Genomic DNA, 55,390 nt, shown 5'->3' with positions numbered 1-55,390 from the left:
CGCGACGCGCTTCCAGACCGCCTGCTTGAACATGGCGCGGTCGGTCTCGTCGGGCGCCAGCTCCTCCACCGAGGTCATGCCGGCGATGTCGCAGAATCCGCCCAGCGGCACGGCCTTGAGGCCGTACTCGGTCTCGCCGCGGCGGGTCGACCACAGCGTGGGGCCGAAGCCGACGAAGTAGCGCCGCACCTTCATGCCGGTGGCGCGCGCAACCCACATGTGGCCGCACTCGTGCAGGGCCACCGAGATCAGGATGGCCAGTGCGAACAGCACAATGCCGATGACGAACATCATTAGGCTGCGAGGACCTTTCTCACACCGCTCCGGAGGCTTTGACCGATAAGTTGGCGGGCTGCGCCTGTGCGACGACACGCTGCGCCCGCTCCCGTGCCCAGCGCTGCGCGTCGAGTACCTCATCCACGTTAGCGGGTGAGACGGCCCATTGGTCGGCGGCGTGCAGCACGTCGGCAATGGTTTTGACGATGGCACCGAACCCGATGCGGCCCGCCAGGAACGCCTGCGCCGCCTCCTCGTTGGCGGCGTTGTAGACCGCCGTCATGCAGCCGCCGGTCTGCCCGGCGTACCGGGCCAACTCGACGGCGGGAAAGACGTCGTTGTCCAGGGGCTCGAATTCCCAGCTAGACGCCGTGCTGAAGTCGCAGGAGGCGGCCGCGCCGGGCACCCGGCGCGGCCAGCCCAGGGCCAGCGCGATCGGCAGCCTCATGTCCGGCGGGCTGGCCTGGGCGAGGGTCGAGCCGTCGACGAAGGTGACCATCGAATGAACAATCGACTGGGGGTGCACGACCACCTCGATGCGGTCATAGGGAAGGCCGAACAGCAGGTGGGTCTCGATGAGCTCGAGCCCCTTGTTGACCAGCGAGGCCGAGTTCAGCGTGTTCATCGGGCCCATCGACCACGTCGGGTGGGCGCCGGCCTGCTCGGGGGTGACGTCCTCGAGCTGGGCGGCGGTCCAGCCGCGGAACGGGCCGCCGGACGCGGTCAGCACCAGCTTGGCGACTTCGTCGGGGGTCCCGCCGCGCAGGCACTGGGCCAGCGCGGAATGTTCGGAGTCGACCGGCACAATCTGGCCGGGCTTGGCGGCCTTGAGCACCAGCGGACCGCCGGCGATCAGCGATTCCTTGTTGGCCAGCGCCAGCCGGGCGCCCGACTCCAGCGCGGCCAGGGTGGGCCGCAGGCCCAGCGCCCCCACCAGCGCGTTGAGGACGACGTCGGCCTCGGTCTCCTGGACCAGCCGGGTCACGGCCTCGGGCCCGGCAAAGGGGATGTCGCCGGCCCGCCGCGCCGCCGCTTCGTCGGCGACCGCGATGTTGGTCACACCGGTGGCGGCGCGCTGGTGCAACAGCGTGTCCAGGTTCGCCCCACCCGCGGCCAGGCCGACCACTTCGAAGCGGTCCGGATTGGCCGCGATGACGTCCAGCGCCTGGGTGCCGATGGAGCCGGTGCTGCCCAGCACCAGCACGCGCACGCGGCCCGGGGTTTGCCCGTCGGTCGTCGGGTTGGTCACCCATTCATTGTGCCGCCCGGCCCGGACGGGGGCCACGATGCGGCCGCGCCCTCGGCGCGGCGTTATGCCAGAATCTGGGTTCAGCAAGCCGATCCGATCCGAAAGGGATTCGCCGTGGCCAGTACCGAGGTCGAACACTTCACCGGCGTCGACTCCGTCGAGGTGCCGTCGGCGGCGTGGGGTTGGAGCCGGATCAATCACCGGACCTGGCACATCGTCGGCCTGTGCATCTTCGGGCTGTTGCTGGCAATGCTGCGCGGCAACCACGTCGGCCACATCGAGGACTGGTTCCTGATCGGCTTCGCGGCCCTGGTCCTCGTCGTCCTGATCCGCGACCTGTGGGGCCGCCGGCGCGGCTGGATCAGGTAGCCGCTCCCCGTTTGCCCTGGCGTTTCACCCGGCGATGCCAGGCGCCGCCGATCACGACGACCGCCAACGCGAGCATGGCCACCAGCCACGGCCATATTCCGTGCTGGTGCACCCAGCCGGCAGTCGCACCCTGCAGACGACCGACCGCGGTGATCACCGCGTCCCGCGGGTTGGCGTTTGCGCCGAACAGGCGCACCTCGTAGCTGCCGTAGTAGGCCACGTACAGCCCGACCAGCACCAGCAGCGCGCCACCGATCCGGTTGACGAACGGCAGGATTCGGCGCAGCCGGTCCACCATCGCGGTGCTCGCCGTCGCGGCGGCGACGGCGAGCACACCGACGACCAGGGTCAGCCCCGCGCTGTAGGAGAGGTAGATCGCCACGCCGGTGACGATCGATCCCCCGCGCAGGCCGGCTGCGGTGACGGCCAGAAACGGCCCGATGGTGCACGACAGCGAGGCGACCGCGTAGCTGATGCCGTAGCCGTACATGGAGCCCAGCCGCACCGTGGGGGCCCACCTCGGCCCCAGCGGCCGCGAGGCCAGGGCCGACAGTTCCCGACCCGACAGCAGCCAGGCACCGAGCACGATCAACACCACGCCGACCAGCGCGGTGGCGTACGGCAGGTAGCGCTGCACGGTCGTGGCCGCCGACACGGTCAGCGCGCCGAACACGCCGAACACCGTCAAGAAGCCCAGCGCCATCCCGACGGTGGCCGCCAGCGCCCGCCCGGTGGCGGCCACGCCGGAGCGTTCGCCGGGTCGCCGGCCGCGCACCACCAGCAACAGGTAGGTGGGCAGCATGGCAAACCCACACGGATTCAGCGCGGCCACCAATCCGGCGGCGAAGGCCAGGCCGACCAGACCCTGGTCCATTTGGTCAGGACCTCAGCGCGGAGACCCGGTCGGAGAGCTCCTGCTGTGACATCGCCGAGGTCGGGTTGTTGACGAAGGTCGAGCTGCCGTCCGCACGGTAGAACACGTAGGCGGGCTGCCAGGGGACGTTGTAGCGGGCCCAGATGGCGCCGTCGGTGTCGTTGAGGTTGGTGAAATTCAGGTTGTACTTGGAGACGAAGCCCTGCATCGCACCCACGTCCGCGTGCGCCGCGATGCCGACGAAAGCGACGCCGGGGTTGGCGGCCGCGACCTGGCTGACGCCGGGGGCCTCTGCGTTGCAGTACGGGCACCACGGCGTCCAGAACCACAGCACCGCCGGCTTGCCCTGCAAACTGGCGCCACTGAAGGGTGCACCGCTCAGGGTCGTCGCGGTGAACTGCAATCGGTCGTCGGCGGCCTGCGCGCGTGGTCCGCTGGCCACGCCGACCATCATCGTGGCGACGACCAGCGCCGCGGCGAACGCTTTGTTCAGGGCTGACAAGCGAATCCTCATGGCACACCTCATTACTGGAGTCATGCCTTACTCGACGGGACAGCCCGTAGTCCGGTTCATCCGCCCCCAGCGAGCTACCGGTTCTCGAAGGCCAGCTGGCCGCACGCGGCGCTGATCTCCCGGCCGCGGGTGTCGCGGACCGTGCAGGACACGCCCTTGGCGCGGACCCGCCGCACGAACTCGCGCTCGACCGCCTTCGGGCTCGCATCCCACTCGCTGCCCGGCGTCGGGTTCAGCGGGATCAGGTTGACGTGCACCAACGGCCCCAGCGCGCGATGCAGCCGCTGCCCCAACAGGTCCGCCCGCCACGGCTGGTCGTTGACGTCACGGATCAGCGCGTACTCCACCGATACCCGCCGGCCGGTGACGTCGGCGTAATACCGTGCGGCGTCGAGCGCCTCGGCGATCTTCCACCGGTTGTTGACCGGCACCAGCGTGTCGCGCAGTTCGTCGTCGGGCGCGTGCAGCGACAGCGCCAGGGTCACCGCGAGCCCTTCGTCGGCGAGTTTGCGGATCGCGGGCGCCAGGCCGACCGTCGACACCGTCACCGAACGGGCCGAAATGCCGAACCCGTGGGGCGGCGCGGCGATGATGCGCCGCACCGCGGCGACCACCCGGGCGTAGTTGGCCAACGGCTCCCCCATGCCCATGAAGACCACGTTGGACAGCCGCTGACTGGGCGGGCCGAAGTCGTCGCGCAGCACCGCGGCGGCGGCGCGCACCTGCTCGAGGATCTCGGCCGTCGACAGGTTGCGGCTCAACCCGCCCTGGCCCGTCGCACAGAACGGACACGCCATGCCGCAGCCGGCCTGCGACGAGATGCACACCGTGTTGCGCTGCGGATAGCGCATCAACACCGACTCCACGGTGACCCCATCGAGGGCCCGCCACAACGTCTTTCGCGTCTCGCCGGCGTCGCAGGCCACCTCGGAGACCGCGGTGAGCAGGATCGGGAACATCGTGTCGGCGATCGCGTCGCGCAGCCCGGCCGGCAGGTCGGTCATCTGCCGCGGGTCGGCGATCAGCCGCCCGTAGTACTGATGCGCCAGCTGCTTGGCGCGAAAGGCCGGCAGCCCCAGCTCGGCGACGGCGGCGGCGCGGCCGTCCGCGTCGAGATCGGCCAGGTGCCGCGGCGGCTTGCCGGGTCGCGGCTCGGAGAACACCAGTTGTTGGACCATGACCTGTCCAGTATCGGTCACGTCGGGCCGACCTAGGGAACGAGCGTCAGCACCGTCCACGCCGCGACCGCCGACGGCAGGACGCCGTCGAGGCGGTCCATCAGTCCGCCGTGGCCGGGCAGCAGCCGGCCCATGTCCTTGATGCCGAGGTCGCGCTTGATCTGCGATTCCACCAGATCGCCGAGCGTGCAGGTCAAAACGAGCACCAGACCCAGCAGCGCGCCCACCCACGGCGGTTTGCCGGCGAGGAAGGTCGCGGTCAGGGTCGCCGCGGTGATGCCCAGGACGAGCGAACCGGCGAGCCCCTCCCAGGACTTCTTCGGGCTGATCGCCGGGACCATCGGGTGCTTGCCGAACAACACGCCGACGGCGTAGCCGCCCACGTCCGACGCGACCACCGTGATCATCAGGCAGAACACCCGCCCCGCGCCGTCGGCGGGATACACCAGCAACGCGGCAAAGGACGCGAACAGCGGCACCCACGCGGCCAGGAAAATTGTGGCGGACGCGTCGCGCAGGTAGGACGGCGACGGGGACCCACCGGCGGGTTCGGGCGGTGTGCGGTTGTCCTGCATGAACAATCGCCAAAACAGGCACGCCACCACGGTGACGCCGAAGCCCGCCAGCGCGCCGGCGGCGTGGAACGGCCAGGTCAGCCACACCGTGAGCTGCCCGCCGGCCAGCAACGGGATGACCGGAATGACGAATCCGGCTTCACGCAGCCGCCGCACCACCTCGTGGGTGGCGACCAGGATGGCCATCGCGACGATCGGGACCCAGAAGCGGGGGGCGAACACCAGCGTGACGACCAAAGCGCCGCCGATACCGGCGCCCACCGCGATCGCGGCGCGCAGGTCGCGGCCGGCCCGCGAGGTCTTCTTCGCGGGCGGCGGCATCGCCGTGAACGCAGGCTCCGGCTGGGCTGCGGCGCCGGGCTCGTCGGGCGGGGTGCCTGCGCCGGGATCTGGGGTAGCCACGGGCCTGAGTCAACTTAGCTGCCGAGTGGTCGCTAGACCTCCAGCAGCTCGCCTTCTTTGTGCTTGACCAACTCTTCGATCTGGGTGGTGTACTGGTGCGTGGTCTTGTCCAGGTCCTTTTCGGCCCGGCCGACCTCGTCCTCGCCGGCCTCGCCGTCCTTGCGGATGCGGTGCAGCTCCTCCATCGCCTTGCGGCGGATGTTGCGCACCGAGACCTTGGCGTCCTCCCCCTTGCTCTTGGCCTGTTTGACCAGCTCGCGGCGGCGTTCCTCGGTGAGCTGCGGGACCGCCACGCGGATCAGGGTGCCGTCGTTGGTGGGATTCACGCCCAGGTCGGAGTTGCGGATCGCCGTCTCGATCGCGCCCACCTGGCTCGCCTCGTAGGGCTTGATCACCACCAGGCGCGCCTCGGGGACGTTGATGCTCGCCAGCTGCGTGATGGGGGTGGCGGCGCCGTAGTAATCGATCACGATCCGCGAGAACATGCCGGGATTGGCGCGCCCGGTCCGGATGGTCGACAAGTCGTCGCGGGCGACCGCTACCGCCTTCTCCATTTTCTCTTCAGCGTCGAAGAGAGCCTCGTCAATCATCTGCGCCGCTCCTCATCAGGTGGTGACCAGAGTCCCGATTTTCTCACCAGCGACCGCCCGGGCGATATTGCCATTGGTCAGCAGGTTGAACACCAGGATCGGCATGCCATTGTCCATGCACAGGCTGAATGCGGTGGCATCGGCCACTCGTAGCCCGCGGTCGATGACCTCGCGATGACTGATCGCGGTGATCAGCTCGGCCTCGGGATACTGCCGCGGGTCCGCGGAGAAGACGCCATCGACGGCCTTGGCCATCAACACCACCTCGGCGCCGATCTCGAGCGCCCGCTGTGCGGCGGTGGTGTCGGTGGAGAAGTACGGCAGGCCCATGCCGGCACCGAAGATCACCACGCGCCCCTTTTCCAGGTGGCGTACGGCGCGCAGGGGCAGGTAGGGCTCGGCGACCTGACCCATGGTGATCGCGGTCTGGACGCGGGTGACGATGCCTTCCTTCTCCAGAAAGTCTTGCAGCGCGAGGCTGTTCATGACGGTGCCCAGCATGCCCATGTAGTCCGAACGGGTGCGTTCCATGCCGCGCTGCTGCAGCTGCGCCCCCCGGAAGAAGTTGCCCCCGCCGATCACGACGGCGACCTGGACGCCGCCGCGGACCACCTCGGCGATCTGCTGCGCCACCAGCGCCACGACGTCGGGATCCAAGCCGACCTGCCCGCCGCCGAACATTTCGCCGCCGAGCTTGAGTAGCACTCGCGAATACCTGGCCCGGGTCAGCGCCTGGCCGGAAGCCAGTCCGTTCGTGGGCTCCTGCCTCGGAGCCGCCGGGCCGGCGACGTGGGGCTCCCTGGACTCCGTCATCAGACTCCTCGCATGAGAGTGCCATCCCGGGCGATCTCATCCGGAACGGCATTTCACATCCTGCCTCATCGCAGCACAACGGGGCGTCGGTGGGGTGCATTATGCGCACAGTTGGCGTGCGGGAGCGATTTTCGAGCCTGCCGGTACCGAATGTTCCGACGCCCGGCGCTGCGTTTGAGCCGCCGACGGCAGGGGAACCCGCTACAACGCGGTGACATATGCGGTCTCGAGCAATGAGGACCGGGTTCGCCGTATGACCGGATCGATCGCTCGCGATCGTTGAGCGTGGATCGCTCACAGTACGCCAACGAGGAGGAACGGATCCATGGCGGAAGAAAACAAGTCGGGACCCGCTGAAGCGGTGAAGGGCGTCGTCGAGGACGTCAAGGGTAAGGCCAAGGAGGCCGTAGGCGCGGTGGCCGGTCGCGATGACCTGACCCGTGAAGGCCAGGCGCAGCAGGACAAGGCCGAAGCGCAGCGTGACGCGGCGAAGAAGGAAGCCGAGGCGGAAGCCGCGCGTGGCGGCGCCGAGGCGGCCGAGGAGCGCCAGAAGTCCAACCAGTAGCTTGATGGGAAAGATGGGTCCGGTCCATGAAAATGGGCCGGGCCCATCGACTTTCTCCAGCGCGCCGGCCTGAGTTTGCATAGCTTTGCATAGTTTTCGGCCGAGTGGGTAAACAGCCCTAGCGCTGCCAGACATCTCGCGGGAGGCGCCTACGGACCGGGGGGAACGCAGGGACCTCACGAGGTTTGGAGATGTCGTTGGACAGGTCGATGGACATTGTGCTGCTCACCGACGAGGCTGATTTCGAATCGGCCTTACCGGATTTGACCACGTTCGCGCTCCCGGCGCGCGTGGCGCTGACCGCCCACACCGACGGTCATTGCGCCACCGCCGACGTGGCGATCGTCGACGCGCGCAGCAACATGCCTGCGGCCCAGGCGGTTAGCCGCCGACTGGCGGCGCAGAATCCCGCTACCGCGGTGGTGGCCCTGGTGAGGCCGGCGGATTGCGCCGCGGTCGACACCGATGGCAATTTCGACGACGTGATGCTGCCCGGCACCGGCGCGGACGAGCTGCGGGCGCGGTTGCGGCTGGCGGTCGGCCGCCGCCGCGGCACCGCCGACGGCATCTTGAAGTTCGGCGACCTCCGCCTGCACCCGGCGAGCTTCACCGCGTCGCTGGACGGCCACGACCTGACTCTGACCCTGACCGAGTTCAGATTGCTGAGTTTCCTTGTGCTGCATGCCGGCCAGGCCTTCACGCGCACCCGATTGATGCGGGAGGCGTGCGGCTATGACAGCAACAGCCGGGCCCGCACGGTCGACGTCCACATCCGGCGACTGCGCGCCAAGCTCGGCACCCGGCACGAATTCATGATCGGCACCGTCCGCGGGGTCGGTTACCGGGCGCCCACGCCCCCGCAACCGGAGTGGGTGCTCGCCGATCCGGCGCTGACACCCACGCGGGCAACCTGATCCACGACGCCCTCATCGACGTGGCCGCAACGGTTTTCGCGGCCGTCACCCGAAGAACGGGAAGGCGCGCTTGCGCGCCAGCGCGTCCATGCCCTCCTGGATGGAATCCTGCACTTCGTGGTATTTGCGGTCGATGTATTCCTCGTCGTCCGCCCGCGCGGGGTCGCGGTCGAGTTCCACGGCGGGCATGAAGCGCGTCCTGATCTTGGCCGGCAGCGGCAGTTGGGGCAGCGCCGCCGGGGCGATCCCCCACGGCAGCGAGATCGCCAGCGGGAACACCTTGAGCCGCAGTAACCGGTCCAGTTGCAAGGCTTTTGACAGCCGGTCGCCGCGGATCAGCACGGGCATCGCGTCGGCCCCGCCGACGGTGGCGATGGGCACGATCGGCACCCCGGCCCGGATCGCCATCTTGACGAAGCCCGTCCGCCCGGCGAGGTTGGCCCGATCGCGCTCCGTCCATGGGCGCAGCGAGTCCACTTCCCCACCCGGCCACAGCGCGACGTCACGCCCTTCGGCCAGGGCGGTGGCGATCGCGTCCGGGGCGGCCGGGAGCACCCCCATCGACCGGAAGTAGCGCCCGAACAACGGGATTGCCATCAACGCGTCATGGGCGGTGCCGTGCAGCGGCCGGTCCTGGCCGAACCGTCGCCACCATTGCAGACCAACCGTCCAGGCGTCCCACACGAACGGGGCCCCGGAGTGGATCCCGACCAGCAGCGCCGGCGGTGCTTCCGGAATGTTCTCCCAGCCGTCGATCTCCATCCGAAACCAATAGTCCACCAGCACATTCCACAAATACTTCTGTCGCTGCAGGGCAGCCTCGTCCTGGCCGGACAGATCCCAGCGGCCGGCGCGCTCGGCGACCCAGCCGCTCAGCCCGCCGCTGTGTTCGCTGCGCCGCTCGTCCATCGCCGCTCGCGTTCGCTCGGCGTTGCGTTGCGCTTGTTTGCGCACGCTCGCCGGCCTGTGGTCCGGGTTACTCATGAATGCCGGGTACCCGGTTCACCCGCGCCCGATTCGTCGGGACGCAAAAACTCCCCGCACCACGGGGGTGCGGGGAGTTTTGCCGGCCGGATCAGGCGCTGGGCGCCGGCGCCGGCGGGGCACCGGGTGCCGGGCTGTTCGGCGCGCCGGGCGCCGGGCTGTTGATCGTCCCGGACGCGGAGCCGCCCTCCATGTTCGACGTCCAGATCAGGACGTCTTGCATGCCGTCGTTGTAGACGACGCCGTTGGGGGGCGCGCCGGTCACGTCGAAGTACAGCGTGCCGGTCGACTCGCTGCCCTGCGGGATCGGCGCGGGGCTGAGCCCGTTCGGGGTCCCGACCTTGTCGATCACCCGGTAATTCTGACCGTTGGGTCCGCGGGCGATGAAGTCGTTGACCATCGGGGTCACGAGGCCGGCCTCCGACCGGGCGCTGATGTCCGCCTGGTAGAGCGTGCCCTTGGGCGTGTAGCCCGGGATGGTGACATTGCTCGGCTGCAGGTTGCTCACGGTGTAATTAGTGATCAGGGCGCCGTCCACGAGCTGTTCGCTGGTGCCGAATCCCTGAATGTTGGGCGGCGGCGAAGCCAAAGCCGGCGCCGCGGCGAAAACGCCCGCGGCCGCAATCCCGGCGGCGGCAACTGTCTTAATGGCCGTCTTGGTGACCTTCATTCTTCATTCCTTTCGTCGCACACAAACGCCCCCCGTCAAGGGCATGCAGATATACGCAGCGAAATAGCCATGCGGCTCCGGCTTTAAACATCTACCCGCGCCGCACGCCAATAATCGGGTCCATTAGCTGGTGAAATGCGGGTGTTTTCGCCGACGACATCTTTGGTAACAGAACACAACACCCGCATCACCGCTAACACCCGCCGCGCGCCCCGATTAAGCCGTGCGCCGCCGGGTAACCGGTGCGCGAAGGCGTTCTGAGCACAGGCCGAGACATCCGCGAAGGGGGCGATCGCGTGCAACGTGGCAACTCCAAGCACAGCTCACGGGAAGACGACGAGCTCAAGCACGAACTGGAAGGCACGGTCCGCGGCAATCGGTCCAGCCGTAGCGAGGAGTGGCGGGACCCGGAGCCGCCGGCCGACGACGATCCGGACGTTCCGACCGCCGGCCCGACCCGTCGCGAATCGTAAAGCGGGAAGCGGCGCGGGCGTTTGCCCGGGCCCGCTTCTCCAATGCATGGCCAACTTTCGAGCGAGGCAAAGGAAATCAGATGGGCTTTACCGCGCAACAACAATCCGTCCCGGGCGTGCAGGCCGAGATGGATCCAATTCCCGATTGTGGTGAAAACACTTACCAGGGCTCGGGAAAACTCCTCGGCAAAAAGGCGATCATCACCGGCGGCGACAGCGGCATCGGGCGTGCGGTCGCGATCGCCTTCGCGCGCGAGGGCGCCGACGTGCTGATCGCGTACCTCAACGAGGACGACGACGCGCGCGACGTGGCCCGCTACGTCACCAACGCCGGACGCAAGTGCGTGCTGATGCCCGGTGACCTCTCCGACGCCGCCCACTGCCGCGCCGTCGTGGACCGGGCGGTGCAGGAATTGGGCGGCGTGGACATCCTGGTCAACAACGCCGCGTATCAGATGATGCGCAAGAGCCTGGACGAGATCAGCGACGAGGAGTGGGATTACACCTTCCGGCTCAACGTGGGCGCGTATTTCTACCTCGCCAAGGCGGCCCTGCCCTACCTGAACGCCGGCTCGTCGATCATCGGCAGCTCGTCGGTGAACTCCGACAGCCCCAATCCGACCCTGGCGCCCTACGCCGCGACCAAGGCGGCGATCGCCAATTTCTCCGCCAGCTTGGCTCAGCTGTTGGGCGAGAAGGGGATTCGGGTCAACAGCGTGGCGCCGGGTCCGATTTGGACGCCGCTGATCCCGTCGACGATGCCGCCGGACAGCGTGAAATCCTTCGGCGACAACGTGCCGCTGGGGCGTGCCGGCCAGCCCGCCGAACTCGCCCCGCTCTACGTGCTGCTGGCCTCCGACGACGCGAGCTACATCTCCGGGGCGCGGGTGGCCGTCACGGGCGGGCGGCCGATTCTGTAGGCGGCGATCCCGTCGCGCCCTCTCGCAGGTGTAACGGGCCGCCCGCCGGGGTACAGCCCGGACGGGCGAAACGGCGAAAGGATGGCACCGATCGTGGCCATCGGGAGCGGTCAGCGGCGAAGGTTGCGACGATGGTCGGTCGCGGCGGCCGCCGGAGTCGTGGCGGTAGCGGGATGTTCGGCCCCCGGGTCCTCGCTGGAGAGCGCGCCGGCGGTCAGCGTGGCGACCATCGACGCGGCCCTGCATGACCCGGTCTGGTCCTATCACGACCACGAGTTGATGGGCCTCACCGACGATCACCGGCTGGCCGCGATCGGCTACGCCGGGCCGGGCACCGCCCATACCCGGCTGTCGGCCCCGATGGGGTCCGGGCGCAACCTGCAGATCAGCCAGAAGGACGACCGCCACGTCTTCGTGCCGCAGCCGGAGCGCGGCAAGGTCGCCGTCGTCGACATCGCGACCCTGCGGCCGGTCGCCGAAATCGACGCCGGCCCCGCGCCTTCCTACCTCGCCGAGGACGCCGGCATGCGGGTGTTGCTGGCGCTCGCCGCGGACGGTTCGTCGGTGACGCCGGTGGACCAGTACGGGTTCCGCAAGCTGCCGACGGCCACCTACGCCGGGGACCCGGCCGACACGATCGACGGGTCCAACCGCGGGCGGCAAATCGAGTACCACCTCTACGGCGCCTCGGGCATCCGCTATTACAAGGGGCCCACGTCGCCGCCCGAAGAACGCGGCTCGCTTCCGATGGCCGTCGCCGTGTGGGCGGGCGACGGAACCCAGGTCACCCGCAGCTATGTGGCCGGGCGCGACGACAAGGTGCTGTACGCGGTCGACTCGCGTCGCGGCGGGGACGGGCTCGAGGTGCTGGCCCGAACCCAGCTGTCGTCGCCGATTCGCTATCTGGGCACCGACGACACGCGCATCTACGCGGCCACCGACCGCGACGTGACGGTGCTGGAAACCGCGAGCTTCACCGGCTTTCCGAACGGGACCATCCGGGTGATCCGCACCCTCGACTACCGGGCGGGATTGCCGTCGGGCCCGGTCGCTTCGGCGCCGCTGTCCGGGATGGCGATCGGCCCCAAGCGGGTGTATCTGACCCTGCGCGGCCAGCCCCACGTGATCAGCGTGGCGAAGCCACGGCTGTGAGGGAGGGCAGATGAGCACGACAGCGCGGCGACCGGAGCCGATCGGCATCGATGACGACTTCGAGCTGCTCGAGGAGCAGATCGCGGCGCTCAAAGAGCTCGCGCGGCTCGACGACGTGCCCGAAGGGCAGGCCTACGACTTCGGGATCCGTTGGGGGGCAGCGCTCGCCGGGAGGTTCCGCCGGCTGGTGCACTACAGCTGCCTGGGCGTGCTCGACGAGCCCGCCGAACGACGGTTCCAATCCCTGTGTGACGACCTGCGTTCCGTGTCGGAGTTGATCGAGAGGTTCGATCTCGCCCGGCCGCGGTTCACCGATACCCCGAGCCACCCCACGTTGCGCTAGCCTGTCTCGCCCTGGCGCGGCTCGCGATGTCCTCGACGTCGGAGATCTCCCGGTAGTCGGACAAAAACTCGTTGGCGGCCAACACGATTCCGGTGCGCGGGGCCGGACAGTCGTCGTTGCGGCACGTCAACGCCACCATGAAGGCGTCGTCGTCCTCGTCGAGGAACAAGAACCCGAGATACAGCGCGTGCCCGACGGCGAAGTCCCTGCCGCCGCAGCCGGCACAGTGTCCGCCCTTGACGGCCACCAGCTCTGAAACTCGTTCGCGCTCAACGCTTTGCAGGTCGATCAGCTCGGGACGCGTTGCCGAAGGGTCGGGCATGTCAGATCTCCACGTCCTTGTCGTAGTGGACGTTGTCCTCGCGCCAGCCCCCAAGGCCGTGGCCGATGCCGGAGTAGTCGTCGATGAACTCGATCTGGTTGATCCACTTCGCCATCTTGAAACCGACCTGGGTCTCCACCCGCAGCCGCAGCGGCGCCCCGTGCTTGATGGGCAGCGGCTTCCCGTTCATCTCGTAGGCCAGCAACGTCTGTGGCTTGTAGGCGAGTTCGAGATCGATCACCTCGTAGAACTGGCCCTCCCCCTCCGCGCTGGGCTCGTCGCGGCCGGTGTCCTGCATGGTCAAAAAGCAGATGTACTTCGCCTGCGGGAGCGGACGCACATGATCGGCGAGTTGGGCCAGCGGAATTCCGCTCCACTGGCCGATGCTGGTCCACCCCTGCACGCAGTTGTGCATCACGCGTTGCGATTGCTGCTCGGCCAGGCCGCGCAGCGCGTCGAGGTCCAGCGTCACCGGGTTTTCCACCAGCCCGCCCACCCGCACGCGCCAATCGACGAAGTTGTGCACGGCCATCACCTTGTACTCGGCGCTGGTCGGCGGCTTGCCGTTGACCCGGTGCTCCTTGGACGTCATCCGCTCGGGGTAGTTCTGCCTCGAATTCAGCGGCCGCAACAGGATTTTGCGGGCGCGGGTGACCACGGCGCCGAGCACGCGGCGTACCTGAACGGGCCGGCGCAGGCTCCACACCGTCGCCGCGACGTGGACGGCGACGATGGCCGCGATGATCACCAGCGACAGGGCGGTGGCCCAACCGATGTTGCGCACGGAACCGAAGATCATCGACGCGGTGAGCTGGCCCCAACTCCAGAAGAAGATCATCGACAGGTGGATGACGATGAACACCACAAACGCGATCAGGCCGAGGAAGTGCAGGCTGCGCGCCCATTGCCGGCCGCCCCACATGCGCACATACCAGGGGAACGCGGCCTCGATGGCCGGTGACTGCGCGGCGCCCGTCAGGATCTGGAACGGCGCCAGCACGAAGATGACCCCGGCGTAGGTCAGCTTCTGGATGGCATCCAGTGGCTCGCCCGGCAGCAGCGGCGGCAGGTTGAAACTCATGTAGGTGACGATGTCGTTCCACGCCTCACCGAAGATCGACCACGACGCCGGCCAGTACCGGTGCCACTGCCCGGTGGCGAACAGCAGGATGTAATACGAGAGGCCGACGAGGATCCAGCCGATCACCGAGAAGAAGTGCCAGTGGCGGCCCATGCCGAGTTTCTTGTGGCCGGGCAACGAGAACAGCGAGCTGTAGTCCTCCTCCTCGTCGAGGGTGTCGTAGAGCTTGTTGACCGGCATTTCCTTGACCGTGAAGCGCGCCCACTCGCTGCCGGGCCTGCTGTCGTCGTGCCAGTACAGCTTCGGGTGCGTGGACAGGATCTCGATGCCGCTGCGGATCACCAGCGTCAGAAAAAGGACATTGAGCCAGTGGTCGATGCGCAGCCACGCCGGATAGTCGAGCACTGTCATGTCGTCACCGTTCAGTCGCGCCAGTTCTGTCGTTGCGGATACGCCACGTTGATGCCGGACAGGACGGTGGTGTGCACGGCGATGAAGGCCCCGGCGAACGCCATGGCAAACGTTCCCGGGGCCAGGTCCCACCGCCCGGTCACCGCCACCAGACCCGGCAGGCTGACAAACCGGCTGACCAGATAGATCACCAAAAAGGCCGCGCACACCAGGCTCCCGGCGTACCAGCCCGCTTGCGGCACAAGGGGTTTGGCGGCAAACGCCATCGCTGCGGCCACGACCAGGCAGGCGGCGATCAGCGCGGCCAGATACACCCAGAAATACAGCGGCAGGCCGGGCCGGGTGGCCGCCAGGTAGGCGTGCACCGCCACCAGGCCCATGAGCAGCGATGTGCCCAACGCGGTTACGGTGCGCGGCAAGTCGAAGGCGACGTAGCCGTTGAGCGTGAGGAGGGGCGAGGACAGCACCTTGTGCCACGCTGTGAGCCACAGTCGCCCCAGGAGACCGGCCATTGCGGCTGACTACCCCGACTGATAGCCCCACAAACGATCGACCGAGGCGACCTCGAACGGCTCGATCCGCACCGTCGGAGAAGCCGTCTTGCCCCCCGCAGGCAGGGCTTTTACCCCTTGGGCGGCGTAATAATCACCCTCACTGCGGGTTTCGCGGCGCGGCGCAGCGCGCCACCGGCGAACCGACCAGCCGGAACTCCTCACTGGTGTCCAGCTGGGGATCGACGCCCTCCTGGAAGAGGATGATGATGTCCGAGCCGCCGAACTGGAAGTACCCGAACTCCTCCCCCTTGGCCATGTGTTTGCCGGGCACCGCGGTGAGGACGACCGACGACACGTGGGCCATGCCCACCGGGATGACCGCCACGATGCCGATGTCGCCGCAATCCGATTGCGAGGTGTCGACGGTGACCACGCCGCGGGTCTGGGAGAACTCGTACCCGCTGCTGGCGCTGTCGCTGGAGGCGAACTCGTGTTCTTCCAGGCCCACCCGCATGAAGACTTTCCCGTTGATCCGGAAGGACTCCTCGACCAGTCCCGCGGCGGGCAGGTGATAGCGGTGGTAGGCATGCACCGGCAGCATGTAATGCACGAAGGTGCCGCGGGCGAAGCTCTCGCTGTATTGGCTTCCCTCGATGAGTTGCTTGATGTTGCCGTACTTTTCGTTCTTGACGGTGGTGGCGGGGATGCTCGAGTCGGCAGCGATGTCGTAGGCGTGCTGGTATTTGCAGTCGGCCGGTGAGGTCACCACCAGGTTGGTGGTCGGCTCGGCGATCGGGCGCAGCCCTCCGTTGATTTCCCGCGCGATGAATTGGTTGGCGGTCAGCCATCCGCTGGGCGCGTTCGGGACGCCGTCGACCAGCGACTCATGGATGCGGTACTCCGGCGCGTTGTCGATGAACGACTGCAGGGCTTCGGGGCTGAACGACTCCGGCGTGTCCAGGAAATTCCCCCACTGCCGGGCGAAGTCCGTCAGCCATTCCCGAAAGACACCGGAGCCCTGGGCCGGCTCGTCGCCCTGGTCGACCAGGAAGTAGAAGTGCGCCATGCGATCGCTGACCTCTTGAGCCTGCCGCTTTTCGTTCTTCCAGGCGTCCGCGTCCGACTCGTGGGGCACCCATCGGAGGAAGCGCTTCAGGTAGGCCTCGTACTCGCCGATGTCGCGCGGCCACTCGAGCGCCTCGTACAGCTCCGGGTTCAGCTCGGATTCGGCCCGCCCGCGCGCCTTTTGCAAAGACCGCTCGAGCCGATCCGCGAGACCGGGCTCGTTGTTGAGCGTGTCGCGCAGATTGTGGATGACGGAATCCGGCTCGCTCATGTCACTGCTCCCTGGTGTCGTCTGTGCGCGAACGCTTCGCGACCACGGGCAGTCACGTACCCGCGGACTCGGGCGGCAAACGGCGCCGCATCGCCGCGGTGCGCACGCGAACGCAAAGGACCGCGGGGAGTTGGCGATTCCCGCTCAGCGTCCGCGGACGCGGCGATTGTGCTTCTTGATCGCGTCGACCAACTCCGCTTTGTTCATCGTCGATCGGCCCGGAACTTCGAGCCGGCGCGCCACGTCGAGCAGATGCTTTTTGCTGGCGTTGGCGTCGACGCCCTCGGCCGACTCGCCGGACGGTCGCAGCCCGCCACGCTCGGCGCGCTCGTCGGACGGCCCCTTCTTCTCCTTGGGTTCCCAGTGGTCGCCGACCTTTTCGAAACTGTGCTTGACGGCGGCGTAAGCCACCCGGTGGGCCCGTTCCTCGCTGCCGTACTGGTCGGCGGCCGCGTCGTGGGATTTCGCGAACGTGCGTTGCGCTTTGGCGTCGGAACGCCGCAAAGTGCTGGGCAGTTCGCTCTTCTTGGGCGCTCCGCCTTTCGTCGTCTTCGGCATCGAACCTCCTCGTGCGCCAAAAGCGGTGCGGGAAACCTGTTACCGCCGGTCGGTTACCCCGTTGCGGGCCGGGCAATCGCGGTCCGGGAAATGTGCGCCGTGACCAGGCGGACATATGTCAACATGGTTGACATGAATCAGGACGACGCCCCGCTTGGCTATCTGCTGTACCGGGTGGGGACGGTGTTGCGGCCGGAGGTTGCCGCGGTGCTGAGTCCGTTGGACCTGGCCCTGCCCGAATTCGTTTGCCTGCGCATCCTTTCGATGCACCCGGGGATGTCGAGCGCCGAGCTGTCCCGCCACGCGGGCGTCACCCCGCAGGCGATGAACACGGTGCTGCGCAAGCTGGAGGACGTCGGTGCGGTGGAGCGGCCTTCGTCGGTGTCGTCGGGGCGGGCGCTGCCGGCCAACCTGACCGGCGCGGGCCGCGCCCTGCTCAAGCGCGCCGAAGCGGCGGTGCGCGGCGCCGACGCCCGGATCCTGAGCAAGCTCACCGAGACGCAGCAGCGCGAATTCAAAAGGATGCTCGAAAAACTCGGGTCCGACGAGCAGGCCTGATCACCCGGCCTGGATCCGCGCCCACGGCCGGGCCTCTTCGAGTTCGTAGGCGAGTTCGAGCAGCAGCGACTCCTGCCCCATACCGGTCGACAGCATCATGCCGACCGGCATGCCGTGGGCGGATTGGGCCAACGGCAGCGACATCGCCGGTTCGCCGGTCACGTTGTGCAGCGGGGTGAACGACACCCACTCGATCAGCCGGTTGATGACCTGCTGATAGTCGGTCGGCGCCAGGAACCCGATGCGGGGCGTCTCGTCGGCCAGGGTCGGCGTGAGCACCGCGTCGTAGGTGCCGTAGAACCGCGCGGTGCGCCGCCGCGCCCCGCGCAGGCGCATGATCGCCGCCGGGAGCCGGTGCAGGTGGCGGCCGGTGTGTCGCATGAGGCCCAGCGTCAGGCAGTCGAGCTTGGCGCGGTCGAACGTCTCGCCGAACATGTGCCGTCCGCCGCGCACCTGGGCCAGCGCCAAAAATCCCCAATACAGCACGAAGTCGTCGACGAAACTGGCCGCCACCGGCGGTTCGTCGACGTGTTCGACGCGGTGGCCCAGCTCTTCGAGCAGGCCCGCGGATTTCAGCGTCAGCTCCCGCACCGCGGGGCTGCACTCGCGCTGGATCGAGCGGGTCAACACCGCGATCCGCAGCCGCTGCCGGCCGGGCCCGGTGACGTCCCCGACCGGGGCCAGCTTGGGGTTACGCCAGATCCGCTCGGCCTCCCGGTAGAACGCCGCGGTGTCGCGCACCGAACGGGTCACCACGCCGTTGACGACGACGCCGACCGGCATCCGGCGCAGCACCGCGTCCAGGGGCAACCGCCCGCGCGACGGTTTGAGGCCGACGAGCCCGTTGCAGGACGCCGGGATGCGGATCGAGCCGCCGCCGTCGTTGGCGTGCGCGATCGGCACCACACCGGCGGCGACGAAGGCGCCCGACCCCGATGAGGATGCGCCGGCGCTGTATTCGGTGTCCCACGGGTTGCGGACCGGGCCCAGCCGCGGGTGTTCGGCCGACGCGCTGAAACCGAATTCCGAGAGCTGCGTCTTGCCCAGCGAGGTCATCCCGGTGGCCAGGTACAGCTTCGTGAACACGCTGTCGGCGACGGCGTCGCGGCGTGTCCACGCGTCGGTGCCGTGCATCGTGGGCTGCCCGGCGACGTCGACGTTGTCCTTGATGAACGTCGGGACGCCGGAAAAATAGCCGTCGGCCGCCTGCTCGGCGGCCGCACGCGCTTGCCGAAAACCCGCGTACGCCAACCCGTTCAGGGCCGGGTCGACGGCTTCGGTGCGGGCGATCGCCGCCTCGACCGCCTCGGCCCTGCCGACGCGTCCGGAGCGGATGGCCTCGGCGAGCCCGACCGCGTCGAGATCGCCGAGGGCGTCGTCGCCGAACGCGTGCACGTGCCGCATAGCAGTGACGCTAGCCGCTCACGCGCGCCGGCTACGCCTGACCCACCTCGAAGCGCACGAACCGCGTCACCGTCACACCGGCGTCGTCGAGCAGGGCCTTGACCGTCTTCTTGCTGTCGGACACCGACGGCTGCTCGAGCAGCACGGCGTCCTTGAAGAAGCCGTTCAACCGGCCCTCGACGATCTTGGGCAGGGCCTGCTCCGGCTTGCCCTCCGCCTTGGCGGTTTCCTCGGCGATGCGGCGCTCGCTGGCCACCACGTCCTCGGGCACGTCGTCGCGGGACAGGTAGCGGGCCTTGAGCGCGGCGATCTGCAGGGCGACCGCGTGCGCGGCCTCCTTGTCGGAGCCCTGGTACTCGACCAGCACGCCCACCGCCGGGGGCAGGTCCGCCGCCCGCCGGTGCAGGTACGCCTCGACGGTGCCGTCGAAGTTCGCGACCCGGCGCAGCTCCAACTTCTCGCCGATCTTGGCCGACAGCTCGGCGATCGCCTGCTCGACGGTCTTGGTACCCGAGGTTTGGTCAATAGAAGAAGCCTTGAGCGCGTCGACGTCGGCGGCCTTCGACGACACGGCCGCGGCCACGATCTGGTCGGCCAGCGCCTGGAACTCCGCGTTCTTGGCCACGAAGTCGGTCTCGCTGTTCAACTCGATGAGCGCGCCGCCCTGGGTGGCGACCAGACCCTCGGCCGTCGCCCGCTCGGCGCGCTTGCCGACGTCCTTGGCGCCCTTGATCCGGAGCGCCTCGACGGCCTTGTCGAAGTCGCCGTCGCTTTCGGCCAGCGCGTTCTTGCAGTCGAGCATGCCGGCACCGGTGAGTTCCCGAAGCCGCTTGACGTCGGCAGCGGTGAAGTTCGCCAATGTTCAGCCTTCCTAGGAGGATTCAGTGGTGGTTGGTTCGGGGGTGCCCGCAGCGGCGTCGGTGGGGGCGCTGGCAGCGGCGGAGGCGAGCAGTTCCTGCTCCCATTCGGGCAGCGGCTCGGCGGCCTCGGCCTCGGGCTTGCCGTCGCCGCGGCCGACCCCGGCGCGGGCCTGCAGGCCCTCGGCGACGGCGGAGGCGATGACCTTGGTCAGCAACGCGGCCGACCGGATCGCGTCGTCGTTGCCCGGGATCGGGTAGTCGACCTCGTCGGGGTCGCAGTTGGTGTCCAGGATCGCGATGACCGGGATGCCGAGCTTGCGGGCCTCGCCGACGGCGATGTGCTCCTTGTTGGTGTCGACGACCCAGATGGCCGACGGCACCTTGGCCATGTCGCGGATACCGCCAAGGCTGCGGTCCAGCTTGTTCTTCTCGCGGGTCAGCATCAAGATTTCCTTCTTGGTGCGGCCCTCGAAGCCACCGGTCTGCTCCATCGCCTCGAGCTCCTTGAGGCGCTGCAGCCGCTTGTGCACGGTGGAGAAGTTGGTCAGCATGCCGCCCAGCCAGCGCTGGTTGACGTAGGGCATGCCGACGCGGGTCGCCTCGGCGGCGACGGATTCCTGCGCCTGCTTCTTGGTGCCGACGAACAGGACGGTGCCGCCGTGGGCGACGGTCTCCTTGACGAACTCGTACGCCTGGTCGATGAAGGTCAGCGTCTGCTGCAGGTCGATGATGTAGATGCCGTTGCGGTCGGTGAAGATGAACCGCTTCATCTTGGGATTCCACCGGCGGGTCTGGTGCCCGAAGTGGGTGCCGCTGTCGAGCAGCTGCTTCATGGTTACGACGGCCATGGTTGTGCCTTACTTGTGTCGGTTGTCGCCTGGCATCGGGTGAAGCCGGGCCCTGGCGCCTGCTGCGATGCCGGACCCGTCCGGAAAATCCGGTCGGGACCGCCCGGCACGCGATTGCGTTCTCCTCGTGGAACCGGAGACGCGATGCGGACGCGCGAAGTCAGCCCGCGGACGAGCTGCGACCAGCAGTTTACACCGGTTCGGCGGGTGCTTTTGCCACGCTTCCCCAGGCGGCGTCGCCGTCCACAGTGCCGGTGCGGCCGGGTGGCGTGGCCGGGCGGGCCGCGCTGAACTGCCTGGATGCGGTGGATGGCGCTGACGTTGGGTGCGGCCCTGGTCAGCGCGGCGCCGGCGGCGGCCGACGACGATCGCCTGGACTGGCCGTTGCGCCCGCCGCCGGCCGTCACCCGGGCGTTCGATGCCCCCGTGCAGGATTGGCATCCCGGCCACCGCGGTGTGGACCTGGCCGGCGCCGCCGGTCAGCCGGTGTACGCGGCGGGCGCGGCCACCGTGGTCTTCGCCGGGCTGCTGGTGGGGCGGCCGGTGGTGTCGCTGGCGCATCCCGGGGGCTTGCGCACCAGCTACGAGCCGGTGCGGGCGGCCGTGCGGGCCGGGCAGTCGGTGGCGGCCGGGACCGTGATCGGGACGTTGATGGCCGGCCACCCGGGGTGCCGGGTCGCGGCGTGTTTGCACTGGGGCGCGATGTGGGGTCCGGCGTCGGGGGCCCACTATGTCGATCCGCTGGGCCTGCTGAGGTCGACGCCGATCCGGCTCAAGCCGCTGCGGCCGCCGGGCGACGCCGCGCAACATGGGTAACAGGCGCCACACGCGTCGCTGCGCGGGTGGACAGGCGTTGCGCCCACCTCCGAGCGACAATCTCGGGCGGGCCCATGACCTGCGAAAACGTGTTGTCGCTCGGAGGTGGGCACTCGCAGTGCGCCCTCCGCCAGCGCCTGGTGTGGCCGATGGGACTGGTGCGACGCGACGTGTGACGACGCCGGCCCGTCGCCCGGGCCGCGGCGGCGCTCAGGCGCGGGGGTGGGCTTGGTCGTGCACGGCGCGCAGCCGGGACACCGCGACGTGGGTGTAGAGCTGCGTGGTCGCCAGGCTGGAATGGCCGAGCAGCTCCTGGACGACGCGCAGGTCGGCGCCCCCTTCGAGGAGGTGTGTGGCCGCACTGTGCCGCAGGCCGTGCGGACCCATGTCCGGCGCGCCGTCCACCGCGGCGACGGTCTGGTGCACCACCGTGCGGGCCTGGCGGACGTCGATCCGGCGTCCCCGCGCGCCCAGCAGCAGCGCCGGGCCTGAGTCGGCGTTCACCAGGGCGGGACGCCCGTCGGCCAGCCACGCGTCGAGCGCCTCGGCGGCCGGCGCCCCGAACGGCACGCTGCGCTGCTTGTTGCCCTTGCCCAGGACGCGGACCAGCCGATGCCGGGTGTCCACGTCGTCGATGTCCAGGCCGCACAGCTCGCTGACGCGGATCCCGGTGGCATACAGCATCTCGACGATGAGCCGGTCCCGCAGGGCCATCGGCTCACCTTGCTGCGCACCGGATTTGGCGGCGGCCAGGGCGTCGAGGGCCTGGTCCTGGCGCAGCACCGCGGGCAGGGTGCGGTGCGCCTTGGGAACCTGAAGCCGCGCGGCCGGATCCGTGTCCAACAGGCCACGCCGGACGGCCCAGGCGGTGAACGCCTTGACCGCCGAGGTGCGCCGGGCCAGTGTCGTGCGGGCGACGCCGGCCGCGGCCGCGGCGGACAACCACGAGCGCAGCAGCGGCAGGCTCAACCCGTCCAGGCCGGCGCCGCGCTCCGCCGCGAACGCGAGCAGCGAGCGCAGGTCGCCCAGGTAGGCGCGACGGGTGTGCGCCGAACGCAGGCACTGCAAATCCAGGTATTCGTCGAACTCCTCGAGGATCGCCTGCACTCCCCCACGGTCGCAGGGCCGCCCGGGGCGCTCTAGCCGACGCGCCGCAGCGTGTCCGGGGTGAGATCTTTGAGCGTGGGATAGCCGTCGACGGCCATGATGAGGTCCGCCTCGGCGAGGATCGAGCGCAGCACGTGCACGATGCCGTCGTCGCCGCCGAGCGCCAGGCCGTAGGCGTAGGGCCGGCCGATACCCACGGCCGTCGCGCCCAGCGCGAGCGCCTTGACGACGTCGGCCCCGCTGCGCACGCCCGAATCGAACAGCACGGGCAGCCCGTCGGCCGCCTCGACCACGCCCGGCAGGCAGTCCAGCGCGGGCAGGCCGCCGTTGGCCTGGCGCCCACCGTGGGTGGAGCAGTAGATGCCGTCGACGCCGCCGTCCTTGGCTCGCCGGGCGTCGTCGGGATGGCAGATGCCCTTGATGATCAGCGGCAGGTCGGTCAGCGACCGCAGCCATTCGAGGTCGTCCCAGGTCAACGGGTTTCCGAAGGTCGTGATCCACTGCAGCACGGTGCCTTGCGGGTCCTCCTCGGGCGGGCGCTGCAGGCCGGCGCGGAAGATCGGATCGCTGGTGTAGTTGCTCAGGCAGAGCCCCCGCAATTGGGGGAAGTTGGCCGTGGACAGGTCGCGCGGGCGCCACCCGGGAATCCAGGTGTCGAGGGTGACGATGATGCCCTGGAAGCCGGCGGCTTCGGCCCGCCGCACGAGGCTGGCGGCCAGGTCACGATCCTTCGGCGTGTACAGCTGGAAGAAGCCGGGGGTATCGCCGAACTGGGCGGCGACGTCTTCCATCGGGTCGGCGGTCAGCGTCGAAACCACCATCGGCACACCGGTTTTCGCGGCCGCGCGCGCGGTGGCCAGGTCGCCGTGGCCGTCTTGGGCGCAGATGCCGATGACGCCGATCGGCGCCATGAACACCGGCGACGGCAAGGTCAGGCCGAACATCTGGACCGACAGGTCGCGGTCGGCGGCGCCGACGAACATGCGCGGGATCAGGCCCCAGCGATCGAACGCCTCCCGGTTGGCCCGCTGCGTGCGTTCGTCACCGGCGCCGCCGGCGACGTACGACCACACCGACGGCGACATCGCCCGCTCGGCGCGGGCCTCCAACTCCGCGAAGGCCATCGGCAGCGCGGGCGCGATTCCGCCCAGGCCCTTGAAGTAGATCTCGTTCTGGTAGTCCGCGAATGCCATGGAAAAGAGAATGCCAGTCGAGCCGTCAGGCGGACGAGTTCGCCGCCTCCGCCTCGGATTCTGACTGGGCGAGTTCTTTCTTCCACTGGCGGAACGTCTCTTCGGTGCGGCCGCGGCGCCAGTAACCCGAGATGGACGACGCCCATTTCGCGTCCACGCCCCGCTCCTTGCGGATGTAGGGCCGCAGGTTGTGCATGACCGCCTGCGCCTCGCCGTGGATGAACACGTGCACCTGCCCCGGCAGCCACGGGGCGCTGGTGACGGCCTCGATCAGCGGGGCGTGATCGCCGGCGCGGTCCTCGGGCACCAGGTCGGCGCGTCCGCCGCGATACACCCAGTGCACCTCGACGCCATCCGGTGCGGTCAGCGGGATCTCGTCCTCCGGCCCCGCCACCTCGATGAACGCCTTCCCGACCGCGCTGGGCGGCAACGCCTCCAGGGCCGCGGCGATGGCCGGCAGCGCCGATTCGTCGCCGGCCAGCAGGTGCCAGTCGGCGGCGGGGTCCGGCGTGTAGGCGCCGCCGGGGCCCATCAGGTAGATCGGCTGGCCGGGCTGGGCGGTGGCCGCCCACTGGCCGGCCGTCCCGTGCTCGCCGTGCACGACGATGTCCAGCGCGATCTGGCGGGCCTCGACGTCGACGTGCCGGACGGTGAGGGTGCGCACCGTGGGCCTCTTCTCCGGGGGCAGACCGGCGAAGCTGTCGAGGGTGAGCGGCTCGGGAAGACCGGCGACGTCCACGTCGTCGGCGACGAACGCCAGCTTGACGTAGGAGTCGGTGAACTTGCTGGGCACGAAGGCGTCAAAATTCTTGCCCCGCAGCACCACCCGCACCATGTGCGGGGTGAGCTGCTCGGTACCGACAACTTCGAAGCATTGCAGCGGTCGACCTGCCACGTGTCCTCCTGTCCGACGCCCGACCCGCCTCGACTATACGAGCCGCGGCGTTGACGCAGCGTGGCCCGCGGTCGCCCGGACGATTCGCCACAGCCCGTCCTGGCGCTGCACCAACCCGGCCAGCTCGAGCATCGCCAGCGGCCCCAGCACCTGCTCGGGCACCAGCCCCGACGCGACCGCGATCTCGTCGACCGTGGCGGCGCCGCGGCCCGGCAACGCCTCGTATACCCGGCGCTCGGCCTCGCTCAGGCCGTCCAACGGCGTGACCGGCCGCGGCTCGTCGGGCGCCAGTTCGCCGATGTGGCCGATCAACTCGACGATGTGCTCGGCGCGGGTGACCAGCTCGGCGCCGTCGCGCAGCAGCGCGTGGCAACCCGCCGACGCCGACGAGGTAACGGGTCCGGGCACCGCGGCCACCACCCGCCCCAGCGCCCGCGCCCAGGCCGCGGTGTTCGCCGCCCCGCTGCGCAGGCCCGCTTCCACCACCACCGCCGCGCCGGAGACGGCGGCCACCAGGCGATTGCGGGTCAGGAACCGGTGACGGGCCGGGCGGACGCCGGGGGCGTATTCGGTGAACAACAGCCCCTGCTGGCCGATGCGGTGCAGCAGCGCGGTGTGACCGGCCGGGTAGGGGACGTCGAGCCCGCCCGCGAGGACCGCCACGGTGATGCCGTCGCAATCCAGCACGGCCCGGTGGGCCGCGCCGTCGATGCCGTAGGCACCGCCCGAGACGACGGCCACGTCGCGTTGCGCCAGGTCGGCGGCGAGTTCGGCGGCCATCTGCTCGCCATAGGCCGTCGAGGCGCGCGTCCCCACCACGGCGGCGGCCCGCTGCGCGACCTCGTCGAGTCGGGCGGGCCCCTGCGCCCACAACACCATCGGCGGGCCGCCGCGCCGCCGTGCTTCGGCGCCGCCGAACGCGGCGAACGCCAGCACCGGCCACTCGTCGTCGTCGGGCGTGATCAACCGGCCGCCCCGCCGGGCGATCGCCTCGAGATCGGCCGCCGACGTGTCGATGTCGCGCCTGGCCTCGGTGTGCCGGGCCAGGACGTCGTCGACCGCGCCCCGCCGGACCCGCTCGGCCGCCTCGACCGGGCCGACACGCCGCGCCAGGGCGGCGAGCCCGGCGCAGGGCGGTTCGGCCACCCGGGACAGATACGCCCACGCCCGCAGCGCGCGCTGCCGGCCGGTCGGGGCGCTCACCGCTGCGTCCCCGGCTGGCGAAAGCTCAGTGCGGCGGCGACCTCGTCGAGCCCGGGCGACGTGCGGCCCGCCAGGTCGGCCAGGCTCCACGCGACCCGCAGCGTGCGGTCGAGGCCCCGGATGCTGATCAGGCCGCGATCCAGCGCCCTTTGCAGCGGCTCCATCGCCGCTTTGCTGGGGCGGAACTTTCGGCGCAGCAGGGTCCCGCTGACTTCGGCATTGGTGCGAAAGCCGTGCGGCTGCCAGCGCTGCGCGGCGGCCGCACGGGCGGCCGCCACCCGCTGACGCACCTGTGCCGTGGATTCGCCGTCGCGACCCGAGAACGCCGTCGCCCGCACCGGATCCATCTGCACCCGCAGGTCCACGCGGTCCAGCAACGGCCCGGACAACTTGCCCAGGTAGCGGCGTTTGGTCGCCGCCGGGCACATGCAGTCCCGCGGATCGGCCGGCGCGCACGGGCACAGGTTGGCGGCCAGCACCAGCTGGAACCGGGCCGGATAGCACGCCACCCCGTCGCGGCGGGCGAGGCGAATCTCGCCGTCCTCCAACGGTGTTCGCAAGGCCTCTAAAGCGCTGACCCGGATCTCGGCGCACTCGTCGAGGAACAGCACCCCGCGGTGGGCCCGGCTGACGGCGCCCGGTCGCGCCATCCCGGAGCCCCCGCCGACCAGGGCCGCCACGCTGGAACTGTGGTGGGGCGCCACGAACGGCGCCCGGGTGATCAACGGTGTGTCCCCCGACAGCAGCCCGGCCACCGAGTGGATCGCGGTGACCTCCAGCGACTCGCTCTCCGACAGCGGCGGTAGCAGGCCCGGAAGGCGTTGCGCCAGCATCGTTTTGCCCACACCGGGCGGCCCGGTGAGCATGAGGTGGTGCGCGCCGGCGGCGGCCACCTCCACCGCGAAGCGCGCCTGCGTCTGGCCGACCACGTCGACCAGGTCCACCACCGGCTCCTCCGGCGTGCGGTCCGGATTGACCCGGTTGTGCAGGGCGCCGGTGCCGCCGAGCCATTTCTTCAGCTGCCCCAGGGTCCGCACGCCCCACACGTCGATGCCGTCCACCAGGCTGGCCTCGGCGAGGTTGTCCGCCGGGACCACCACGGCCGGCCATCCGTCGCGCTTGGCGGCGAGCACGGCGGGCAGCACCCCGCGCACCGGCCGGACCCGCCCGTCCAGCGAAAGCTCGCCCAGCAGCACGGTCTTCTCCAGCCGGTCCCACGGGTTTTTTCGCTGCGCCGAGAGCACCGCCGCGGCCAGGGCGATGTCGTACACGCTGCCCATTTTCGGCAGCGTCGCCGGCGACAACGCCAGCGTGAGCCGCGCCATGGGCCAGTCGTTGCCGCAATTGGTGACCGCGGCCCGGACCCGGTCGCGCGACTCCTGCAGCGCGGCGTCGGGCAGACCCACCAGGTGCACGCCCGGCAGTCCGGACGTGATGTCGGCTTCGATCTCCACGATCTCGCCGTCCACGCCGCGCACCGCGACGGAGAACGCGCGCCCCAGCGCCATCAGCCGACGCCTTGCAGGTGGGTGATCTCCGGGGTGCGCCGGCGTCCGACCCGCACGCCGATCACGTCGATGCGGATCGCCGCCCACCGCCGGTCCTGGCCGGCCAGCCACAGCCCGGCCAGCCTGCGCAGCCGCCGGACCTTGCGCGGGGTCACCGCGTGCGCCAGTCCCCCGTAGCCGTCGCCGGTGCGGGTCTTGACCTCGACGAACACCGCCGTGCCGGCGCGGTCGCAGGCGATGATGTCGAGTTCGCCGTAGCGGCAGCGCCAGTTGCGGTGCAGGATCCGCAATCCCGCCCGCGTCAGGTGGTCCACGGCGAGCGCCTCGCCCATGGCCCCCAGTTGGATCCGGGTCATCGTCGTTTCGGTTGTCATGCGGGCCACGGTGCCCGCCGGGGCCGACGGGTCGGGCCGCCGTCGCGGGCCGCGGCCGCCCGCGCCCGCGGGTTATCCCCAGTGCGGCCTCCATCCACAGGAGGCCGGGCAACACTGGGTCACGCGATGCGGTCGGCCCTGGTGTAGATGTTCATCGAGTCCTCGCGCAGGAACGCCACCAGCGTGATGCCGGACTCCTCGGCCAGCGAGACCGCCAGCGATGACGGCGCGGAGACGGCCGCCAGCACCGGAATCCCAGCCATTACGGCCTTCTGCGTCAACTCGAAGGATGCCCGCCCGCTGACCAGCAACACCGAGGCTGCCAGCGGCACCCGCCGATGCTCCAGCGCCCAGCCGATCACCTTGTCGACCGCGTTGTGCCTGCCTACGTCCTCGCGCACCACCAGCATCGTGCCGTCGACGCCGAACAGCGCGGCCGCGTGCAACCCGCCGGTGCTCTCGAAAACCTTTTGCGCGGAACGTAGTTGGTCCGGCATCGCCTTCAGCGTGGCCGGGGCTACGGTCGCGGGATCGGCACCCGGGGTGAACCGGCTGCTCAACCGCACCGCATCCAGGGACGCCTTGCCGCAGACCCCGCACGACGAGGTGGTGTAGAAGTTGCGGGTGACGTCGAGGTCGGGTTTGGGCACCCCGGGCGCCAGCGTCACGTCCAGCACGTTGTAGGTGTTGGCGCCGTCGTCGTCACGCCCGGCGCAGTAACGGATGCTGTGGATGTCGTCGCGGCCGCCGATGACCCCTTCGGTGAGCAGAAAGCCTTGGGCGAGTTCGATGTCCGCGCCCGGCGTGCGCATCGTCACGGTGACCGCCGCGCCGTCGACCCGGATCTCCAAGGGCTCCTCGACGACCAGGGTCTCCGGCCGGGTGATCGCCTTCTCGGCGGTCAGATGCGTGACCCGCCGGCGTGACGTTACGTGCCCCACTACGCGGTTTCACCGCCGGCGGCGGGCTCCACCCGGATGACGACGGCCTTCGACACCGGGGTGTTCGACTTCGCCGCAGTGTGATCGAGCGGAACCAGCGGGTTGGTCTCGGGATAGTAGGACGCGGCGTTGCCGACGGGAGTCGAATACGCAACCACCAGAAAGTCTTTCGCGCGCCGTTCCTGAAGCCGGCCCTCGGCGTCCGTCCACTCCGACACCAGATCGACGCGCCCTCCCGGGGTCAGGCCCAGCGCGTCGATGTCGGCGGGGTTGATGAACACCACGCGGCGCCCGCCCTTCACCCCGCGATAACGGTCGTCGAGGCCGTAGATCGTGGTGTTGTACTGGTCGTGGCTGCGTATGGTCTGCAGCACCAGCCGGCCCTCGGGCACCGGCACCCATTGCAGCGGGTTGACGGCGAAGTTGGCCCGCCCCGTGCTGGTGTGGAATTCGCGCGTGTCACGCGGCGGGTGCGGCAGCTGGAATCCGTCGGGCGCACGCACCTTGCGGTTGTAATCGGCGCAGCCGGGGACCACCGCGGCGATCGCGTCGCGGATGGTGTCGTAGTCGGCGGCGAAGCTCTCCCACGGAACCGGGTGCGCCGCACCGAGAAGCGTGCGGGCCAGCCGGCACACGATTTCCACCTCGCTGCGCACCTGGTCGCTGGGCGGGTGTAGGCTGCCGCGGGACAGGTGCACCATCGACATCGAATCCTCAACCGAGACAACCTGTTTGCGCCCACCTCGAACGTCGCGGTCGGTGCGGCCGAGGGTGGGCAGGATCAGCGCCGTATTCCCGTGCACGAGATGGCTGCGGTTGAGTTTGGTCGAGATCTGCACGGTCAGCGCGCAATTGCGCAGGGCGGCCTCGGTGACGACGGTGTCGGGGGTGGCCGAGGCGAAGTTGCCGCCCATACCCACGAACACCTTCGCCCGCCCGTCGCGCATCGCCCGGATCGCGGCCACGGTGTCATACCCGTGCTTGCGGGGAGTGGCGATGCCGAACCGATCATCCAGGGCGGCCAGAAACTCCTCGGGCATCTGCTCCCAGATGCCCATCGTGCGGTCGCCCTGCACGTTCGAATGTCCGCGCACCGGGCACACCCCGGCGCCCGGCTTGCCGATCATGCCCCGCAGCAGCAGCAGGTTGGTGATCTCGCCGATGGTGGCCACCGCGTGCGCGTGCTGCGTCAGGCCCATCGCCCAGCACACCACCGTCCGCCGCGACGCCATCAGCATGTCGGCGACGCGGTCGAGCTGTCGGCGTTCGATGCCGGTGGCGGCGAACACCTCGTCGAGGTCGACGTCGAGGGTTCGGCGCCGGTATTCGTCGAACCCCGCGCAATGCGCCTCGACGAACGCGGTGTCGATGACGGTCCCCGGGGCGCGGTCGTCGGCCTCCAGCAGCAGCCTGCCCAGCCCGGCGAACAGCGCCATGTCGCCGCCCAGGCGGATCTGCACGAATTCGTCGGCGATCGGGATGCCGTGCCCGACCACGCCATGCACCTTCTGCGGGTCCTTGAACCGGATCAGCCCGGCCTCGGGCAGCGGGTTCACCGCAATGATGTTGGCGCCGTTGGCCTTTGCCTTTTCCAACACCGACAGCATCCGCGGGTGGTTGGTGCCCGGGTTTTGTCCGGCGATGACGATCAGGTCGGCCAGCTCGACGTCCTCGACGGTGACCGAACCCTTGCCGATGCCGATCGACTCGGTGAGTGCCGAGCCCGAGGACTCGTGGCACATGTTGGAGCAGTCGGGCAGGTTGTTCGTGCCGAACGAGCGAACCAGCAGCTGGTAGCAGAACGCGGCCTCGTTGCTGGTGCGGCCCGACGTGTAGAACACCGCCTCATCGGGGCTGTCCAGGGCGCCGAGCTGGTCGGCGATCAGCCGGTAGGCGGCGTCCCAGCCGATCGGCCGGTAGTGGTCGTCACCGGGACGCAACACCATGGGGTGGGTGAGCCTGCCCTGCTGGGACAGCCAATACTCGGGCTTCGCGGACAGCTCGGCGACCGAGTGCCGGGCGAAGAACTCCGGTGTGACGGTGCGCTTCGTGGCCTCCTCGGCGACGGCCTTGGCGCCGTTCTCGCAGAACTCGGCCAGCTTGCGACCGCCGTGCTCCTCGGGCCACGCGCACCCGGGGCAGTCGAAGCCGTTGCGTTGGTTGAGCCGGGCCAGCACCGCCGCGGTGCGCAGCGCGCCCATCTGCTCGAACCCGCGTTGCAGCGAGACCATCACCGCCCGAACGCCCGCCGCCTCGCGCTTGCGGGGCGTGACGGTGACCGCGTGTTCGTCGTAGTCGACAGCGGCAGGCCCGGACACGGCCGAGCGGTGAGACCTCACAGCATCAAATTACCGCTTGGCGGGGGCCTCAGACCGCTCAGACCGCTCAGACCGCGGAAGCCAGCGCCGCCAGGGCCTGCGCCGAGGAGTAGAGCGGCCGCCAGCCCAGTTGGGTCTTGGCCTTGGTGGTGTCCATGACCATCGACGTGCGCGCGGTGTGCAGCCATTCCAGCATCGCCGGCATCAGCGGAACGCGCGAAATCGCCGCCGAGGCCGCCGAGGCCGCGACGGCGGGAACCCGGACCGACCGCGCGCCCAGGGCCTTGGCCACGTCGGCCACCGACACCACGCCGTCACCGGCGATGTTGTACGCGCCCGGCGGCGCCGGTGCGGTGGCCGCCAGCGCGATCGCGGAGGCGACGTCGTCGTGGTGAACCAGCTGCAGCCCGACACCCGGATCCGGCACCACCGGTTTCAGCAGGGGAACGGCCTTGAGCGCCTTGACGACGGCGCGGATCGGGCCGGGCAGCTGGTTCCACGGCATGGCGTCGGCCAGGGCGGTGGCGTTGGGCCCGGCGACCACGCACGGCCGCAGGACGAAGACCTCCAGCGGCGAATCCCGGGTGATGTCGGCGAGCATCGCCTCGCACGTGGCCTTCTGCGCGGAGTAGTAATGCTCGGCGGACCCGCGCACCGGCACGTCCTCGGTCAGCGGGACCGGATTGTCGGCGTGATAGCCGTAGGCCGCCACCGACGAGGTGTAGACCAGGCGCCGCGGCCGCTCGGCGGCCACCGTCGCCTCGAAGACGTTGCGGGTGCCCTGCAGGTTGACGCGGGCGCTCTCGTCGCGCGAGCCCATGATGATGAAGGCCAGGTGGATCACCACGTCGGCCTGCGCGACCACGGCGTCGACGGCCTCGCGGTCCAAGATGTCGCCCCGCTGATAGGTAGTCTTGAGCCAGCCGCGTGAGGACGGGTCGAACGGGCGGCGCGCCATCCCGATGATGGCGTCGACGGCCGGTTCGCGCTCGAGCGCCGTCACCGCGGAGATGCCGATCTCCCCGGTGGGCCCGGTCACCGCGACGGTCACACCCATCTAGACGTCCTTCCCTCCCGTTCCCAACCGAAACCCTGCGCGGAAACGCCACCGCGGTCAAAGGCGACGGACGGGTCGCTCACCGATTCGCTGCGACCGGGCCAAACCGCGTGTAAGGGTGGGGCCGGCGACCGATAATCTACGGCGACCGAAGGGTCACAGCGCCAACACCGCAGGAAACGAGGCACAGCATGGCGGACAACGCGAAAGCCCGTGCGGTCGCGCCCCCGACTGGCGGGGAGAAAGCCGACCCCTCGACGGTTTTCGCAGCTCTGGCCGAAATCATCTATCGGGGCTCGGATGCCAACGAGATGTACGCGGCCATCTGTGTCGCCGCCACCCTGGCCATCCGCGGCTGCGACCACGCCAGCCTGATGGTGCGCGAGAACGACCGGTACGTCACCGTCGGCGCCAGCGACCGGCTGGCGCAGCAGGTCGACGAGTTGGAACGCCGCGCCGGCGACGGCCCGTGCATCGATGCGATCGAGGAGGAGACGCCCCAGATCGATCCCGACCTCACCACGCCGTCGCTGTGGCCCAAGCTGGCGGCGGTGCTGGTCGCGGAGACACCGGTGCGGGGGGCGATGGGATTTCGCCTCCTGGTCGACAAACGCAAAGGCGCGGCGCTCAACCTGTTCAGCGATACCCCGAACATGTTCGACGCTGAGTCCGCCGGGCGGGCGGCGGTGCTGGCGGCCTTCGCGAGCGTCGCCATCAACGCGGTCGCCAAGGGGGAAGACGCCGCCAGCCTGCGCCGGGGCCTGCTCAGCAACCGCGAGATCGGCAAGGCGGTCGGCATGCTGATGCTGCTGCACGACATGAGCGAGGACGACGCCTTCGACCTGCTGCGCCGCCATTCCCAGGCGCTGAACATCAAGCTGGCCGAGGTCGCCCGCGCGGTGATCGAGCAACGCGGCCAGCTGCCCGCCCTCGCGGAAAACCAGCTGCCCCCGAACGCCTGAACGGCGGTTATTCGGGGAGCCGCAGCTCGGGCTTCTCGACCTCTTCGATGTTGACGTCCTTGAAGGTGACCACCCGCACCTGCTTGACGAAACGCGCCGGGCGGTACATGTCCCACACCCACGCGTCGGACAGCCGCAGCTCGAAGTAGACCTCGCCGTCGGCGTTGCGCGGCGTCATCTCCACGCTGTTGGCCAGGTAGAAGCGCCGTTCGGTTTCCACGACGTAGCTGAACTGGCCGACGATGTCCTTGTATTCGCGGTACAGCGAGAGCTCCATCTCGGTTTCGTACTTTTCGAGATCTTCTGCGCTCATCTGCCACTCATCCGCTCAGACGTCCTTCTCCCACATGCTGTCCCCGGGACCCTGGTCCCATCTTTCCTCACCGATATCCGTCGCGCTGCAGCGGTGGGTCCGGATCGCAGTCGGCCACCAGCCTGGTGCCCGATCCGTTCGCGACGCGCCGCACGTTGATGAACGAATAGCGGTGCTCCGGACACGGGCCCAGCCGCGCCAGCGCCGTGCTGTGCGCCGGCGTGCTGTAGCCCTTGTGCAGGGCGAACCCGTAGCCGGGGTGATCGGTCTCCATGGCCACCATCAGCCGGTCGCGGCTGACCTTCGCCAGCACGCTGGCCGCCGCGATGCACGCCGCGACCGCGTCACCACCGATGACCGGCAGCGACGGGACCGCCAGGCCGGGCACCCGGAAACCGTCGCTGAGCACATAGCCCGGCCGCACGGACAGCCCGGCGATGGCGCGGCGCATCCCCTCGATGTTGGCGACGTGCACACCGCGGCGGTCCACCTCGGCGGGCGGGATGAACACCACGTGGTAGGCCAACGCGTAGCGGCGGATCAGGGGGAACAACTTCTCCCGGGCGGCCTCGGTGAGCTTCTTGGAATCATCAAGCGCGGCAAGGCTTTCCATTCGCCCCGGGCCGAGCACACAGGCGGCGACCACCAGCGGGCCCGCGCAGGCGCCGCGGCCGACCTCGTCGACGCCGGCCACCGGGCCCAGCCCGTTGCGGTACAGCGCCGACTCCAGGGTGCGCAACCCTGACGACTTCCGGATCACCGTGCGCGGCGGCCACGTCGTGGCCATGGCTACCGAGTCTGCTGCGGGTTCACCGACTCCACGCCACCCCACCGGGACGGCGGCCACACGATGAACCTGGCCTTGCCGATCACATTGGACACCGGCACGGTCCCCGTGGTGGGGTCGCCCGTGCACAGCACGCCCTTGAGCGCCTCGGCGGGCACGCTGGTGCAGTGGGCGCGCGAATCCGCCGAGTGCGTCCGGTTGTCGCCCATCACCCACAGCCGCCCGGCCGGGACGGCGACCGGCCCGAACTCACTGCCCAGGCACGGGTAGACCGACGGGTCGGCCGCCATGGTGTTGCGATCCAGGTACGGCTCCTTCAGCGGCTTGCCGTCGACCGTCAACCCGGTCTCCGCCCGGCACGCCACCGTCTGACCGCCGACCGCGATAACCCGCTTCACCAGGTCGTTTTCGTCCGGCGGGACGAAGCCGATGAACGACAGCGCGTTCTGCATCCAGCGCAGCACGGTGTTGTTCGACCGGATCGACTTGTAGCCGAGGTTCCAGGGCGGCGGCCCCTTGAAGACGATGACGTCGCCGGGGCTCGGGGCGCTGAACCGGTAGCTGATCTTGTCCACCATGATCCGGTCGCCGACGCAGCCGGTGCAGCCGTGCAGCGTGGGCTCCATGGATTCCGACGGGATCAGGTAGGGCCGCGCCACGAAGGTCAACATGACGTAGTAGAGCACGACGGCGATGACCGCCAGCAGGGCGAATTCGCGCAGCGTGGAGTGCTTGGCGGCGGCGGGTTCAGACGCCTGGTCCGCGGGGCCTGGTTCGGGAACCGGCCCGTCGGCCGCCGCGGCGTCGTCGGGGCGCGTCTCCGGATTGCGCGTAGAGACCTTCGGATCTGAATCGCCAGCGTGGGACTGGGGGTTAGATGAATCCGCGGTGTCGGTCACGTGATCAGCGTAGCCAGCACAGGTTGTCGCCCGGCAAGCCGGCGAGTGATCCGCTCCGCAAACCCGTAAGGCGAATCACCAGCGCCGCCAAGGCGTCCCGGCTCAGCGCTTCTCCTTGATCTTGGCCTTCTTGCCGCGAAGCTCCCGCAGGTAGTACAGCTTGGCGCGGCGGACATCACCACGGGTCACGACATCGATGTGGTCGATGTTGGGCGAGTGCACCGGGAAGGTCCGCTCGACGCCGACGCCATAGCTTTCCTTGCGGACGGTGAAGGTCTCGCGGATGCCACCGCCCTGGCGGCGGATCACCACGCCCTTGAACACCTGGATGCGCTCCTTGGCGCCCTCGATGACCTTGACGTGCACATTGATGGTGTCGCCCGGGCCGAAAACCGGGATGTCGTCGCGCAGCGACGCCTGATCGACGAAGTCCAGCCGGTTCATCTGAGAGACACTTCCTTGAGGTCGCGGCCGACGGCAGCTACCCACACGTAGGTGTGAGGCGGTCGCCGAGCCGATGGGCTTTCTGGCGTATCTCGCAGCGGGCGGGAAATGGCGCAGGCGGCCTGCAGCCGCTGGAGACAACTGGTCAATTGTGCCAGACGGTGCGCGTGCCGCGAAAATCACACGAAGTCGGCGGTTCGCGGCGAGCCGAATGCGCTGGTGAATGGTACATATGACTGGGGTCGGAACGCGCTACCCGCACCATTGCGTGACGGCCGGTACGGGTGGCGCGCGAGGGTCCGCACCGCTGCACTGTGTCCAAGTCACGTCCGAAGTCGCGCCGAAGGAGTGGAATGCGGGTACGGCCACTGACGCTGCTCACCGCCACCGCGGCGGTGACGTTGCTGGTTGCCGCCGGTTCCGAGGCGCTGGTTCAGGCCAAGGTGTACAGCCTGCCTATCAACGCGCCCGTTCGGGTCATCCCGCAGCGGCCGGCGCCCGCACCACCGCAGTCGGCGGCGCTGATGCTCGAGGCCGCCACACCGCCGCAGGAGCCCCAGCCGCCCCAGGCGCTGCCGGGCGCGGGGTCCGCCCCGCTGCAGGCCCGCGTCCAGCAGGCCACCGAGGAGGCCGCCGCGAGCGGCGCCGCGCTGTCGGTGGCCATCCTCGATCGCCACACCCACCAGCTGGTTTCCAACGGCAACGGCCAGGTCGTGGGCACCGCGTCGGTGGCGAAGCTGTTCATCGCCGACGACCTGTTGCTGCACCAGGCCGAGGGCAAGGCCGCCCTGAGCGCCGAGGACCGCCAGGCGCTCGACATCATGCTGCAATCCTCCGACGACGGCGCCGCCGAGCGGTTCTGGGGGCAGGGCGGCGGGTCCGCCATCATCTCCGAGGTGGCCGCCCGCTACGGCCTGGCGTCCACCACCCCGCCCAGCGACGGGCGCTGGTGGAACACGATGAGCTCGGTGACCGACCTGATCCGCTACTACGAGATGCTGCTGGACGGCTCCGGCGGCCTGCCCGCCGACCAGGCCAAGATCATCGTCAACGACCTGGCCCAGTCCACCCCCAACGGCGTCGACGGCTACCCACAGCGGTTCGGCATCCCGGACGGCCTGTACGCCGAACCGGTCGCCGTCAAGCAGGGTTGGATGTGCTGCATCGGCAGCGACTGGATGCACCTGTCGACGGGCGTGATCGGGGCCGACCGCCGCTACATCATGGTGGTGCAGTCCCTGCAGGCCTCCGACGACGCCACGGCGCGGGACACCATCACCCGGGCGGTCAAGACGATCTTTCCCGAGGGCCGCGTCGACGCGGTGGCGCGCGGCCTCTAGTCTTCCGGGTCAAGCAGCTCCGGGCGGCGTTCGCGGGTGCGCTGCAGCGAGATCTCCCGTCGCCACACGGCGATTCGCGCATGGTCACCGGAGAGCAGCACCTCGGGGACCTGCAGCCCCCGCCAGGTCGGCGGACGGGTATAGCTCGGCCCCTCCAGGCGGCGGTCCAGCGCCGGCGAGTGCGAATCATCGTGGCGCGACGCGGGATTGCCCAGGACGCCGTCGAGAAGCCGCAGCACGGCCTCGATCATCACGACGGCGGCCGACTCGCCGCCCGGCAACACGTAGTCGCCGATGGAGACCTCTTCCACCCGCATGCGCCGCCCGGCGTCCTCGATGACTCGCTGGTCGATGCCCTCGTAGCGGCCGCACGCGAACGCCAGGTGCTTCTCGGCGCTCCAGCGCGCGGCGGTGGCCTGCGTGAACAGGGCCCCGGCCGGCGTCGGGACCACCAAAAGCGTTTCGCCGGAGCAGATCTCGTCGAGGGCATCACCCCACACCGGCGCCTTCATCACCATCCCCGGGCCGCCGCCGTAGGGGGCGTCGTCGACCGAGCGGTGCACGTCGTGCGTCCACCGCCGCAGGTCGTGTACCGCCAAATCGACCAGCCCGGACTGAATCGCCTTGCCCGGCAACGATTGCCGCAGCGGGTCCAGGTAGGCGGGAAAGATCGTGACGACGTCGATTCTCATCTCGAAGGCCCTACAGATCCAGGAGGCCTTCGGGCGGATCGATCTCGATGGTGCCGTCGTCCAGCGACACCGACGTCACGATCGCGGTCACGAACGGCACCAACGCCTCCCCGGATTCGCGCCGCACCGCCAACAACTCCCCCGCGGCGGTGTGCAGGACCTCGGCGACGACACCGACGTCTCGGCCCGTGATCGTCCGCACGTGCAGGCCTTCGAGTTCGTGATCGTAGTAGGTGTCGGCCTCGTCGATCGGCGGCAAATCGTCGGAATCGACGACGAACAGGGTGCCGCGCAGCGCGTCGGCGGCGTCGCGGTCGCTGATGCCGGCCAGCCGCACCAGCAGCCGCCCGCCGTGTTCACGCGCGCTCTCGACGACGAAATCCCGCTCCCCACCGCCGCGAGACGCCTTGCCGCGCAACGTATTACCCTGCGCGAACCGGGCGTCCGGGTCGTCGGTGCGGATTTCGACGACGATTTCGCCGCCGATCCCGTGCGCTTTGACGACGCGCCCGACGGTCAATTCCACCGGGGTTCTCTACTGGTCGGTGTCCACCACGTCGACGCGGATGCCGCGACCGCCGATACCGGCGACCAGCGTGCGCAGCGCGGTCGCCGTGCGACCCCCGCGGCCGATCACCTTGCCCAAGTCGTCGGGGTGGACGTGGACCTCGACCGTCCGCCCCCGGCGGCTGGTCACCATGTCGACCCGGACGTCGTCGGGGTTGTCAACGATCCCGCGAACCAGGTGCTCAACAGCGTCAACGACAACCGTACTCATCGCCGGGGTCAGCTCTCGGTGGTCGACTCGGCCTGCTCGCCGCCCTCGGCGGGCGCCTCGGCCGGCTTCGTCTCGGCGGTCTGCGCGGCGCCCTCGGACTCGGCCTTGGACTCGCCTTCGGCGGCCTTCGCGGTCTTCTTCGCCGGGGACTTCTTCTTCGGCTTCGCGGCCTCGGTGGTCGGTCCGCCCTCGGCCTCGGCCAGCGCGGCGTTGAACAGCTCCAGCTTGCTGGGCTTGGCGGGCTTGACCTTCAGTCGGCCCTCGGCCCCGGGCAGGCCCTTGAACTTCTGCCAGTCGCCGGTGATCTTCAGCAGCTTGAGGACGGGCTCGGTGGGCTGGGCACCCACGGACAGCCAGTACTGGGCGCGCTCGGAGTCGATCTCGATGAAGCTCGGGTCTTCCTTCGGGTGATACCGGCCGATGACCTCGATGGAGCGACCGTCGCGCCGGGTCCGCGCGTCGGCGACGGCGATGCGGTACTGGGGATTGCGGATCTTGCCAAGCCGGGTGAGCTTGATCTTGACAGCCATGGTTAAGCGACTTCTCCTGTGTGTCACGCTGCAATTCAGCGATCGGGGCGGGAATGCCCGGATCCGGTTTTGCCTCGCGTTTCTGACCGGCCGGCGATGCGTGATCGCGGGGCGGACAGCCGCCTATTGTGCCAGACCAGGGGCGGCGATCAGAAATTGTGGCGATCGCAAGCGCGGCGCAGCCGGGCGCGGCGGGTCGCCACCATCCGGTCGAGCCTCACATCACCTTCTGGAAGACCTTGGTCTCCACGCGCCGGGTCATCCGCCAGCCCTCGGGGGTGCGCGCGAACTCGTCGTCGTACCAGAGGCCGCAGAACAGCACCTGCTCGTTATCGCCACCGAGCACCATCGGGTTGAAGCAGATCACCCGCGACGACGCCGTGTCCCCGTCGATGCGTACCGAGAAATTGCCGAGCATGTGGGCATACACCGGGAAGTTGGGCAGAACCTCGGCCAGCCACTTCTTGACCTCGGGATAGTGCCCCTCGATGCCGCCCAGCGCCGTGTAGTCGATGTAGGCGTCGGGGGTGAACACCCGGTCCAGGTCGTCGAAGCGGCGATTGTCGATGGCGGTGGAGTAATCCACCAGAAGCTGCTGGATCTCAAGGCGGTCGGATATCTCGGCCAGGCTCAACATGCATCGGACAGTAGACGAAAATCCGCGGCGACAAGGGCCGGAAGTTAGACTCTCGGCCCATGCGGAAGCTCGTGGGCTCGGTGGCAGGGATGGCCGCGGCGCTGCTCGCCGTCGTCGCGTTCGGTGCCCCTGTCCCCCTCTCGCGCGCCGACAGCAGCCAACCGATCGGCTCGATCCCCATCCCCGACGGCCCGGCGCAGACGTGGATCATCGCCGATCTGGACAGCGGTCAGGTGCTCGCCGGCCGCGACCAGAACGTGGCCCACCCGCCGGCGAGCACGATCAAGACGCTGCTGGCCCAGGTGGTCCTGGATTCGGTGAGCCTGGATTCCACGGTGGTCGCCGACGTCGCCGACACTCAGGTCGAATGCAACTGCGTCGGCATCAAACCGGGCCGCACCTACACCGCGCGCCAGCTCCTCGACGGCCTGCTGCTGGTCTCGGGCAACGACGCCGCCAACACGTTGGCCCACATGCTGGGCGGACCCGACGTTACCGTCGCCAAGATGAACGCCAAGGCGGCCTCGCTGGGCGCCACCAACACGCACGCGGCGACGCCGTCCGGCCTCGACGGCCCGGGCGGGTCGGGCTCGTCCACGGCGCACGACCTGGCCGTGATCTTCCGCGCGGCGATGGCCAACCCGGTGTTCGCGCAGATCACCGCCGAGCCGTCGGCGATGTTCCCCGGCGATAACGGCGACCGCCTCATCACCAACCAGGACGAACTGCTGCAGCGCTACCCCGGTGCGATCGGCGGCAAGACAGGGTTCACCAACGCCGCCCGCAAGACCTTCGTCGGCGCCGCCGCGCGCGGTGGCCGCCGGCTGGTGATCGCCATGATGTACGGGTTGGTGAAAGAGGGCGGGCCGTCGTATTGGGATCAGGCGGCGACGTTGTTCGACTGGGGATTCGCGCAAAGCCCGCAGGCCGGCATCGGCTCGCTGTAATCGCCGCTCGCGCAGCTCAATCCGGCAGCGCGGCGGTCAGCAGCGCCATCAGCACCGGGATCCGCCGGGCCGCGATGTCCGGTTGCGGCAGCACGCCTTCCACCACGGCGGCGCCGTCGAACACGTTGGTCATCAGCGCCACGAACACCGGGAAGGTGTCCTCGGGGAAGCGTTCGGCGCCCGGGAGCGCCCGGGCGGCGTCGTGGATCTTCGCCGCATACTGCCCGAGCTCGTGTTGCAAAGTCTCCCTGAGCTTTTCGTCGGTGCGGGCGGCCACCAGCAGTTCATAGATGACGGCGTTGGCCGGACCGCTGGTGATGTCACGCAGGATCCCCAGGGCCGCCTCCAGGGCCGGCCGGTCGGCGGGTATCTCGGCGACCCCCTTGGTGAACGACTCCAGCTGGCGGCGCAGCACCTCCGACGCCGTTGCCGCCATGAAATCGCCCATGGTGTCGAAGTGCCGGAACAGCGCGCCCACCGACACCCCGGCCCGCTTGGTGATCACCGCGGCGGACGCCCGGGCGTAGCCGACCTCGATGATGGTGGCGATGCAGGCGTCGAGCAGCCGCCCGACGGTTTCCTCGCGGCGCTGTTGCTGGGTTCTGGCCATGTCAGGCGCTCTGGGTCAGGGCGCCCTGTGGTCGGCGGGCGCGCTCGCCGGCCCGCAGGTAGCGGCCCGACGTCACGGTTTGCCCGTAGCCGTCGCGGAATCGGCCCCCGCCGAACACGACGACGCCGCCCACCCCGGTCGCGACGACGGCGTGGTCGTTGCGATTGACCATGCGGCGCAGGCCACCGTAGAACGGCACCGCTTCCTCGTGGTAGCGGTCGACGGATTCGTCCAGACCGGCCGGGTCGATGACTACGAAGTCCGCGCGGTCGCCGACCCGCAGCGTGCCGGCGTCGATGCCGAACCACTCGGCCAGTTCGCCGGTGAGCCGGTGCACCGCCTGCTGTATCGACAGGAAGGGCGCGCCGGCCCGGTGCGCGTCCTGGGTGCGCTTGAGCATGCGCAGTGCAAAGTTGTAGAACGCCATGTTGCGCAGGTGCGCGCCGGCGTCGGAGAAACCCATATGGATGCTGGGGTCGGCGGCGAGCTTGTCGAGCTGCTTGGGCCGGTGGTTGGCCACGATCGTGGTCCACCGGACGTTGCGCTCGCCGTTTTCGACGAGCACGTCGAGGAACGCGTCCAGTGGGTGCAGGCCACGCTCGTCGGCGATCGCACCGAAGCTCTTGCCGATCAACGACGCGTCGGGGCATTCGACGATGACCGCGTCGTGAAAGTCGCGGTGCCACAGCGACGGTCCTAGCTTGATGCGGTCGAACTCGCGGCGGAACCGACGACGATAGGCCTCGTCGGCCAGAAGTTCGTTGCGCTGCAACTGATCCCGCAGGTGCAGCGCTGCGGTGCCCGCCCCGAACTCCTCGAACACTGGCAGATCGATTCCGTCGGAATACAATTCGAACGGCACCGGCAGGTGCTGGAACCGCACGCTGGACCGCAGCAAGGTGTTGAGCACCCGGGTGCCGAGCCCGAAGGTGTGCACGGCGAGCGGCATCGACTTGGCGTCCGCGGAGACCAGCATGCTCATCCGGACTCCCTTGCCGCGCCCGAAGATTCGGCTGCTGGTCAAGAAGAACATCAGCGACAGGATCGGGTTCTGAAGATTCGGTGCGCTCTGCAGGATCCGGCCGCGCTTGCGCAGGACTTTGATGAGTTTGCGCCGTTCCCGCCAGGTCGCGAAGGTGGACGGCAGCGCGCGGGACCGGAAACGGTCGCCGTCGAGTTTGTCGATGGCCGCGTCCATCCCGGACATGCCGAGCAGCCCGGCGTCCAGCGCCTCGTCGAGCAGCGCCGCCATCTTTTTCAGCTCGTCGTCGGTGGGCCGAACCGTCGGGTCGGTGGCCCGTTCCAGTCCGAGCACCGCGGTGCGCAGGTCCGAATGACCAAGCAGCGAACCGACATTGGGGCCCAGCGGCAGGGCGTTGATCGCCTTGACGTATTCCGCCGCCGTCGACCACGTCCGGCCCGAACTCAGCGCGCCGAAGACGTATTCGCGCGGCACCGCCTCCACTCGGCTGAACAGATCGGCGGCGTCCTCGGAATCGGCATAGACGGTCGACAACGAGCAGTTGCCCAGCAGCACGGTGGTGACACCGTGGCGCACCGACTCGCGCAGGCCGGGGTCCAGCAGCACTTCGGCGTCGTAGTGGGTGTGCACGTCGAGGAAGCCGGGCACGACCCATTTGCCGGCCGCCTCGATCACCTCGGGGCAACCGGTCTCGTCCAGCGCCTCGGCCGAGACGGCGACCACGACCCCGTCGCGGATGCCCAGCGTGCGGGTGAGCGGCGCGGCGCCGGTGCCGTCGAACCACAATCCGTCGCGAATGATCACGTCGTAGGCCATGGCGTCCTTCCGGTCATCGTTGCCGAACGCTAACATAGATAGCACGCACTCGCAATCTTTCTTCGGCGCAGCGTGGCGGCGCCCGGACGCGCTGGTTAGTCTGCGTCACCGAGCGGCCGCGGCGACCGCGACGCGCCGGCTACGCCGGTGAACGGAAGATCTTGCCGCGCAACATGATCAGATCGGGATTGTTCAGCACGGCGGGCCCCGACCGCGGGTCGCGGGCGAAGCACAGTAGGTCCGCCGAGGCGCCGTGGTCGAGGCCGGGGCGGCCGAGCCAGCGGCGCGCGTCCCAGCAGGCCGCCCCCAGCGCCTGCGTCGGGCTCATGCCGATGCCCTTGAGCGCTTCGACCTCGTCGGCGATGCGACCGTGCGCGACCATGGTGCCGGCGTCACTTCCGGCATATATCGGCACGCCGGCTTCCCGCGCCGCGGCGATGCGCGACGGGCCGCGCGCGTGCAGGTCGCGCATGTGGGCGGCGTAGGCCGGATACTTCGCGGCGGCCTCGGCGATGCCGGGGAAATTCTCGAGGACGTTGACCAGCGTGGGAACCAGCACGGTGCCGCGGGAGGCCATCAGCTCGATGGTGTCGTCGTCCAGGCCGGTGCCGTGTTCGATGCAGTCAATGCCGGCGTTGATCAGGCCGGGCAGCGCGTCCTCGCTGAAGACGTGCGCGGTGACCCGGGCGCCGTGGGCGTGGGCGGCCTCGATCGCGGCCGCCAGGACGTCGTCGGACCACAGTGGCGCGAGGTCGCCGGCGCCGCGGTCGATCCAGTCGCCGACGAGCTTGATCCAGCCGTCGCCGCGGCGCGCCTCCTCGGCGACCGCGTCCGGCAGCTGCCACTCGTCCTCCAGTTCGCGCGAGAACCCCGCCGCGTAGCGCTTGGGTCTGGCCAGATGCCTGCCGGCGCGGATGATGCGGGGCATGTCGTCGCGGTCGTCGAGGCTGCGCGTGTCGGTGGGCGATCCGCAGTCCCGCAACAACAACGCCCCGACGTCGCGTTCCGTCTCGGCCTGGGCGATCGCCTCGTCGAGCGGGATCTCGCCGTGATGGCCCAGGCCGACGTGGCAGTGCGCGTCCACCAGCCCGGGCACGATCCATCCGCCGTCGAAGACGGTGTCGGCGCCGGCGATGGGTTCGGTGCTGATGCGGCCGTCGACGATCCACAGTTGGATCTCGGTCTCGTCGGGCAGTCCCACGCCCCGCACGTGCAGGCGCACGGCGGCTAGTTTCTTCCGGTCACGACTTGCCCGGGAACTTCAGCTTGGACAGATCGAAGTCGGCCAGCCCGGGCGGCAGCTCGTTGAGACCCTCGGGCATCTGCGACAGGTCGGGGAACCCGGCCGGCATGCCGGCGGCCAGCGGGTTTCTCGCCTTGGGTGGCGTCGGGCCCCGCCCGCCCTTCTTGGCCTTCTTGCCCGCCTTGCCCTTGGCGCCCTTGGACTTTCGCGTCGCGGACTTGCGCCCCATCCCGGGGATGCCCATGCCGCCGAGCATGGACGACATCATCTTGCGGGCCTCGAAGAAGCGGTCGACCAGCTGGTTGACCTCCGAGACCGTGACGCCCGAACCGTTGGCGATGCGCAGCCGCCGCGACGCGTTGATGATCTTCGGGTCGGCGCGCTCGGCGGGCGTCATGCCGCGGATGATGGCCTGCAGGCGGTCGAGTTGGCGGTCGTCGACCTGCGCCAGCGCGTCCTTCATCTGCCCGGCCCCGGGCAGCATGCCCAGCAGGTTGCCGATCGGGCCCATCTTGCGGATGGCGAGCATCTGTTCCAGGAAGTCCTCGAGCGTGAGCTCGCCGGTGCCGATCTTGACCGCGGCGGCCTCTGCCTGTTCGGCGTCGAAGACCTGCTCGGCCTGCTCGATCAGGCTCAGCACGTCGCCCATGCCCAGGATGCGGCTGGACATCCGGTCGGGATGGAAGACGTCGAAGTCCTCCAGCTTCTCGCCGGTGGAGGCGAAAAGGATTGGGACACCGGTCACTTCGCGGACCGAGAGCGCCGCGCCACCGCGGGCGTCGCCGTCGAGCTTGGTGAGCACCACCCCGGTGAAGCCGACGCCCTCGCGGAACGCCTCGGCGGTGGTGACGGCGTCCTGACCGATCATCGCGTCCAGGACGAAGAGCACCTCGTCGGGGTCGATGGCGTCGCGGATGGCCGCGGCCTGCGCCATCAGTTCGTCGTCGATGCCCAGCCGGCCGGCGGTGTCGACGATGACGACGTCGAAGTGCTTGGCGTTGGCCTCGGCGATTCCCGCCGCGGCGACCGCGACCGGGTCGCCGGGTCCGGACCCCGGGGATTCACCCGGGTGCGGCGCGAACACCGGCACCCCGGCCCGCTCGCCGACCACCTGCAGCTGGTTGACCGCGGCCGGGCGCTGCAGGTCGCACGCCACCAGCAGCGGGGTGTGGCCCTGCCCGCGCAGCCAGGCCGCCAGCTTGCCGGCCAGCGACGTCTTACCGGAACCCTGCAGGCCGGCGAGCATCACCACGGTCGGCGGCGTCTTCGCGAACGCCAGCTGGCGGGTCTGTCCGCCCAGGATGCCGATGAGTTCTTCGTTGACGATCTTGACGACCTGCTGCGCCGGGTTGAGGGCACCCGAGACCTCGGCGCCCTTGGCGCGGTCCTTGATCCGGGTGACGAAGGCGCGCACGACGGGCAACGACACGTCGGCTTCCAGCAGCGCCAGCCGGATCTCGCGGGTGGTGGCCTCGATATCGGCGTCGGTCAGTCGACCCTTGCCACGTAGCCCCGCGAGGGCGCCGGTCAATCGGTCGGACAGCGATTCAAACACCCCGCCAGCCTAGTGGCACCGCAAGCGCGACCCACGCCGCCGGGCGCAGCTTGCCGCGCGGACGACGAGTGTGCGGCCCGCCGCCCATTCGGCCGCGAGTGCGCGCGCGGCCGCACGCTCGGCCGTCCCGGTCGGCACGAATCCGCCCCGGACACGCGTCGGCGTGGCTTATGTTTCGGCAGGGACTAGCGAAGGGAATGACCTGATGCTCGAGCTGATCGACAAAGGGTCCTGCACTGCCGAGCACCCGGTGCCCCTGCTCTTCGTCCACGGCGGGTGGCACGGCGCGTGGTGCTGGGAACACTTCCAGGACTTCTTCGCCGACGCCGGCTACCGCACGGTCGCGGTGAGCCTGCGCGGGCACGGCACCAGCCCCACCGCGAAGCCGTTGCGCAAGGTGTCCATCGCCGACTACATCGAGGACGTCCGTTCGGTGGCCGACGACCTCGGTGGCGCGCCGATCCTGATCGGGCACTCCCTGGGCGGGTTCGTGATCCAGCGCTACCTCGAAGAGCGCAGCGCCCCGGCCGCGGTGCTGGTGGGCTCGGTGCCGCCGCAGGGCGTGCTCAAAATGGCGTTGCGCGTCTGGCGCCGCCGGCCGTCGATGACCATGGAAGCCTGGAACGATCCCACGCTGCTGAAATTTTTGGCCACCCCGGCGCTGGCCCGCGAATACCTCTTCTGCGCCGACACACCCGAGGACATCGTCGAGGCCTGCCGGCAACAGGCCGGGGCCGAGAGCGTGCGCGCCGCCATGACCGATCCGATGGTCCGCCGCGTCCGGACCCGGCGGGTGACCACGCCGATCCTGGTCCTGGGCGCCGAGCACGACGGCTTCGTCAGCCCCGGCGACGTGCGCGCCACCGCGCGGGCCTACGGCACCGAGCCGGAATTCTTTTCCATGGGCCACAACATGATGCTCGAGCCGGGCTGGGCCGACGTCGCCGAACGCATCCGCGACTGGCTGCAGACCCACGAAGCGGTGACCCACGCGCGATAGCGAGTCGAGTCGCTCCGACATCGAAAAGCGTTGGCGTGCTAGATTTCACAGCCGCCACTCAACCGAGCTGGCCGTGTCGAACAGCAACGATTGGGGGGCCTGTGTCGATGCCGGCCAGCAGCATCCAAGCGCGGACCGACACCGACCAGGGCGACGACAGCGGCGCCGCCGTGCTGCGCGGCTGGCAGCGCAGGGCGCTCGTCAAATATCTCGCCGGCCAGCCGCGCGACTTCCTGGCGGTGGCCACCCCCGGGTCCGGCAAGACGACGTTCGCGCTGCGGGTGGCGGCCGAACTCCTCGGCCAGCGCGCGGTCGAGCAGGTCACCGTCGTGGTGCCCACCGAGCACCTCAAGGTGCAGTGGGCGCAGGCCGCGGCGCGGCACGGCATCGCCCTGGACCCGAGATTCTCCAACGCCAACCCGCGGATCGCGCCGGAGTATCACGGCGTCATGGTCACCTACGCGCAGGTCGCCGCGCATCCCACGCTGCACCGGGTCCGCACCGAGCAGCGCAAGACACTGGTCGTCTTCGACGAGATCCATCACGGCGGGGACGCCAAGACCTGGGGCGACGCCATCCGCGAGGCGTTCGACGACGCCACCCGCCGGCTCGCACTGACGGGCACGCCCTTCCGCAGCGACGACAGCCCCATCCCGTTCGTGACCTACGAGGCCGGTCCCGACGGGATACGGCGGTCGCAGGCCGATCACACCTACGGCTACACCGACGCCCTGGCCGACGGCGTGGTCCGGCCCGTGGTCTTCCTCGCCTACTCCGGGGAGGCCCGGTGGCGCGACAGCGCCGGCGAGGAGCACGCCGCCCGACTGGGTGAGCCGCTGTCCGCCGCGCAGACCGCGCGGGCGTGGCGCACGGCGCTGGATCCCGCCGGCGAGTGGATGCCCGCGGTGATCACCGCCGCGGACCTGCGGCTGCGCCAGCTGCGCACGCACGTGCCCGACGCCGGCGGCATGATCATCGCCTCCGATCAGACCGCGGCCCGCTCCTATGCCACCCTGCTGACGAAGCTGACCGGCGAGGCGCCGACGCTGGTGCTCTCCGACGACCCCGGCTCGTCGGCGCGCATCAGCGAGTTCGCGGCGAGCACCAGCCGCTGGCTCGTCGCGGTGCGCATGGTCTCCGAGGGCGTCGACGTGCCGCGGCTGTCGGTCGGGATCTACGCCACCAGCGCCTCGACCCCGCTGTTCTTCGCCCAGGCCATCGGCCGGTTCGTGCGGTCGCGGCGCCCGGGCGAGATCGCCAGCATCTTCGTGCCGTCGGTGCCCAACCTGCTGCAGCTGGCCAGCGAGCTGGAGGCGCAGCGCAACCACGTGCTCGGCGAGCCGCACCGGGAATCCGAGGGCGATCCCCTCGACGGCGATCCCGCAACCAAGACGCAGGACGAGAAGAGCGACCTCGACAAGGGGTTCACCTCGCTGGGCGCCGACGCGGAGCTCGATCAGCTCATCTTCGACGGATCATCGTTCGGCACCGCCGCGCCGGCGGGCAGCGACGAGGAGGCCGACTACCTCGGCATCCCGGGCCTGCTCGACGCCGAGCAGATGCGTGCGCTGCTGCACCAGCGCCAGGACGAACAGCTGCAGCGGCGGGCCCGGCTGCACCAGGAGACCGGATCGCCGGGTGCCGTCGAAACCCCGTCGGCCACGGTGCACGGCCAGCTTCGCGAGCTGCGCCGCGAGCTCAACGCGCTCGTCTCGATCGCCCATCACCGGACGGGCAAGCCGCACGGCTGGATCCACAACGAATTGCGGCGCCGCTGCGGCGGCCCCCCGATCGCCGCCGCGAGCCGCGAACAGCTGCGGGCGCGCATCGACGCCGTCCGCCGGCTCAACGCCGAGACGTCGTGAGCCGGTACGGCATGGCCCACCACGGTTCTGCATGTGCCAAATTGGGGCCAGAGTGGAATCTATGACCGAACAGAAAGTGATCGAGCAGTGGCTCGAGGGCTGTGCGGTTCAGCGGATCATGTTCCGCGACGGTCTGGTGCTGAATTTCGAGGACTACAACGAGCTGGTGATCACGGCACCGATGCGTCTGACCCTGCCGGCCATCGAAACCTCACCCGCCGAAGTGATCGCCATCGACCCGAACCACCCGGCGGGTCAACTGCGTCCGCTCTTCGATTTCGCCGGATCGAGCTGCACGAGTGCCGTCTGGTCCGACACCGGAGATCTCCATCTCGAGTTCTCCGACGATCACAAGATCGACGTGCCGTGCAACGACAACGCCATCGCGTGGGAGCTCTACAGCAAGCACCACGGTTATGCTGCCTGCCTCGCGCACGGCGAATTGCGGGTCGTTCGGCTCGATACGGCTCGGGCCGACGGCGACCGGTGAGCTAGCACCCGCCGAGGTGTTTCATGCGTCGCGTGGACTACGTCATCCACTACGTGGAGTCGCTCACGAGGTCGGTGACGTTCTACCGCGACGTGATCGGGCTGCAGGTACGGATCGAAGGCGACGGCTACGTCGAGTTCGAGACGGCAAACACCAAGTTCTCGCTTTTCGAGCGGTCGAAGCTGCCGCAGCTCATCGGCCGCGAGGGCGGCGTCCCGCCGTGCGGTGAGATCGGTTTCCTGGTTGACGACGTGGACAGCGAGGCGGAACGGTTGCGGCACCTCGGTGTCGAAATCCTCACGGGACCGGTGGACCGGCCCTGGCGTGAAAGGACGCTCCACATCGCCGACCCGGACGGCCACGTCATCGAATTCGCCCAGAAGTTGCGGTGATCGCCGGCGTCATCGGGGTTAGTCGCCGACGGGTTCCTCGAGCACCTCGACCGCCGGCCCGCCGAGCGCGGCAAGCAGGCTCTGCTCGACCGCATCCCGCCCGGCTTGCCCGCCGGAGGCGGCCGTCACGCAAAAGACGTCGGCCGCTGTCGACCCGAACGTGTTGACCTTGGCCCAGACGATGTCGGTTCCGGCCCGCTCCAGCGCCCGGGTCAGCATCGCGAGCAGCCCCAGGCGGTCCATGGCGCGGACCTCGACGATCAGCTGGCCGGCGGTGGCCGTATCGACCCACAGGATGCGGGGCGGGGCGGTCGAGCGCGTCACCGGCACCCCGACCTGAACCTCGCCGGCCCGCGTGGACGCCGCGCCGGCGGCGTCGCTGTCGCGTTTCTCCAGCGTGCCCAACACGTCGACGTCACCGGCGAGCGCGCCGGTGAACTGCTGGCGCAGCAGGCCCGCCTCCGGCGGCGAACCGAACAGCGGCGACACCACGAATTCGACGACCGCGAAACCCGCGTCGGTGCTGGCCGACGCCGAATGGATGCGCAGCGAGTTCAGCGCCAGCACCGCCGCGGCCTTGGACACGAGCCCCCGCTGATCCGGGGCGGCCATCACCACGTCCAGCCGCTCACCGCCACTGGGCTTGATCTCCACGTGGACCGCGCGTTGAGCGGCCAACGAAAGATATTGGGGTGCAGTCGGTTCGGCCTCCGGAAGCGGCTCCCCCGCCATCACCAGCCGGCAGCGCCGAACCAACTCCTCGATCAGGGACGCCTTCCATTCGCTCCACACCCCCGGCCCGGTGGCCTTGGAGTCGGCTTCGGTGAGCGCATGCAGCACTTCGAGCAGCAGCGGATCGCCGCCGAGCGACTTCGACACGCGCTCAATGGTTTTGGGGTCGTTCAGGTCGCTGCGGGTCGCCACGACCGGCAGCAGCAGGTGGTGGCGGACCAGCTGCGCGAGCGTCTCGGAGTCGGCGGGCGAGATCCCCAGTCGCGGCCCGATATCCAGGGCCAGGCCCGCGCCGAGCACGCTGTGGTCGACGCCGCGGCCCTTGCCGATGTCGTGCAGCAGCGCGCCGAGCGCGAGCAGGTCGGGCCGCGCCACGCGGGTCGCCAGCGGCGCGGCGTTGACGGCCGTCTCGATGACGTGCCGGTCCACCGTCCATTTGTGCGCGACGTCGCGCGGCGGCAGGTCGCGGATCGCGTCCCATTCGGGCAGCAGCCGGCCCCACAGCCCGGTGCGGTCGAGCGCCTCGATGGTGGCCACGGTCGTCGGGCCGGCGGACAGCACAACCAGTAAGTCGTCCAACGCTTCCCGCGGCCAGGGCACCGGCATCTCGGGCGCGCCGGCGGCCAGGCGGCTCAGCGTGGCGGCGCCGATCGGCAACCCGGTGTCGGCCGACGCGGCGGCCACCCGCAGCACCAAGCCCACGTCGGTGTCGGGTCGCGCGTCGCGGGCGAGCACGATCTCTCCGCCGTATTCGACGACGCCCTCGTCGAGGGGGCGGCGCTTGGGCCGGCGCACCAACGCCGAGACGCCGCGGCGCGGCAGGGCGTTCTCGGCGGTGCGCAGCCCCGTCTCGGCGTGGTAGGCGATGGTGCGCCCGGCGTCGGATAGCTTGCGGGCCAAGTCGAATCGGTCACCGATGTGCAGCGCGGCGCTGAGTTCGTCGCCGTATTGGGCCAGCAGCTGATCGCGTCCGCGCCCGGACACGCGGTGCAGCTCGGTGCGCACGTCGAGCAGCGTCAGGTGGGCGTCGTCCAGCGAGCCGCCCGGCGACTCCGGGCGGGCCATGCCGTGGCGGTCGATGAGCTGGGCCACGCCGAGCGCGTCGAGCAACTGCACATCGCGCAGGGCGCCCCGGCCCGATTTCAGGTCCGGTTCGGCCCGCTGCGCGATCCGCCCGCAGCGCTCCCAGCGGGCCTGCGTCATCGCGACGAGCTCATCCATCCGGGAGCGAATTGCGCTGCGCCACTGGCGTCGCGCGCCCGCGATCAGTTCTTCGGACAGCCGCGCGTCGCCGGCGATGTGGCGTGCGTCCAGCATGCCCAGGGCCGCGATCATGTCGGCATTGGCCACACCCAGGGCGCCGGACACGGTCCGCACGCTGTGGTCGAGGCGAACGTTGGCGTCCCACAACGGATACCACAACCCGTCGGCGACCTTGCCCAGCACGTCGTCGGACTTGTTGTCGTGCAACAGCATCAGGTCCAGGTCGGAGTACGGCAGCAGCTCGTGGCGGCCCAACCCGCCGATGCCGACGATCGCGAAGCCGCTGTCGTCGTCGATCCCGATCTCGGCGGCCTTGGCCATCAACCATGATTCGTGCAGATCCAGCCAGGCGTGCCGCAGTTCGGCGGCGTGTAGCTTGCTGCCCTCGGACAGCAGTTGGCGCCGCGAGGCGGCCAAATCGACTGCCCCGCCGGCGCTTCCTGTCCCCGCTGGGTGCCCGGGCGGATCGGAGCCGTTCGGGGTCATGCCCTCGCGGCCCGCCCGGGGCGAATCAGCAATTGACGGAATGCGTCATAGCGCATCGGTTCCGCGCTCGCCGGTGCGCACGCGCACAATGGTTTCCACGGGACTGACCCACACTTTGCCGTCGCCGATCTTGCCGGTGCGCGCCGCCCGGACGATGCTGTCCACGACCTTGTCGACGATGGAGTCGTCGACGACGACCTCGATCCGCACCTTGGGCACGAAGTCGACGGAGTATTCGGCACCGCGGTAGACCTCGGTGTGCCCCTTCTGCCGCCCGTAGCCCTGGATTTCGCTGACCGTCATCCCCAGGACGCCCGCGTCCTCGAGACTGGTCTTCACGTCATCGAGCGTGAACGGCTTCACGATCGCGGTGATCAGCTTCATGACTGCTCTGCCTCCACTTTGTCGCCCACTCGGTCCTCCTTCACGCCGTTGCGGGTGTCCGCGACAGCGACCCGGGGCGGGAGCACCGAGCCGGTAGCCACCGCGAAATCGTAACCACTCTCGGCGTGCTCGGCCTCGTCGATACCCGTGGCTTCCGCTTCCGGGTTGAGGCGAAGCCCGATGGTGTACTTCAGGATCAAAGCCAGGATCAGCGTAACCACACCGGAGTAGGCGAGGACGCTGAACGCGCCGATCGCCTGCCGCTCGAGCTGAGCCCAGCCGCCGCCGTAGAACAATCCCTTCGACACCCCGACCACGCCGTTGATCGCCGGGCTTTCCGGGGCGGCGAGCAGGCCCACCAGCAGCGTGCCGGCCAGGCCGCCGACCAGGTGCACCCCGACCACGTCGAGCGAGTCGTCGAAGCCGAGCTTGAATTTCAGGCCGACGGCCAGCGCGCACAGCACCCCGGCGACCAGGCCCACGACCAGCGCGCCCAGGACGTTGACCGACGAGCAGGACGGGGTGATGGCGACCAGGCCCGCGACGATGCCCGATGCGGCCCCCAGCGTCGTCGCCTTGCCGTCGCGGATGCGCTCGGTCAGCATCCAGCCCAGCATCGCGGTGGCCGTCGCGACCGTGGTGGTGACGAACGTCGTCCCGGCGACGCCGTTGGAGCTGGTGGCCGACCCGGCGTTGAACCCGTACCAGCCGAACCACAGCAACCCGGCGCCGAGCATCACGAACGGCAGGTTGTGCGGGCGGAACAACGTGGTGGGCCAGCCGCGCCGCTTCCCCAGCACGATGGCCAGCATCAGGCCCGCCACACCGGAGTTGATGTGGACGGCGGTCCCGCCGGCGAAGTCGATCGCGTGCAGCTTGTTGGCGATCCAGCCGCCGTGCTCGGAGGCGAAGCCGTCGAACGCGAAAACCCAGTGGGCGACCGGGAAGTAGACGAACGTCGCCCACAGCCCGGCGAACACCAGCCAGGCGCCGAACTTCAGGCGGTCGGACACCGCGCCGGAGATCAGCGCGACGGTGATGATCGCGAACATCAGCTGGAACGCCACGAACACCGTGGCGGGCAGGGTGCCGGCGAGCGGAATGTCCGTTGCCGCAGTGCCTTTGCTGGGGTCGGCGGCCACCGCGTTGACGCCGATGAGGCCCTTGAGGCCCCAATAGGACGTCGGCTTGCCCATGAAGTTGCCGACGTCGTCGCCGAAGGCGATTGAATAGCCGTAGAGCACCCACAGCACGGTGACCACGCCCATCGCGCTGATGCTCATCATGAGCATGTTCAGCACGCTTCGGGCGCGCACCATACCGCCGTAGAAGAACGCCAGACCCGGCGTCATCAACAGCACCAGCGCGGAACTGGCCAGCATCCAGGCGGTATCGCCGGTGTTGGGCTGGCCCAGCATCGGGTATGTCACTCGCAATCTCCTCCGGTCGGGCCGCAATGGGACGTCGGACATGCGTCCGATGACCTGCGAGAAGATTGCGCAATGGTTGTTTCGGCGATGGTGCCGTCGTGTTTCGGCGGGATTAACGTCCCGCCCGCCGCTGCGGTGGTGTCAGCCGAGCAGCGCGTCGACGAACGCGGCCGGTTCGAATGGCGCGAGGTCGTCCGGGCCCTCACCGAGCCCGACCAGCTTGACCGGCACGCCGAGCTCCTGCTGGACCCTAAAGACGATGCCGCCCTTGGCCGTTCCGTCCAGCTTGGTCAGGACGGCCCCGGTGATCTCGACGACCTCGGCGAACACCCGGGCCTGGGCCAGGCCGTTCTGCCCGATGGTGGCGTCGAGCACCAGCAGCACCTCGTCGACCGCGGCGCGCCGGGTCACCACGCGCTTGACCTTGTCGAGTTCGTCCATCAGCCCGACCTTGGTGTGCAACCGGCCCGCGGTGTCGATGAGCACGACGTCGACGCCGGCGGCGATGCCCTTGTCGACGGCGTCGAACGCCACCGACGCCGGGTCGGCGCCTTCGGCCCCGCGCACCACCTCGGCGCCCACCCGCGACGCCCAGGTCTGCAGCTGGTCGGCGGCCGCGGCCCGGAAGGTGTCGGCGGCGCCCAGGACGACGCGCCGCCCGTCGGCGACCAGGACGCGGGCGAGCTTGCCGACCGTGGTGGTCTTCCCGGTGCCGTTCACGCCGACGACCAGCAGCACCGAGGGATGGTCGGCGTGCGGCAGCGCCCGGATCGACCGGTCCATGCCGGGCTGCAGCTCCTTGATCAGCACGTCGCGCAGCACGGCCTTCGCGTCGGCCTCGGTGCGCACGTCGCTGCCGGCCAGCCGGGCGCGCAGCTGGGCGATGACCGATTCGGCGACGACGGGGCCCAGGTCGGCGACGAGCAGCGTGTCCTCGACGTCCTGCCAGGCGTCTTCGTCGAGGTCGCCGCCGCCGATCAGGCCCAGCATGCTGCGGCCGAACGCGCTTTGCGAACGGGCCAGCCGGCCGCGCAGCCGTTCCAGGCGGCCCTCGGGCGGCGCGATCTCCTCGATCTCGGGGGCGGCCGGCGTTTCGGGCGCCGGGGTCTCGGGCGCCGGGGTTTCGGGTTCGGGTGGCGCGGCGGGGATCGGTGGCGGCGCGACGGTCTCCGGTTCGGGGAGGTCGACGTCGGAGATGGTGCGCCGCGGCGCGTCGCGCGGGATGGTGGCGTCGTCGCCCACCCCGGGCAGCCCGGTGGTGTCGAGCCGCTCGGGCGGCGCCACGGTCGGTGTCTGGCTGAAGGTGATCCCGGACGACGCGGTGTATCCGCCGGAGCGGTCGATCGCCCCGGGTTCGGCGCGCGTCGAGAAGCTGATCCGCCGCCGGCGATACCGCAGCAGGCCCAAGACCAGCGCGACCAGGACGACGAGAGCTATCAGGACCGCGAGCGCGATCCAAAGACCTTGGGACACGCTGACATTGTTTCAAGCGGTCCGGTGCCGGTCGGTCACCGGGGCGTGCCCCGGCCCGCCGATCAGGTCGTGACCAACTGCTCCACCTGCTGGCCGCGCATCCGCTGGGAGATCACCGCGGTGATGCCGTCGCCCTGCATGGTCACGCCGTAGAGCGCGTCGGCGACCTCCATGGTCGGCTTCTGGTGGGTGATG

The 55,390-nt window shown here is 69.7% G+C and carries 59 protein-coding genes and 2 pseudogenes (2 of these 61 running past the window's edge); 16 read left to right on the top strand and 45 right to left on the bottom strand.

The window, feature by feature from the left end; all coding sequences use genetic code 11:
- A protein-coding gene (locus QGN30_RS10320) for a M50 family metallopeptidase (RefSeq protein WP_008258786.1) crosses the window boundary here: on the bottom strand, nt 1-294 show its beginning. It extends 930 nt beyond the left edge of the window; only the first 294 of its 1,224 coding nucleotides appear in the window; its start codon is at nt 292-294; the stop codon falls past the left edge of the window.
- A 19-nt stretch (nt 295-313) separates the two neighbouring features.
- On the bottom strand, nt 314-1,525 hold the full coding sequence (gene dxr, locus QGN30_RS10315) for a 1-deoxy-D-xylulose-5-phosphate reductoisomerase (protein WP_038536969.1): 1,212 nt from the start codon (nt 1,523-1,525) through the stop codon (nt 314-316).
- A 114-nt stretch (nt 1,526-1,639) separates the two neighbouring features.
- Between dxr and QGN30_RS10310 the strand changes: the two genes are divergently transcribed.
- Nucleotides 1,640-1,894, top strand: coding sequence for a DUF2631 domain-containing protein (locus QGN30_RS10310; RefSeq protein WP_036390065.1), 255 nt, complete (start codon nt 1,640-1,642; stop codon nt 1,892-1,894).
- Here the strand turns inward: QGN30_RS10310 and QGN30_RS10305 are convergent.
- The 6 genes from QGN30_RS10305 to pyrH form a co-directional block, all read right to left on the bottom strand.
- Entirely contained in the window at nt 1,887-2,768 is an 882-nt protein-coding gene (locus QGN30_RS10305; RefSeq protein WP_038536973.1) for a cytochrome c biogenesis CcdA family protein, read from the bottom strand. The genes QGN30_RS10310 and QGN30_RS10305 overlap by 8 nt on opposite strands.
- 4 nt (nt 2,769-2,772) lie before the next feature.
- A complete protein-coding gene (locus QGN30_RS10300; protein WP_038536976.1) occupies nt 2,773-3,282 on the bottom strand; it encodes a protein disulfide oxidoreductase in 510 nt (169 codons plus the stop codon).
- A 74-nt stretch (nt 3,283-3,356) separates the two neighbouring features.
- The gene (gene rlmN / locus QGN30_RS10295) at nt 3,357-4,460 is read right to left on the bottom strand and encodes a 23S rRNA (adenine(2503)-C(2))-methyltransferase RlmN (RefSeq protein WP_008258789.1); all 1,104 of its coding nucleotides are present in this window, start codon (nt 4,458-4,460) and stop codon (nt 3,357-3,359) included.
- A 32-nt stretch (nt 4,461-4,492) separates the two neighbouring features.
- Nucleotides 4,493-5,437, bottom strand: a complete 945-nt coding sequence (locus QGN30_RS10290) for a phosphatidate cytidylyltransferase (protein ID WP_036429090.1) — start codon at nt 5,435-5,437, stop codon at nt 4,493-4,495.
- A 32-nt stretch (nt 5,438-5,469) separates the two neighbouring features.
- Nucleotides 5,470-6,027, bottom strand: coding sequence for a ribosome recycling factor (gene frr / locus QGN30_RS10285; protein WP_008258791.1), 558 nt, complete (start codon nt 6,025-6,027; stop codon nt 5,470-5,472).
- Nucleotides 6,028-6,042: 15 nt separating this feature from the next.
- Complete coding sequence (gene pyrH, locus QGN30_RS10280; RefSeq protein WP_014712070.1) at nt 6,043-6,840, bottom strand: UMP kinase; 798 nt, start codon at nt 6,838-6,840, stop codon at nt 6,043-6,045.
- Nucleotides 6,841-7,165: 325 nt separating this feature from the next.
- Between pyrH and mbp1 the strand changes: the two genes are divergently transcribed.
- Nucleotides 7,166-7,405, top strand: a complete 240-nt coding sequence (mbp1, locus tag QGN30_RS10275) for a microaggregate-binding protein 1 (protein ID WP_008258793.1) — start codon at nt 7,166-7,168, stop codon at nt 7,403-7,405.
- Nucleotides 7,406-7,596: 191 nt separating this feature from the next.
- Entirely contained in the window at nt 7,597-8,319 is a 723-nt protein-coding gene (locus tag QGN30_RS10270; protein WP_038536979.1) for a winged helix-turn-helix transcriptional regulator, read from the top strand.
- A 45-nt stretch (nt 8,320-8,364) separates the two neighbouring features.
- On the opposite strand, the gene QGN30_RS10265 is transcribed toward QGN30_RS10270, so the two are convergent.
- Nucleotides 8,365-9,303, bottom strand: coding sequence for a lysophospholipid acyltransferase family protein (locus QGN30_RS10265; protein WP_248923164.1), 939 nt, complete (start codon nt 9,301-9,303; stop codon nt 8,365-8,367).
- A 91-nt stretch (nt 9,304-9,394) separates the two neighbouring features.
- Nucleotides 9,395-9,973, bottom strand: coding sequence for an MPT63 family protein (locus QGN30_RS10260; protein ID WP_008258797.1), 579 nt, complete (start codon nt 9,971-9,973; stop codon nt 9,395-9,397).
- Between the two features lie 296 nt (nt 9,974-10,269).
- Here QGN30_RS10260 and QGN30_RS10255 point away from each other — a divergent pair, with 296 nt between their 5' ends.
- The 4 genes from QGN30_RS10255 to QGN30_RS10240 all read left to right on the top strand — a co-directional run bounded on the left by QGN30_RS10255 (nt 10,270) and on the right by QGN30_RS10240 (nt 12,861).
- On the top strand, nt 10,270-10,446 hold the full coding sequence (locus tag QGN30_RS10255) for a hypothetical protein (protein WP_020188525.1): 177 nt from the start codon (nt 10,270-10,272) through the stop codon (nt 10,444-10,446).
- Nucleotides 10,447-10,526: 80 nt separating this feature from the next.
- Nucleotides 10,527-11,366, top strand: coding sequence for an SDR family oxidoreductase (locus QGN30_RS10250; RefSeq protein ID WP_038536982.1), 840 nt, complete (start codon nt 10,527-10,529; stop codon nt 11,364-11,366).
- Between the two features lie 81 nt (nt 11,367-11,447).
- On the top strand, nt 11,448-12,518 hold the full coding sequence (locus QGN30_RS10245) for a hypothetical protein (protein ID WP_038536985.1): 1,071 nt from the start codon (nt 11,448-11,450) through the stop codon (nt 12,516-12,518).
- A gap of 10 nt (nt 12,519-12,528) precedes the next feature.
- Nucleotides 12,529-12,861: a hypothetical protein gene (locus QGN30_RS10240; protein WP_014385451.1), complete on the top strand. Its 333-nt coding sequence runs from the start codon at nt 12,529-12,531 to the stop codon at nt 12,859-12,861.
- Here the strand turns inward: QGN30_RS10240 and QGN30_RS10235 are convergent.
- From QGN30_RS10235 to QGN30_RS10215, 5 genes are all read right to left on the bottom strand, one after another.
- Entirely contained in the window at nt 12,827-13,183 is a 357-nt protein-coding gene (locus tag QGN30_RS10235) for a hypothetical protein (protein ID WP_009952693.1), read from the bottom strand. The genes QGN30_RS10240 and QGN30_RS10235 overlap by 35 nt on opposite strands.
- A 1-nt stretch (nt 13,184) precedes the next feature.
- Entirely contained in the window at nt 13,185-14,675 is a 1,491-nt protein-coding gene (locus tag QGN30_RS10230; RefSeq protein WP_014380685.1) for a molybdopterin-dependent oxidoreductase, read from the bottom strand.
- A gap of 11 nt (nt 14,676-14,686) precedes the next feature.
- On the bottom strand, nt 14,687-15,187 hold the full coding sequence (locus QGN30_RS10225; protein ID WP_248923165.1) for an oxidoreductase: 501 nt from the start codon (nt 15,185-15,187) through the stop codon (nt 14,687-14,689).
- A gap of 139 nt (nt 15,188-15,326) precedes the next feature.
- Nucleotides 15,327-16,505: a phosphatidylserine decarboxylase gene (locus tag QGN30_RS10220; protein WP_225346129.1), complete on the bottom strand. Its 1,179-nt coding sequence runs from the start codon at nt 16,503-16,505 to the stop codon at nt 15,327-15,329.
- Nucleotides 16,506-16,649: 144 nt separating this feature from the next.
- Nucleotides 16,650-17,063 carry a ChaB family protein gene (locus tag QGN30_RS10215; RefSeq protein ID WP_014385455.1) on the bottom strand — a complete coding sequence of 138 codons (414 nt, stop codon included), beginning with the start codon at nt 17,061-17,063 and terminating at the stop codon, nt 16,650-16,652.
- Nucleotides 17,064-17,195: 132 nt separating this feature from the next.
- On the opposite strand from QGN30_RS10215, the gene QGN30_RS10210 reads away from it, so the two are divergent.
- Nucleotides 17,196-17,621: a MarR family winged helix-turn-helix transcriptional regulator gene (locus tag QGN30_RS10210; RefSeq protein WP_008258807.1), complete on the top strand. Its 426-nt coding sequence runs from the start codon at nt 17,196-17,198 to the stop codon at nt 17,619-17,621.
- Here the strand turns inward: QGN30_RS10210 and QGN30_RS10205 are convergent, their stop codons facing one another.
- The 3 genes from QGN30_RS10205 to rpsB are packed head-to-tail and all read right to left on the bottom strand — an operon-like array spanning nt 17,622 to nt 20,733.
- On the bottom strand, nt 17,622-19,025 hold the full coding sequence (locus tag QGN30_RS10205) for an amidase (RefSeq protein ID WP_248923166.1): 1,404 nt from the start codon (nt 19,023-19,025) through the stop codon (nt 17,622-17,624).
- 31 nt (nt 19,026-19,056) lie between these two features.
- The gene (gene tsf / locus QGN30_RS10200; RefSeq protein ID WP_008258809.1) at nt 19,057-19,884 is read right to left on the bottom strand and encodes a translation elongation factor Ts; all 828 of its coding nucleotides are present in this window, start codon (nt 19,882-19,884) and stop codon (nt 19,057-19,059) included.
- Between the two features lie 12 nt (nt 19,885-19,896).
- On the bottom strand, nt 19,897-20,733 hold the full coding sequence (gene rpsB, locus QGN30_RS10195) for a 30S ribosomal protein S2 (protein WP_008258810.1): 837 nt from the start codon (nt 20,731-20,733) through the stop codon (nt 19,897-19,899).
- A gap of 333 nt (nt 20,734-21,066) precedes the next feature.
- On the opposite strand from rpsB, the pseudogene QGN30_RS10190 reads away from it, so the two are divergent.
- Nucleotides 21,067-21,528, top strand: a pseudogene (locus QGN30_RS10190) (M23 family metallopeptidase); the annotation flags it as partial.
- Nucleotides 21,529-21,759: 231 nt separating this feature from the next.
- Here the strand turns inward: QGN30_RS10190 and QGN30_RS10185 are convergent.
- From QGN30_RS10185 to QGN30_RS10145, 9 genes are all read right to left on the bottom strand, one after another.
- Nucleotides 21,760-22,656 carry a tyrosine recombinase XerC gene (locus tag QGN30_RS10185; protein ID WP_014380689.1) on the bottom strand — a complete coding sequence of 299 codons (897 nt, stop codon included), beginning with the start codon at nt 22,654-22,656 and terminating at the stop codon, nt 21,760-21,762.
- 32 nt (nt 22,657-22,688) lie between these two features.
- The gene (locus QGN30_RS10180) at nt 22,689-23,849 is read right to left on the bottom strand and encodes a lactate 2-monooxygenase (RefSeq protein ID WP_014385459.1); all 1,161 of its coding nucleotides are present in this window, start codon (nt 23,847-23,849) and stop codon (nt 22,689-22,691) included.
- Between the two features lie 25 nt (nt 23,850-23,874).
- Complete coding sequence (locus tag QGN30_RS10175; RefSeq protein ID WP_008258817.1) at nt 23,875-24,744, bottom strand: siderophore-interacting protein; 870 nt, start codon at nt 24,742-24,744, stop codon at nt 23,875-23,877.
- Between the two features lie 33 nt (nt 24,745-24,777).
- The gene (dprA, locus tag QGN30_RS10170; RefSeq protein WP_179293495.1) at nt 24,778-25,917 is read right to left on the bottom strand and encodes a DNA-processing protein DprA; all 1,140 of its coding nucleotides are present in this window, start codon (nt 25,915-25,917) and stop codon (nt 24,778-24,780) included.
- A 26-nt stretch (nt 25,918-25,943) separates the two neighbouring features.
- Complete coding sequence (locus tag QGN30_RS10165; protein ID WP_014380692.1) at nt 25,944-27,455, bottom strand: YifB family Mg chelatase-like AAA ATPase; 1,512 nt, start codon at nt 27,453-27,455, stop codon at nt 25,944-25,946.
- Nucleotides 27,455-27,829, bottom strand: a complete 375-nt coding sequence (locus tag QGN30_RS10160) for a YraN family protein (RefSeq protein WP_043955203.1) — start codon at nt 27,827-27,829, stop codon at nt 27,455-27,457. The genes QGN30_RS10165 and QGN30_RS10160 overlap by 1 nt, the downstream gene beginning before the upstream one ends.
- Before the next feature lie 119 nt (nt 27,830-27,948).
- The gene (fdhD, locus tag QGN30_RS10155; RefSeq protein WP_009955202.1) at nt 27,949-28,770 is read right to left on the bottom strand and encodes a formate dehydrogenase accessory sulfurtransferase FdhD; all 822 of its coding nucleotides are present in this window, start codon (nt 28,768-28,770) and stop codon (nt 27,949-27,951) included.
- A complete protein-coding gene (locus QGN30_RS10150) occupies nt 28,770-31,109 on the bottom strand; it encodes an FdhF/YdeP family oxidoreductase (RefSeq protein ID WP_198347135.1) in 2,340 nt (779 codons plus the stop codon). Before QGN30_RS10150 ends, fdhD begins: the two co-directional genes overlap by 1 nt.
- Nucleotides 31,110-31,155: 46 nt before the next feature.
- A complete protein-coding gene (locus QGN30_RS10145) occupies nt 31,156-32,145 on the bottom strand; it encodes an NAD-dependent epimerase/dehydratase family protein (RefSeq protein WP_014380694.1) in 990 nt (329 codons plus the stop codon).
- 191 nt (nt 32,146-32,336) lie between these two features.
- Between QGN30_RS10145 and QGN30_RS10140 the strand changes: the two genes are divergently transcribed.
- A complete protein-coding gene (locus QGN30_RS10140) occupies nt 32,337-33,107 on the top strand; it encodes a GAF and ANTAR domain-containing protein (protein ID WP_009955198.1) in 771 nt (256 codons plus the stop codon).
- A gap of 7 nt (nt 33,108-33,114) precedes the next feature.
- Here the strand turns inward: QGN30_RS10140 and QGN30_RS10135 are convergent, their stop codons facing one another.
- The 4 genes and pseudogenes from QGN30_RS10135 to rplS all read right to left on the bottom strand — a co-directional run bounded on the left by QGN30_RS10135 (nt 33,115) and on the right by rplS (nt 35,550).
- Nucleotides 33,115-33,420, bottom strand: a complete 306-nt coding sequence (locus QGN30_RS10135) for a DUF2469 domain-containing protein (protein ID WP_003875077.1) — start codon at nt 33,418-33,420, stop codon at nt 33,115-33,117.
- Nucleotides 33,421-33,435: 15 nt separating this feature from the next.
- Nucleotides 33,436-34,207, bottom strand: a pseudogene (locus tag QGN30_RS10130) (ribonuclease HII).
- A 2-nt stretch (nt 34,208-34,209) separates the two neighbouring features.
- The gene (gene lepB, locus QGN30_RS10125) at nt 34,210-35,106 is read right to left on the bottom strand and encodes a signal peptidase I (RefSeq protein ID WP_009955193.1); all 897 of its coding nucleotides are present in this window, start codon (nt 35,104-35,106) and stop codon (nt 34,210-34,212) included.
- A 102-nt stretch (nt 35,107-35,208) separates the two neighbouring features.
- Entirely contained in the window at nt 35,209-35,550 is a 342-nt protein-coding gene (rplS, locus tag QGN30_RS10120) for a 50S ribosomal protein L19 (RefSeq protein WP_038536996.1), read from the bottom strand.
- 353 nt (nt 35,551-35,903) lie between these two features.
- On the opposite strand from rplS, the gene QGN30_RS10115 reads away from it, so the two are divergent.
- Nucleotides 35,904-36,890 carry a hypothetical protein gene (locus QGN30_RS10115; protein WP_009955192.1) on the top strand — a complete coding sequence of 329 codons (987 nt, stop codon included), beginning with the start codon at nt 35,904-35,906 and terminating at the stop codon, nt 36,888-36,890.
- Here QGN30_RS10115 and trmD read toward each other — a convergent pair.
- From trmD to QGN30_RS10090, 5 genes are all read right to left on the bottom strand, one after another.
- Nucleotides 36,887-37,582 carry a tRNA (guanosine(37)-N1)-methyltransferase TrmD gene (trmD, locus tag QGN30_RS10110; RefSeq protein WP_233042110.1) on the bottom strand — a complete coding sequence of 232 codons (696 nt, stop codon included), beginning with the start codon at nt 37,580-37,582 and terminating at the stop codon, nt 36,887-36,889. The two genes, QGN30_RS10115 and trmD, sit on opposite strands and share 4 nt — an antisense overlap.
- Nucleotides 37,583-37,592: 10 nt before the next feature.
- Nucleotides 37,593-38,108 (bottom strand): ribosome maturation factor RimM, encoded by a 516-nt coding sequence (rimM, locus tag QGN30_RS10105; RefSeq protein ID WP_014942641.1) that lies wholly within the window; start codon nt 38,106-38,108, stop codon nt 37,593-37,595.
- Nucleotides 38,109-38,117: 9 nt separating this feature from the next.
- The gene (locus QGN30_RS10100; protein WP_003878715.1) at nt 38,118-38,360 is read right to left on the bottom strand and encodes an RNA-binding protein; all 243 of its coding nucleotides are present in this window, start codon (nt 38,358-38,360) and stop codon (nt 38,118-38,120) included.
- 8 nt (nt 38,361-38,368) lie between these two features.
- On the bottom strand, nt 38,369-38,890 hold the full coding sequence (gene rpsP / locus QGN30_RS10095; protein ID WP_014382972.1) for a 30S ribosomal protein S16: 522 nt from the start codon (nt 38,888-38,890) through the stop codon (nt 38,369-38,371).
- Nucleotides 38,891-39,107: 217 nt separating this feature from the next.
- Complete coding sequence (locus tag QGN30_RS10090; RefSeq protein WP_009955187.1) at nt 39,108-39,527, bottom strand: nuclear transport factor 2 family protein; 420 nt, start codon at nt 39,525-39,527, stop codon at nt 39,108-39,110.
- A 59-nt stretch (nt 39,528-39,586) separates the two neighbouring features.
- On the opposite strand from QGN30_RS10090, the gene QGN30_RS10085 reads away from it, so the two are divergent.
- Nucleotides 39,587-40,474 (top strand): D-alanyl-D-alanine carboxypeptidase family protein, encoded by an 888-nt coding sequence (locus QGN30_RS10085; RefSeq protein ID WP_036459362.1) that lies wholly within the window; start codon nt 39,587-39,589, stop codon nt 40,472-40,474.
- Nucleotides 40,475-40,490: 16 nt separating this feature from the next.
- Here the strand turns inward: QGN30_RS10085 and QGN30_RS10080 are convergent, their stop codons facing one another.
- The 4 genes from QGN30_RS10080 to ffh all read right to left on the bottom strand — a co-directional run bounded on the left by QGN30_RS10080 (nt 40,491) and on the right by ffh (nt 45,680).
- Entirely contained in the window at nt 40,491-41,084 is a 594-nt protein-coding gene (locus tag QGN30_RS10080) for a TetR/AcrR family transcriptional regulator (RefSeq protein WP_014380699.1), read from the bottom strand.
- Between the two features lies 1 nt (nt 41,085).
- Nucleotides 41,086-42,918, bottom strand: a complete 1,833-nt coding sequence (locus tag QGN30_RS10075) for an N-acyl-D-amino-acid deacylase family protein (protein WP_014380700.1) — start codon at nt 42,916-42,918, stop codon at nt 41,086-41,088.
- 103 nt (nt 42,919-43,021) lie between these two features.
- Nucleotides 43,022-44,104 (bottom strand): amidohydrolase family protein, encoded by a 1,083-nt coding sequence (locus tag QGN30_RS10070; RefSeq protein WP_009955184.1) that lies wholly within the window; start codon nt 44,102-44,104, stop codon nt 43,022-43,024.
- Between the two features lie 19 nt (nt 44,105-44,123).
- A complete protein-coding gene (gene ffh, locus QGN30_RS10065) occupies nt 44,124-45,680 on the bottom strand; it encodes a signal recognition particle protein (protein WP_009955183.1) in 1,557 nt (518 codons plus the stop codon).
- Nucleotides 45,681-45,885: 205 nt separating this feature from the next.
- On the opposite strand from ffh, the gene QGN30_RS10060 reads away from it, so the two are divergent.
- The 4 genes from QGN30_RS10060 to QGN30_RS10045 all read left to right on the top strand — a co-directional run bounded on the left by QGN30_RS10060 (nt 45,886) and on the right by QGN30_RS10045 (nt 49,427).
- On the top strand, nt 45,886-46,680 hold the full coding sequence (locus tag QGN30_RS10060) for an alpha/beta hydrolase (protein WP_009955181.1): 795 nt from the start codon (nt 45,886-45,888) through the stop codon (nt 46,678-46,680).
- A 101-nt stretch (nt 46,681-46,781) separates the two neighbouring features.
- Nucleotides 46,782-48,545: a DEAD/DEAH box helicase gene (locus QGN30_RS10055; protein ID WP_029384858.1), complete on the top strand. Its 1,764-nt coding sequence runs from the start codon at nt 46,782-46,784 to the stop codon at nt 48,543-48,545.
- 61 nt (nt 48,546-48,606) lie between these two features.
- Complete coding sequence (locus QGN30_RS10050) at nt 48,607-49,035, top strand: DUF6188 family protein (protein WP_009955179.1); 429 nt, start codon at nt 48,607-48,609, stop codon at nt 49,033-49,035.
- A 23-nt stretch (nt 49,036-49,058) separates the two neighbouring features.
- A complete protein-coding gene (locus tag QGN30_RS10045; RefSeq protein ID WP_029384856.1) occupies nt 49,059-49,427 on the top strand; it encodes a VOC family protein in 369 nt (122 codons plus the stop codon).
- 18 nt (nt 49,428-49,445) lie between these two features.
- On the opposite strand, the gene QGN30_RS10040 is transcribed toward QGN30_RS10045, so the two are convergent.
- The 5 genes from QGN30_RS10040 to smc form a co-directional block, all read right to left on the bottom strand.
- Nucleotides 49,446-51,908, bottom strand: a complete 2,463-nt coding sequence (locus QGN30_RS10040) for a [protein-PII] uridylyltransferase (RefSeq protein ID WP_080552540.1) — start codon at nt 51,906-51,908, stop codon at nt 49,446-49,448.
- Nucleotides 51,909-51,953: 45 nt separating this feature from the next.
- Complete coding sequence (gene glnB / locus QGN30_RS10035) at nt 51,954-52,292, bottom strand: nitrogen regulatory protein P-II (protein WP_003878721.1); 339 nt, start codon at nt 52,290-52,292, stop codon at nt 51,954-51,956.
- Nucleotides 52,289-53,710 carry an ammonium transporter gene (locus QGN30_RS10030; protein WP_009955175.1) on the bottom strand — a complete coding sequence of 474 codons (1,422 nt, stop codon included), beginning with the start codon at nt 53,708-53,710 and terminating at the stop codon, nt 52,289-52,291. The genes glnB and QGN30_RS10030 overlap by 4 nt, the downstream gene beginning before the upstream one ends.
- A gap of 153 nt (nt 53,711-53,863) precedes the next feature.
- Nucleotides 53,864-55,195 carry a signal recognition particle-docking protein FtsY gene (ftsY, locus tag QGN30_RS10025; protein ID WP_014380706.1) on the bottom strand — a complete coding sequence of 444 codons (1,332 nt, stop codon included), beginning with the start codon at nt 55,193-55,195 and terminating at the stop codon, nt 53,864-53,866.
- A 62-nt stretch (nt 55,196-55,257) separates the two neighbouring features.
- On the bottom strand, nt 55,258-55,390 hold the 3' end of the coding sequence (smc, locus tag QGN30_RS10020; protein ID WP_008258935.1) for a chromosome segregation protein SMC. The gene runs 3,458 nt beyond the window's last position; 133 of the gene's 3,591 nt are visible here — the last part of the coding sequence; its start codon lies beyond the right edge, outside the window — the gene reads right to left on this strand; it ends in the stop codon at nt 55,258-55,260.

Origin of the sequence: Mycobacterium sp. 3-98, assembly GCF_035918355.1 — a bacterium.
Classification (GTDB): domain Bacteria; phylum Actinomycetota; class Actinomycetes; order Mycobacteriales; family Mycobacteriaceae; genus Mycobacterium; species Mycobacterium intracellulare.
The sequence above is the reverse complement of the archived record's forward strand: the minus strand, read 5'-3'. Positions and strand labels throughout refer to the sequence as shown.

Bases quoted from the DNA above. Each gene is read 5' to 3' on its own strand.
- QGN30_RS10305 (WP_038536973.1), bottom strand. From the start codon at position 2,768: ATGGACCAGGGTCTGGTCGGCCTGGCCTTCGCCGCCGGATTGGTGGCC.
- QGN30_RS10300 (WP_038536976.1), bottom strand. From the start codon at position 3,282: ATGAGGATTCGCTTGTCAGCCCTGAACAAAGCGTTCGCCGCGGCGCTG.
- rlmN (WP_008258789.1), bottom strand. From the start codon at position 4,460: ATGGTCCAACAACTGGTGTTCTCCGAGCCGCGACCCGGCAAGCCGCCG.
- frr (WP_008258791.1), bottom strand. From the start codon at position 6,027: ATGATTGACGAGGCTCTCTTCGACGCTGAAGAGAAAATGGAGAAGGCG.
- pyrH (WP_014712070.1), bottom strand. From the start codon at position 6,840: ATGACGGAGTCCAGGGAGCCCCACGTCGCCGGCCCGGCGGCTCCGAGG.
- mbp1 (WP_008258793.1), top strand. From the start codon at position 7,166: ATGGCGGAAGAAAACAAGTCGGGACCCGCTGAAGCGGTGAAGGGCGTC.
- QGN30_RS10270 (WP_038536979.1), top strand. From the start codon at position 7,597: ATGTCGTTGGACAGGTCGATGGACATTGTGCTGCTCACCGACGAGGCT.
- QGN30_RS10265 (WP_248923164.1), bottom strand. From the start codon at position 9,303: ATGAGTAACCCGGACCACAGGCCGGCGAGCGTGCGCAAACAAGCGCAA.
- QGN30_RS10260 (WP_008258797.1), bottom strand. From the start codon at position 9,973: ATGAAGGTCACCAAGACGGCCATTAAGACAGTTGCCGCCGCCGGGATT.
- QGN30_RS10250 (WP_038536982.1), top strand. From the start codon at position 10,527: ATGGGCTTTACCGCGCAACAACAATCCGTCCCGGGCGTGCAGGCCGAG.
- QGN30_RS10245 (WP_038536985.1), top strand. From the start codon at position 11,448: ATGGCACCGATCGTGGCCATCGGGAGCGGTCAGCGGCGAAGGTTGCGA.
- QGN30_RS10240 (WP_014385451.1), top strand. From the start codon at position 12,529: ATGAGCACGACAGCGCGGCGACCGGAGCCGATCGGCATCGATGACGAC.
- QGN30_RS10235 (WP_009952693.1), bottom strand. From the start codon at position 13,183: ATGCCCGACCCTTCGGCAACGCGTCCCGAGCTGATCGACCTGCAAAGC.
- QGN30_RS10230 (WP_014380685.1), bottom strand. From the start codon at position 14,675: ATGACAGTGCTCGACTATCCGGCGTGGCTGCGCATCGACCACTGGCTC.
- QGN30_RS10225 (WP_248923165.1), bottom strand. From the start codon at position 15,187: ATGGCCGGTCTCCTGGGGCGACTGTGGCTCACAGCGTGGCACAAGGTG.
- QGN30_RS10220 (WP_225346129.1), bottom strand. From the start codon at position 16,505: ATGAGCGAGCCGGATTCCGTCATCCACAATCTGCGCGACACGCTCAAC.
- QGN30_RS10215 (WP_014385455.1), bottom strand. From the start codon at position 17,063: ATGCCGAAGACGACGAAAGGCGGAGCGCCCAAGAAGAGCGAACTGCCC.
- QGN30_RS10210 (WP_008258807.1), top strand. From the start codon at position 17,196: ATGAATCAGGACGACGCCCCGCTTGGCTATCTGCTGTACCGGGTGGGG.
- QGN30_RS10205 (WP_248923166.1), bottom strand. From the start codon at position 19,025: ATGCGGCACGTGCACGCGTTCGGCGACGACGCCCTCGGCGATCTCGAC.
- rpsB (WP_008258810.1), bottom strand. From the start codon at position 20,733: ATGGCCGTCGTAACCATGAAGCAGCTGCTCGACAGCGGCACCCACTTC.
- QGN30_RS10180 (WP_014385459.1), bottom strand. From the start codon at position 23,849: ATGGCATTCGCGGACTACCAGAACGAGATCTACTTCAAGGGCCTGGGC.
- QGN30_RS10165 (WP_014380692.1), bottom strand. From the start codon at position 27,455: ATGGCGCTGGGGCGCGCGTTCTCCGTCGCGGTGCGCGGCGTGGACGGC.
- QGN30_RS10160 (WP_043955203.1), bottom strand. From the start codon at position 27,829: ATGACAACCGAAACGACGATGACCCGGATCCAACTGGGGGCCATGGGC.
- QGN30_RS10145 (WP_014380694.1), bottom strand. From the start codon at position 32,145: ATGGGTGTGACCGTCGCGGTGACCGGGCCCACCGGGGAGATCGGCATC.
- QGN30_RS10140 (WP_009955198.1), top strand. From the start codon at position 32,337: ATGGCGGACAACGCGAAAGCCCGTGCGGTCGCGCCCCCGACTGGCGGG.
- QGN30_RS10135 (WP_003875077.1), bottom strand. From the start codon at position 33,420: ATGAGCGCAGAAGATCTCGAAAAGTACGAAACCGAGATGGAGCTCTCG.
- rplS (WP_038536996.1), bottom strand. From the start codon at position 35,550: ATGAACCGGCTGGACTTCGTCGATCAGGCGTCGCTGCGCGACGACATC.
- QGN30_RS10115 (WP_009955192.1), top strand. From the start codon at position 35,904: ATGCGGGTACGGCCACTGACGCTGCTCACCGCCACCGCGGCGGTGACG.
- trmD (WP_233042110.1), bottom strand. From the start codon at position 37,582: ATGAGAATCGACGTCGTCACGATCTTTCCCGCCTACCTGGACCCGCTG.
- QGN30_RS10100 (WP_003878715.1), bottom strand. From the start codon at position 38,360: ATGAGTACGGTTGTCGTTGACGCTGTTGAGCACCTGGTTCGCGGGATC.
- rpsP (WP_014382972.1), bottom strand. From the start codon at position 38,890: ATGGCTGTCAAGATCAAGCTCACCCGGCTTGGCAAGATCCGCAATCCC.
- QGN30_RS10090 (WP_009955187.1), bottom strand. From the start codon at position 39,527: ATGTTGAGCCTGGCCGAGATATCCGACCGCCTTGAGATCCAGCAGCTT.
- QGN30_RS10085 (WP_036459362.1), top strand. From the start codon at position 39,587: ATGCGGAAGCTCGTGGGCTCGGTGGCAGGGATGGCCGCGGCGCTGCTC.
- QGN30_RS10080 (WP_014380699.1), bottom strand. From the start codon at position 41,084: ATGGCCAGAACCCAGCAACAGCGCCGCGAGGAAACCGTCGGGCGGCTG.
- QGN30_RS10075 (WP_014380700.1), bottom strand. From the start codon at position 42,918: ATGTTAGCGTTCGGCAACGATGACCGGAAGGACGCCATGGCCTACGAC.
- QGN30_RS10060 (WP_009955181.1), top strand. From the start codon at position 45,886: ATGCTCGAGCTGATCGACAAAGGGTCCTGCACTGCCGAGCACCCGGTG.
- QGN30_RS10050 (WP_009955179.1), top strand. From the start codon at position 48,607: ATGACCGAACAGAAAGTGATCGAGCAGTGGCTCGAGGGCTGTGCGGTT.
- QGN30_RS10045 (WP_029384856.1), top strand. From the start codon at position 49,059: ATGCGTCGCGTGGACTACGTCATCCACTACGTGGAGTCGCTCACGAGG.
- QGN30_RS10040 (WP_080552540.1), bottom strand. From the start codon at position 51,908: ATGACCCCGAACGGCTCCGATCCGCCCGGGCACCCAGCGGGGACAGGA.
- glnB (WP_003878721.1), bottom strand. From the start codon at position 52,292: ATGAAGCTGATCACCGCGATCGTGAAGCCGTTCACGCTCGATGACGTG.
- QGN30_RS10030 (WP_009955175.1), bottom strand. From the start codon at position 53,710: ATGCTGGGCCAGCCCAACACCGGCGATACCGCCTGGATGCTGGCCAGT.